Source organism: Faecalibacterium sp. An192 (assembly GCF_002160175.1).
GTDB lineage: Bacteria > Bacillota > Clostridia > Oscillospirales > Ruminococcaceae > Faecalibacterium.
On the sequence record NZ_NFKB01000031.1, the window covers coordinates 1 to 41,113 of the forward strand.

At 60.7% G+C, this 41,113-nt stretch carries 38 protein-coding genes; 13 read left to right on the forward strand and 25 right to left on the reverse strand.

Going from position 1 to position 41,113, the window contains the following annotated elements:
* Positions 1–285 precede the first annotated feature (285 nt).
* The 3 genes from B5F27_RS10145 to B5F27_RS17000 are packed head-to-tail and all read left to right on the forward strand — an operon-like array spanning position 286 to position 3,060.
* Positions 286–1,440 (forward strand): toxic anion resistance protein, encoded by a 1,155-nt coding sequence (locus B5F27_RS10145; protein ID WP_087367219.1) that lies wholly within the window; start codon positions 286–288, stop codon positions 1,438–1,440.
* Between the two features lies 1 nt (position 1,441).
* Complete coding sequence (locus B5F27_RS10150) at positions 1,442–2,164, forward strand: hypothetical protein (RefSeq protein ID WP_087367222.1); 723 nt, start codon at positions 1,442–1,444, stop codon at positions 2,162–2,164.
* Positions 2,161–3,060 carry a TPM domain-containing protein gene (locus B5F27_RS17000; RefSeq protein WP_087367225.1) on the forward strand — a complete coding sequence of 300 codons (900 nt, stop codon included), beginning with the start codon at positions 2,161–2,163 and terminating at the stop codon, positions 3,058–3,060. The genes B5F27_RS10150 and B5F27_RS17000 overlap by 4 nt, the downstream gene beginning before the upstream one ends.
* A 164-nt stretch (positions 3,061–3,224) precedes the next feature.
* Here the strand turns inward: B5F27_RS17000 and upp are convergent, their stop codons facing one another.
* The 5 genes from upp to B5F27_RS10180 all read right to left on the reverse strand — a co-directional run bounded on the left by upp (position 3,225) and on the right by B5F27_RS10180 (position 6,826).
* Positions 3,225–3,851, reverse strand: coding sequence for a uracil phosphoribosyltransferase (gene upp, locus B5F27_RS10160; RefSeq protein ID WP_087367228.1), 627 nt, complete (start codon positions 3,849–3,851; stop codon positions 3,225–3,227).
* A 48-nt stretch (positions 3,852–3,899) separates the two neighbouring features.
* Entirely contained in the window at positions 3,900–4,346 is a 447-nt protein-coding gene (gene rpiB, locus B5F27_RS10165) for a ribose 5-phosphate isomerase B (RefSeq protein ID WP_087367231.1), read from the reverse strand.
* A gap of 14 nt (positions 4,347–4,360) precedes the next feature.
* On the reverse strand, positions 4,361–5,068 hold the full coding sequence (gene tsaB, locus B5F27_RS10170) for a tRNA (adenosine(37)-N6)-threonylcarbamoyltransferase complex dimerization subunit type 1 TsaB (RefSeq protein ID WP_087367234.1): 708 nt from the start codon (positions 5,066–5,068) through the stop codon (positions 4,361–4,363).
* On the reverse strand, positions 5,065–5,490 hold the full coding sequence (tsaE, locus tag B5F27_RS10175) for a tRNA (adenosine(37)-N6)-threonylcarbamoyltransferase complex ATPase subunit type 1 TsaE (RefSeq protein ID WP_087246414.1): 426 nt from the start codon (positions 5,488–5,490) through the stop codon (positions 5,065–5,067). The genes tsaB and tsaE overlap by 4 nt, the downstream gene beginning before the upstream one ends.
* Positions 5,491–5,617: 127 nt before the next feature.
* Positions 5,618–6,826, reverse strand: coding sequence for a hypothetical protein (locus tag B5F27_RS10180; RefSeq protein ID WP_087367237.1), 1,209 nt, complete (start codon positions 6,824–6,826; stop codon positions 5,618–5,620).
* A 339-nt stretch (positions 6,827–7,165) separates the two neighbouring features.
* Here B5F27_RS10180 and B5F27_RS10185 point away from each other — a divergent pair, with 339 nt between their 5' ends.
* The gene (locus B5F27_RS10185; protein ID WP_242962157.1) at positions 7,166–8,386 is read left to right on the forward strand and encodes an FtsW/RodA/SpoVE family cell cycle protein; all 1,221 of its coding nucleotides are present in this window, start codon (positions 7,166–7,168) and stop codon (positions 8,384–8,386) included.
* Positions 8,387–8,439: 53 nt separating this feature from the next.
* On the opposite strand, the gene B5F27_RS10190 is transcribed toward B5F27_RS10185, so the two are convergent.
* The 8 genes from B5F27_RS10190 to B5F27_RS10225 all read right to left on the reverse strand — a co-directional run bounded on the left by B5F27_RS10190 (position 8,440) and on the right by B5F27_RS10225 (position 17,928).
* Positions 8,440–8,817 (reverse strand): DUF5655 domain-containing protein, encoded by a 378-nt coding sequence (locus tag B5F27_RS10190; RefSeq protein ID WP_087367239.1) that lies wholly within the window; start codon positions 8,815–8,817, stop codon positions 8,440–8,442.
* Between the two features lie 15 nt (positions 8,818–8,832).
* Entirely contained in the window at positions 8,833–9,186 is a 354-nt protein-coding gene (locus B5F27_RS10195) for a DUF2200 domain-containing protein (RefSeq protein ID WP_087246411.1), read from the reverse strand.
* Positions 9,187–9,322: 136 nt separating this feature from the next.
* On the reverse strand, positions 9,323–10,078 hold the full coding sequence (gene pflA, locus B5F27_RS10200; RefSeq protein WP_087367242.1) for a pyruvate formate-lyase-activating protein: 756 nt from the start codon (positions 10,076–10,078) through the stop codon (positions 9,323–9,325).
* Positions 10,065–12,317: a formate C-acetyltransferase gene (pflB, locus tag B5F27_RS10205; protein WP_087367246.1), complete on the reverse strand. Its 2,253-nt coding sequence runs from the start codon at positions 12,315–12,317 to the stop codon at positions 10,065–10,067. The genes pflA and pflB overlap by 14 nt, the downstream gene beginning before the upstream one ends.
* Before the next feature lie 566 nt (positions 12,318–12,883).
* The gene (locus B5F27_RS10210) at positions 12,884–13,936 is read right to left on the reverse strand and encodes a lysylphosphatidylglycerol synthase domain-containing protein (RefSeq protein WP_087367249.1); all 1,053 of its coding nucleotides are present in this window, start codon (positions 13,934–13,936) and stop codon (positions 12,884–12,886) included.
* 219 nt (positions 13,937–14,155) lie between these two features.
* Positions 14,156–15,769 carry a glycosyltransferase family 4 protein gene (locus B5F27_RS10215; protein ID WP_087367252.1) on the reverse strand — a complete coding sequence of 538 codons (1,614 nt, stop codon included), beginning with the start codon at positions 15,767–15,769 and terminating at the stop codon, positions 14,156–14,158.
* A gap of 23 nt (positions 15,770–15,792) precedes the next feature.
* A complete protein-coding gene (locus B5F27_RS10220) occupies positions 15,793–16,587 on the reverse strand; it encodes a hypothetical protein (RefSeq protein WP_087367255.1) in 795 nt (264 codons plus the stop codon).
* Between the two features lie 210 nt (positions 16,588–16,797).
* Positions 16,798–17,928: an acyltransferase family protein gene (locus B5F27_RS10225; protein WP_204228808.1), complete on the reverse strand. Its 1,131-nt coding sequence runs from the start codon at positions 17,926–17,928 to the stop codon at positions 16,798–16,800.
* A 599-nt stretch (positions 17,929–18,527) separates the two neighbouring features.
* On the opposite strand from B5F27_RS10225, the gene B5F27_RS10230 reads away from it, so the two are divergent.
* From B5F27_RS10230 to B5F27_RS10265, 7 genes are all read left to right on the forward strand, one after another.
* A complete protein-coding gene (locus B5F27_RS10230) occupies positions 18,528–19,991 on the forward strand; it encodes a class I adenylate-forming enzyme family protein (protein ID WP_242962158.1) in 1,464 nt (487 codons plus the stop codon).
* A gap of 89 nt (positions 19,992–20,080) precedes the next feature.
* The gene (locus B5F27_RS10235; RefSeq protein ID WP_087246405.1) at positions 20,081–20,323 is read left to right on the forward strand and encodes an acyl carrier protein; all 243 of its coding nucleotides are present in this window, start codon (positions 20,081–20,083) and stop codon (positions 20,321–20,323) included.
* 3 nt (positions 20,324–20,326) lie between these two features.
* A complete protein-coding gene (locus B5F27_RS10240; RefSeq protein WP_242962159.1) occupies positions 20,327–21,565 on the forward strand; it encodes a hypothetical protein in 1,239 nt (412 codons plus the stop codon).
* A 280-nt stretch (positions 21,566–21,845) separates the two neighbouring features.
* Complete coding sequence (locus tag B5F27_RS10250; RefSeq protein WP_242962160.1) at positions 21,846–22,379, forward strand: RNA polymerase sigma factor; 534 nt, start codon at positions 21,846–21,848, stop codon at positions 22,377–22,379.
* Positions 22,360–22,875 (forward strand): hypothetical protein, encoded by a 516-nt coding sequence (locus B5F27_RS10255; RefSeq protein WP_087367261.1) that lies wholly within the window; start codon positions 22,360–22,362, stop codon positions 22,873–22,875. Before B5F27_RS10250 ends, B5F27_RS10255 begins: the two co-directional genes overlap by 20 nt.
* A gap of 14 nt (positions 22,876–22,889) precedes the next feature.
* Positions 22,890–23,495, forward strand: a complete 606-nt coding sequence (locus B5F27_RS10260) for a hypothetical protein (RefSeq protein ID WP_087367265.1) — start codon at positions 22,890–22,892, stop codon at positions 23,493–23,495.
* Positions 23,476–24,432 (forward strand): hypothetical protein, encoded by a 957-nt coding sequence (locus B5F27_RS10265; RefSeq protein ID WP_087367268.1) that lies wholly within the window; start codon positions 23,476–23,478, stop codon positions 24,430–24,432. Before B5F27_RS10260 ends, B5F27_RS10265 begins: the two co-directional genes overlap by 20 nt.
* Before the next feature lie 115 nt (positions 24,433–24,547).
* On the opposite strand, the gene B5F27_RS10270 is transcribed toward B5F27_RS10265, so the two are convergent.
* Both B5F27_RS10270 and B5F27_RS10275 read right to left on the reverse strand, forming a co-directional pair.
* Positions 24,548–25,696, reverse strand: coding sequence for a glycoside hydrolase family 88 protein (locus B5F27_RS10270; RefSeq protein WP_087246400.1), 1,149 nt, complete (start codon positions 25,694–25,696; stop codon positions 24,548–24,550).
* Between the two features lie 5 nt (positions 25,697–25,701).
* Positions 25,702–27,258, reverse strand: a complete 1,557-nt coding sequence (locus B5F27_RS10275; protein WP_087246399.1) for a glycoside hydrolase family 28 protein — start codon at positions 27,256–27,258, stop codon at positions 25,702–25,704.
* Between the two features lie 83 nt (positions 27,259–27,341).
* On the opposite strand from B5F27_RS10275, the gene B5F27_RS10280 reads away from it, so the two are divergent.
* On the forward strand, positions 27,342–28,175 hold the full coding sequence (locus B5F27_RS10280; protein ID WP_087367271.1) for an AraC family transcriptional regulator: 834 nt from the start codon (positions 27,342–27,344) through the stop codon (positions 28,173–28,175).
* 94 nt (positions 28,176–28,269) lie between these two features.
* Here B5F27_RS10280 and B5F27_RS10285 read toward each other — a convergent pair whose 3' ends face one another.
* The 6 genes from B5F27_RS10285 to B5F27_RS10310 form a co-directional block, all read right to left on the reverse strand.
* Positions 28,270–29,127 carry a carbohydrate ABC transporter permease gene (locus tag B5F27_RS10285; protein ID WP_087246447.1) on the reverse strand — a complete coding sequence of 286 codons (858 nt, stop codon included), beginning with the start codon at positions 29,125–29,127 and terminating at the stop codon, positions 28,270–28,272.
* Positions 29,128–29,138: 11 nt separating this feature from the next.
* On the reverse strand, positions 29,139–30,065 hold the full coding sequence (locus tag B5F27_RS10290) for a sugar ABC transporter permease (protein ID WP_087246398.1): 927 nt from the start codon (positions 30,063–30,065) through the stop codon (positions 29,139–29,141).
* Positions 30,066–30,275: 210 nt separating this feature from the next.
* Positions 30,276–31,640 (reverse strand): extracellular solute-binding protein, encoded by a 1,365-nt coding sequence (locus B5F27_RS10295; RefSeq protein WP_087367274.1) that lies wholly within the window; start codon positions 31,638–31,640, stop codon positions 30,276–30,278.
* A gap of 555 nt (positions 31,641–32,195) precedes the next feature.
* Positions 32,196–32,801 carry a thymidine kinase gene (locus tag B5F27_RS10300; protein ID WP_087367277.1) on the reverse strand — a complete coding sequence of 202 codons (606 nt, stop codon included), beginning with the start codon at positions 32,799–32,801 and terminating at the stop codon, positions 32,196–32,198.
* 125 nt (positions 32,802–32,926) lie between these two features.
* Positions 32,927–33,568: a redox-sensing transcriptional repressor Rex gene (locus B5F27_RS10305; RefSeq protein ID WP_087246395.1), complete on the reverse strand. Its 642-nt coding sequence runs from the start codon at positions 33,566–33,568 to the stop codon at positions 32,927–32,929.
* A gap of 257 nt (positions 33,569–33,825) precedes the next feature.
* Positions 33,826–34,443 (reverse strand): ATP-dependent Clp protease proteolytic subunit, encoded by a 618-nt coding sequence (locus B5F27_RS10310; protein ID WP_242962161.1) that lies wholly within the window; start codon positions 34,441–34,443, stop codon positions 33,826–33,828.
* A gap of 448 nt (positions 34,444–34,891) precedes the next feature.
* On the opposite strand from B5F27_RS10310, the gene B5F27_RS10315 reads away from it, so the two are divergent.
* Complete coding sequence (locus B5F27_RS10315; protein WP_087367280.1) at positions 34,892–36,262, forward strand: sodium-dependent transporter; 1,371 nt, start codon at positions 34,892–34,894, stop codon at positions 36,260–36,262.
* A 91-nt stretch (positions 36,263–36,353) separates the two neighbouring features.
* Here B5F27_RS10315 and B5F27_RS10320 read toward each other — a convergent pair whose 3' ends face one another.
* The 4 genes from B5F27_RS10320 to B5F27_RS10335 all read right to left on the reverse strand — a co-directional run bounded on the left by B5F27_RS10320 (position 36,354) and on the right by B5F27_RS10335 (position 40,541).
* Positions 36,354–36,674 carry a hypothetical protein gene (locus B5F27_RS10320; protein ID WP_087367283.1) on the reverse strand — a complete coding sequence of 107 codons (321 nt, stop codon included), beginning with the start codon at positions 36,672–36,674 and terminating at the stop codon, positions 36,354–36,356.
* Between the two features lie 134 nt (positions 36,675–36,808).
* Positions 36,809–37,807, reverse strand: coding sequence for a beta-methylgalactoside transporter (locus B5F27_RS10325; protein WP_087367286.1), 999 nt, complete (start codon positions 37,805–37,807; stop codon positions 36,809–36,811).
* Positions 37,808–37,826: 19 nt separating this feature from the next.
* Positions 37,827–39,368, reverse strand: a complete 1,542-nt coding sequence (locus B5F27_RS10330) for a sugar ABC transporter ATP-binding protein (RefSeq protein WP_087367289.1) — start codon at positions 39,366–39,368, stop codon at positions 37,827–37,829.
* A gap of 123 nt (positions 39,369–39,491) precedes the next feature.
* Positions 39,492–40,541 (reverse strand): substrate-binding domain-containing protein, encoded by a 1,050-nt coding sequence (locus B5F27_RS10335; protein ID WP_087246389.1) that lies wholly within the window; start codon positions 40,539–40,541, stop codon positions 39,492–39,494.
* Between the last annotated feature and the right edge of the window lie 572 nt (positions 40,542–41,113).

A 41,113-nucleotide genomic window follows, 5' to 3' on the forward strand; every position in this document is an offset into this window, starting at 1 on the left:
CACCCGCCCTCAGCGGTATCCCCCGCGGCTGTGCCGCTGCCCCCGGTCGGGGGCCGGTACCATGGGCGGCGTGCTCTGAAAAAGGGGATGCGGAGGTACCGCATGGTTTAGAGGAGTCCCCCCTCTGTCGCCTGCGGCGACAGCTCCCCCGCTGGGGGAGCGGACCGTGCACAAAGCCCCTGCCTGTGTTTGCCCCGTGGGTCCATAAACATTGAATGTATGTCCGCTGCAACAGCTGAGAACCATACGATTGCGGTATGATTTTGAGAAAGGATGAATCTTGCTATGGCTGACAACAACTCTCTGAACTTTGACTTCGACATGCCCGCCGCCCCCAGCTTGACCCTGGACCCCACCGGGGACCTGAGCGCCCCCGCGCCGGAGGAAGAAAAAAAGCCGGAACCGGAACAGAAGGAAGTCCGCCTGTCCCCCGAGGAACAGAAGATGGTGGATGACTTCGCGGCGAAAATCGACATCACCAACAGCCAGCAGGTCCTCCAGTACGGCGCCGCCAGCCAGAAAAAGATCGGCGACTTCTCCGAGGCAGCCCTGGCCAAGGTTTCCACCAAGGACCTGGGCGAAGTGGGCGGCATGATCACCGACCTCATCAGCGAGCTCAAGAGCTTTGACGCCGCCGAGGAGGAAAAGGGGATTTTCGGCTTCTTCAAGAAAAAGCAGAACCAGCTGGAACAGATGAAAACCAAGTACAACAAGGTGGAGACCAACGTGGAGAGCATCCAGTCCATGCTGGAAAACCATCAGGTCCAGCTGCTCAAGGACATCGCCATGCTGGATAAGATGTATGAGCTGAACATGGCCTACTTCAAGGAACTGTCCATGTATATCCTGGCCGGCAAAAAGAAGCTGGCGGATGTACGGACCGGTGAACTGCAGGCCGCCATGGACAAGGCCAAGCGCAACGGTCTGCCCGAGGATGCCCAGTCTGCCCGGGACCTGGCCGACCAGTGCGAGCGGTTTGAGAAAAAGCTCTATGACCTGGAGCTGACCCGGAACATCAGCCTGCAGATGGGCCCTCAGATTCGCCTGCTGCAGAACAATAACACCATGATGGCCGAGAAGATTCAGTCCACCATCGTGAACACCATTCCCCTGTGGAAAAACCAGATGGTGCTGGCCCTGGGCCTGGCCCACAGCCAGCAGGCCATGGAGGCCGAGCGGGCTGTCACCAATATGACCAATGACCTGCTCAAGAAGAATGCCGAGGCCCTCAAGCTGGGCACCATCGAGACGGCCAAAGAGAGCCAGCGGGGCGTGGTGGATATCGAGACCCTGCAGCAGACCAACAAGAGCCTGATCGAGACCCTGGACGAACTGAACAAGATCCAGACCGAGGGCCGCAGCAAGCGCCAGGCCGCCGAGCAGGAGCTGACCCGCATCGAGGACGAGCTGAAACAGAAGATGATGGAGATCCGCAGCTGATATGGCAAACGCAGATTTTGAACCGAAAAAGGCGGCGTCCGGAGGCTTTGACGCGTCCAGCTACCGCACAGTGGAACAGGACGCGCCGTCCCGCAGTTTGACGCCCTTTCAGAAAAAGCTGGCCGGCCTGGAAAAGGCCCTGCCGGGTGCTCTGCGCACCCGGGCGGCGGCTCTGCTGCTGGCGTTGGTGATTGTGGCGGGGTCTGCCGTCGGTGTGGGCGGCTTCAAGCTGCGCAGCCGCTACAACGAGGCCAAGAGCTGGTATACCGTCGGCGTGGCCGCCGACAACGGCTACACCCTCAGCGATGAGCTGAACGAGCGGGCCTATACCGCGGCCAATGTCATCACCACCGCCCTCAACACCCCGGGCCTGGGAGCCGACAGCGCCGCTGTGACGGCGGCCCAGCAGGCTCTGGATGCCTTTGAGGACTGTCAGGAACGGGTGGCCCAGGGAACCGCAGGGATGGGGGAGATGTACGACGCCGACGAGGCGCTGGACTCGGCCATCAACCTGCTGTATGGTGAAATGCAGGCCCTGGCGGATGATCCCCTGAACATGGGCGCCGTCCAGACCCAATACGGCCGCTTCAACAGCGCCGGCACTGTCCTGGGCAGCCTGCACTACAACGAAGCAATCACCGCGTACCAAAACGACACCGACGGTTTCCCGGCAAGCCTGCTCAAGGGTCTGTTCGGTGTGAAAGAACTGGAGGTGTTTGGATGATCCATCTTTGGAAAAAGATTGCCGCCGGCACAGCCGCCCTTGCGGTGGCCGTGGCGGTGGTGGCGGTTCCGGCTTCGGCCGCCGTCACCCTGCCCAGCTTGCCGGCCGACCAGTGCGTGGTGGATGACGCCGGCGTCCTGTCAGAGTCCACCACCGCCTATATGAACGAGCTGAACGGCAAGCTGGAGGCCAACTGCGAGGGCGCACAGATCGGCGTCCTGACCGTCCAGTACACCGGCAGCGCTTCCACCGAGGAATATGCGCTGGAGGCCTTCAATACCTGGGGTATCGGCGACAAGAACGAAAACAACGGCGTTTTGATCCTGCTGGTGATGGAGTCGCCCCTCTATGCCGACGGCGACTACTATGTGACCTACGGCGATGGGTTCCGCAACAGCACCCTGGACCGTCAGGCCAGCACCCTGGCCCAGACCATGGAAGATGACTTCGTGGCCAAAGACTACGATGCGGCCATCGAGACCTGTGCTTCTGCCGTCGCCAACACCATCGCCGATATCTACGGCGTGGACCTGAACAGCGGGGAAGCCGTGCCCCAGTCGGGCGGCTTTGTCAACGTGGGCGCCATCGTCATCGCCCTGGCCCTGCTGGTGGTCATGGTGATTCTGGTCTTTGGACCCCTGCTGAACAGCATGTTCCCCTTCTGCTTTGGTTTTGGTCTGGGCAGCGCGTTCCGCGGGCCCCGCTATTACCACCACTACCATCATCACATGCCCCCGCCCCCTCCGCCCCGTGGTCCTCGCGGACCCCGCGGGCCCCGTCCGCCCTATGGCGGCGGATTCGGGGGAGGATTCGGCGGCGGTGGTTTTGGAGGCGGCGGCTTCGGCGGCATGGGCGGCGGTTCCAGCCATGGCGGCGGCGGTGGCCGCGGCCGGTAATCCGGTTCCGACCGCTTTACGAGTTTCCCGGCCTGCGGCCCGCTTCAACGAGAAGTCTGGCTGCTGGCGGAGAAAAGGGCGCCTGGATCGGCACAAAAGCAAAAAGAAAAACCCCGTTCTGCAGCTGTGCAGAGCGGGGTTTTGTGGTCTTTGGGGGAAGGGTTTTACTTGGTGCCGTAGATACGGTCGCCGGCGTCGCCCAGGCCGGGGACGATATAGCCCTTCTGATCCAGGTACTCATCCAGGGCGCCCAGGTAGATCTGGACGTCGGGGTGAGCGGTGCGCAGAGCCTCCACGCCTTCGGGAGCGCCGATCAGGCCGATGAACTTGATGTGCTTGGCGCCGCGCTTCTTAATCATGGTGATGGCGTCCACAGCGCTGCCGCCGGTGGCCAGCATGGGGTCCAGAACCAGGACGTCGCGCTCGCTGATATCGGCGGGCAGCTTGCAGAAGTATTCCACAGGCTGGAGGGTCTCCTCATTGCGGTACAGGCCGATGAAGCCCACCTTGGCGGCGGGGATCAGGGTCAGCATGCCGTCCAGCATGCCCATGCCGGCCCGCAGGATGGGCACCAGAGCCAGCTTGCGGCCTGCCAGGACCTTGGTCTTGGCCATGGTGATGGGGGTCTCGATCTGGACTTCTTCCAGCGGCAGGTCGCGGGTGGCCTCATAGCACAGCAGGGTGGCGATTTCGCCCACCAGGTCGCGGAATTCCTTGGTGCCGGTCTGCTTGTTGCGCAGCAGGCTGATCTTGTGCTGCAGCAGGGGATGCTCAACGATCATCGGGTTCATAGATACACTCTCCTTTAAAAGGTTTGGTACAGAGGATGTTGGGTCCGCTCAGCGCTGCTCCAGCGCCATCAGCTTTTCGATGCGGCGGTTGTGCCGGCCGCCCTCAAAGGGGGTGGACAGGAACAGATCCACCAGCTGGCAGGCCAGGCCGGGGCCCACCACACGGCCGCCCATGCACAGGGCGTTGGCGTCGTTGTGGCGGCGGGTATACTCGCAGCTGAAGCTGTCCGAGCAGCAGCAGGCACGGATGCCCTTGACCTTGTTGGCGGCCATGCTGATGCCCACGCCGGTGCCGCAGAACAGCAGCGCCTTGTCGCACTGGCCCGAGACCACGGCGTCGCAGGCGGGGACGGCCATATCGGGATAGTCCACGCTGTCGGTGCTGTGGGTGCCGAAATCAATGTAGGGGATGCCGGCCTCGTCCAGATGGGCGCGGACCGCTTCTTTCAGCTCAAAGCCGCCGTGATCGGCAGCGAGCGCGATGGGGTTTGCCATGAAAAATACCTCACTCACTCTTGTTCAGTTTGGGCAGCGGCCAGGCGTTCGGCGCGTTCCCGCTCGGCCTGGCTGAGCCGATGATAGTCGGGCAGCAGGGCCGCCGGCGGGACGGTAAGGCCGGCCTCGGCCATCCGCTGGGCGGTCAGGGCCACCCCTGCCCCGTGCCCGCCCCGCAGGGCAGGGGGAACAGGCAGGACGCCTTCCGCCTCACTGTAGATATTATAACACAGATGGGCCCCGTCACCAACAAAAAATAGGGGCTTTTTGCAGCTTTTTACAAAATCCTCAAGGCTGGCGGCGGCCCGGGCGTCGTCCTCCATCAGGCGGGCGTGGGTTTCCAGGTCAAAGGCGGCGCAATAGACCTGCCCGCGCCGGGCGTCCAGGGCACAGAGAACCGTTCCCACGCCGGCATGGCAGGCGGCCAGGGCCTCCAGGGTGGAGACCGGGGCGCAGGGGGTCTGGCGGGGCAGGGCCAGGCCCTTGACGGCGGCCAGGCCGATCCGCAGGCCGGTAAAGCTGCCCGGTCCGGCGTTGACGCCGTACAGGTCAATGTCGGCGCAGCTCATCCCGCAGGTTTTCAGACAGGTGTCGATCATGGGCAGCAGGGTCTCGCTGTGGGTCAGTCCGCCGTCCAGAAAGGCTTCGTACAGCAGGCGGCCGTCCTTCATCAGGGCGACGCTGGCGGTCTTGCCCGCGGTGTCTACGGCAAGGATATTCATAGCTGCACCCCCTCAATGGTGATCCGGCGGGTGGTGGGGTCCAGCGGCTGGATGTCCACCCGGACGGGATTTTCCTGGTCCAGCAGAGGGGCCAGGTTTTCGCTCCACTCCGCCGCCACAATGGCGCCCTGGTCCAGATAATCGTAGAAGCCGGCGGCGGCCAGGTCGTTTTCGGTGTGGATGCGGTAGAGGTCGAAATGGGCCATGGGGCGGGGGCCCCGGTAATAGTTGACAATCGCAAAGGTGGGGCTGCTGACCGGGTCGGTGCAGCCCAGGCCTTCGGCCAGGCCGCGGCAGAAGGCGGTTTTGCCTGCGCCCAGCCCGCCGGTAAAGGCGATGATCGCCCCATCGGGGAGAACACCGGCCAGGCGGCGGCCCAGCGCGGCGGTCTCCTCGGGGGAGCGGGTGATGAATTCAGCCATGTTGTCACCTCAAAAACAAAGATGCAGCGGCCAGGCACAGCCGCTGCATCCAGTATAGTATAAATCGGCAAAAAGTGCAATCCGATGCTGGGCGGCGGAAGGGCCGTCCCGCCCGGATGGCGGGGGATTAGGCGGCTGCGCTGCCCTCATCCAGCGTGTAGAGGGTGGCCTGGTCGTTGCCGTGAACCAGGACAAAGGCCGCATAGCGGTGGGGCGAGGTGCCGCCCTGGGACAGGTACCAATAGACGTCGTCGGAGCCGTAGGTGGCAGCGGCGGAGTCCACAGCCTGCAGAATGTTCTTGCCCATAATCAGCTGGTTGACGGTGCCCCAGAGGATGTTGCGGGAATAGATGGTGTAGACGTTGTTCACAAAGCCCACCACCGCGCTGGCGCCGCCCTCCAGCAGCGCCTTGGACATGGCCAGATCCACCTGGTTGCTGCCGCCGAAGAACTCACAGGCCTCCGAGAACACCATGGTGCCGTTCAGCTGGCCGCCCCGGTAGGTGGAGGAGAAGAAGGAGGGGGTGATGCAGTAGACGCCGTTCACCTTGATGACCCGATGGGTCAGCAGGTCAAAGCCATACCGCAGGTCGTTCCAGAAAGAGGACTCCTCCCGCAGGATCAGGACGGGGGCAGTGGACAGACGCGGGAACAGCCAGCCGGAATTGTAGGTGTAGTAGGCGCCGTGGGTGCTGAGGATGCACAGGTCGTAGTCGTCCATGTGCTTGAGGTCATTGACGGTGACCTCGGTGTCCAGGGTGGTGTTCAGGCCCCACTTGGTCCAGTTTTCCTGCATCACGGTGTAGTTGGGGTAGCGGCTGGAATTGACGGTGTTGTCAAACGCATAGTAAATGATGGCGTTGCCCAGAGGAAGGGTGTCGTTCTGCTCGTCCAGAGGGCTGACGGCCAGCTCCTCGGGCATATCCAGCGGCAGCTGGACCAGAGTTTCGTCCTCTTCCTCCCAGTCGGTCAGCAGGATGCCGCCCAGAACACCGCAGTCGTAGGTGAAGGAGTACATCCCGTTTTCTTCATCGTAATAGATGGAGTCGGCCCGGATCAGGCCTTCCTCCGCCAGAGCGTCCAGCTGGGCCTGGGCGGCCTCCTGGCGCTGGTCCAGCTCCATTTCGGCGTAGGCATCGCTTTGGACCAGGGCTTCCACGGCGGCATCCGCCTCCGCCATCTGGGCGGCGTCGGCCTGGGTCAGGGTTTCAGCGGTGCCGGAAGCAGCCGCTTCATCGGCCGCAAAGGCGACCGGGCTGGCCACGGTGACCAGCAAGGTAAGAGCACACACGGCGCACAAAACGCGCCGTCCGAGGTGCGAACGATTCAAATTCATGTTCTGTCCTCCCAAATCAAGCGGGCCGGTCAATCCGGCCCTTCGGGATATTCAGGAATCATTTCCAAATATCTTGGTTCCATTGTAGATTCATCCAGAGTCTTTGTCAAGAATCGAACTTTGCTTTTGGGTTGTTTTTGCAAAGCTGTCACAGTTTGGCTGGGGGCCCGGCTTGAATGGGAGCGAAAAATGCGGTATACTGATGGAGAATCAACTTTTTTCGCCCTGTGCCGCTGCGCAGGGCCGCGCGGCGCAGTGCGCCCTGGCGGGCAGGAACGCCGCAGGACCGGGGGAGCGCCGCCTGAAATCGTTGGATTTGCTGTGAGAGGTGGTGCTTTTTTGCTGGAAAGCGTTCGACTTTATGCCAAGCGGACCGACAAGGTCTTTTGGTTTTTCTGCCTGTTCAGCAGCGCCATGGCGGTGCTGATGCTGGCCTCCTGGGCGGCGGAACAGGGCGGCGGATTTGCGGTGGATGAGATCACAGGTCAGATCACCGGCATCGGCGATTTTCGCCGGGCCATGGTTCAGGCCGCGTCGGCCGGGCTGGGCATTGTCATTGCCCTGATTTTGTCTACGGTGGATTACCGGAGCCTGGTGAAGGTGTGGCCCTTTCATGTGGTGCTCACCTGGGGCCTGGTGCTGCCCACCCTGTTCATCCACAATCTGAGTCTGGGTCCTCTGACCATTGGATACAATGCAGGCGACACCGACAACTATTCCTGGTATAAGCTGGCGGGTTTTACCTTCCAGCCCACCGAGCTGGCCAAGATCAGCTTTATCCTGACCTTTGCCATGCACCTGAACAACGTCCGCAGCCGGATCAATGAGCCCAAGGAGCTGGCAAAGCTTCTGGTTCATCTGGCGGCGCCGATTCTCCTGATTCACGTTCAGGGCGATGACGGCACCGCCATCATCTACGGCATCATCGGCTGCTGCATGATGTTTTCCGCCGGACTGAGCTGGAAATACATTGTGGCGGCCCTGGCGGGGGCGACGGCGGCCATTTCGGCGGCCTTCATGTTCCTCAGTGACAGCATCGGCAAGAGCTATCAGTGGTACCGGATTCTGGCGGTCATCGACCCCGAAAACGAGACCAACTGGGCCCCCAGCGAGGATGTCTGGAAGAACATTGTCTACCAGCAGGACCGGGGCGAGGTGGCTCTGGGCTCCGGCGGGGTGTTCGGAAACGGATTGTTCAGCGGGGACTATTACAGCGTCCCCAACGCCCACAACGACTTTATTTTCAGCTGGGTGGGCAACGCCCTGGGCTTTGTGGGATGTCTGGTGGTGCTGGGGGTGCTGATCGCCCTGGTGATCCGCACCTTTGCCATCGGGGCCCGCAGCGAGGATATGCTGGGCAGCTTCATCTGTGCCGGCGTGGGCGGGGCCTTCCTGGCCCAGATCGCCGTCAATGTGGGGATGAACCTGCGGGTGCTGCCGGTCATCGGCGTGACCCTGCCCTTCTACTCCGCCGGCGGCAGTTCGGTAACCATGCTGTATATCTGTGTGGGCCTGGTTTTGTCGGTTCACATGCACAACAAGAAAAAACTGTTCGGCTGACGCCGGGCAGAAACGCAAAAGGCGCGCCATTCCGGCGCGCCTTTTCCTTTTGTTTACTTCTGGGCCGAGAAGGCGGCGGCTTCTTTCAGCCAGTCCATCAGCTGGTCGTCGATCTGGTCGGGAGCCGACACCACGATATGATGGGTCCACCGGCCGGGATAGGGCTCTGTGGCCACCGCCACCCGGGGAGATTCCAGCTTTTGGGCCAGGCCGACGGTTACCACAATATAACAGGGCGGCATCTCTTTCTTCTTTTTTACCCGCAGGAAGGAGACGCAGCCGAACAGGTGGCGGTTATAAAAGGAAATCTGGCTTTTCTGCACCTTGATGCGGACGTCGGGGATTTCGTCCAGGATGCGGGCCTCCAGGGCCTCGTAGAGGGGCAGGGCGTCCTTTTGCAGTTCAAAAAAGTGCAGGGTGTCCCAATCCATGGTCTGGCCCTCCTCTCACCCCTGACGGAGAATCTTCTCCATGGGGCGGCCCTTGGCCAGCTCGTCCACCAGCTTGTCCAGACGGCGGATCTCCTGCATGAGAGGGTCTTCGATGGTCTCCACCCGCACCCCGCAGACCACCCCCTGGACCAGTTCCCGGTTGGGGTTGGGGGCGGGGGCCTGGCGGAAGAAGTCCCCATAGGTGACTCCGGTTTCCACCGCCTGGGCGATCTGGGCCGGGGTGTAGCCGGTGAGCCAGCTGGTGACCTGGTCCACCTCGTCGGCGGTGCGGCCTTTTTTGACCGCCTTGTTCACCAGCAGGGGATAGACTTTGGCGAAGGGCATGGCGTAGACTTTTTCGTTTGTCATGGCAGGGGACTCCTTTCCGGTTGGTTCTGTTCCTATCATAGCATGGAAGGAGCCCCGGGGCAAGGCAAAAGGGGCGGGAGAGCACAAAAAAGCCCGGAACCTGTTTTGCACAGGCTCCGGGCGGGATGGTTGAAAATCAGCCGGGGTAGCGGTCCACCATCAGCAGCTCCTCTGCGCGGCGAACTTGTTCGTCGGTGGGGGGCTGGGCGTCGGTGAGGGAATAGGGGATGCCCAGCTTCTGCCACTTGAACAGGCCCAGGGTGTGGTAGGGCAGAACCTCCACCCGCTGGACGGTGGGCAGGCTGGCGATGAAGGCGCCGGTCTGGCGGAGTCCTTCCTCGTCGTCGGTGAGGCCGGGAACCAGCACATGGCGGATCCAGAGGGGAACCCCCAGGCCGGCAATGTGCCGGGCCATGGCCAGAATGTTCTCGTTGGACTTGCCGGTCAGACGGCGGTGCTTTTCGGGGTCGATTTCCTTCAGATCCAGGATCACCAGGCTGGTGACCTCCATCAGGGCGTCAAAGGCCGCCAGATAGGCGGGGTCGTCGGGCCGGAAGGGCTCGCCGGCGGTGTCGATGGCGGTATGTACCTTTTTGGCCCGGGCCAGCCGGAACAGTTCGGTGACAAAATCCATCTGGAGCAGCGGCTCTCCGCCGCTGACGGTGATGCCGCCCTTTTTGCCCCAGTAGTTCCGGTAGCGCCAGACATGTTGGAACAGGTCGCCGGCGGTCCAGGGCTGGCCACAGCCGCAGGCCCAGGTCTCGGGATTGTGGCAGTAGCGGCAGCGGAGATTGCAGCCCTGGAGAAAGACCACAAACCGGACTCCCGGCCCGTCCACCGAGCCGAAGCTCTCCAGGGAGTGGACCAGCCCCTGTGTATTACATCCGGGCATGGCAGGTGCGGCTGATGACATCCAGCTGCTGCTCGCGGGTCAGGTCGATGAACTTGACCGCGTAGCCCGAGACGCGGATGGTGAAGTTGGCGTACTCTTCCTTCTCAGGATGCTCCATGGCGTCCAGCAGCTTCTCCTTGCCGAAGACGTTGACGTTCAGGTGGTGTGCACCCTGGTCGAAGTAGCCGTCCATGACCTGGACCAGGTTCTCCACACGCTCGCCCTCGCTGTGGCCCAGGGCGTCGGGGTTGATGGTCTGGGTGTTGGAAATACCGTCCAGTGCCCAGTGGTAGGGCAGCTTGGCCACCGAGTTCAGAGAGGCCAGCAGGCCGTTCTGCTCTGCGCCATAGCTGGGGTTGGCGCCGGGGGCGAAGGGAGTGTAAGCCTTCCGCCCGTCGGGCAGGGCGCCGGTGTACTTGCCGTAGACCACGTTGGAGGTGATGGTCAGGATGGAGGTGGTAGCCTCGGAATTGCGGTAGGTGTGGCGCTTCTTGATCATCTCCAGGAAGGTGCGCAGCAGCCAGACGCCGATCTCGTCGGCGCGGTCGTCGTCGTTGCCGTACTTGGGGAAGTCACCCTCGGTGACAAAGTCCACCACCAGGCCCTTCTCGTCCCGGACGGTCTTGACCTTGGCGTACTTGATGGCGCTCAGAGAGTCAATGACGTGGGAGAAGCCTGCAATGCCGGTGGCAAAGGTGCGGCGGACGTCGGTGTCGATGAGGGCCATCTCGGCTTCCTCATAGTAGTACTTGTCGTGCATGTACTGGATCAGGTTCAGCACGTTGACGTACAGGCCGGCCAGCCAGTCCAGCATCCGGACAAACTTGGGCAGGACCTCGTCGTAGTTCAGGTACTCGCCGGTGACGGGGGCGTATTCGGGGCCCACCTGCTCGCCGTTCTTCTCGTCCACGCCGCCGTTGATGGCGTACAGCAGGCACTTGGCCAGGTTGGCGCGGGCGCCGAAGAACTGCATTTCCTTGCCGGTCTGGGTGGCCGAGACGCAGCAGCAGATGGAGTAGTCATCGCCCCAGACCGGCTTCATGACGTCGTCGTTCTCGTACTGGACCGAGCTGGTGTCGATGGACACCTTGGCGGCGTACTTCTTGAAGTTCTCGGGCAGGGCCGAGGAGTAGAGAACGGTCAGGTTGGGCTCGGGGGCGGGGCCCATGTTCTCCAGGGTGTGGAGGAAGCGGTAGCAGGTCTTGGTGACCATGCTGCGGCCATCCATGCCGATGCCGCCCACCTCCAGGGTGGCCCAGACGGGGTCGCCCGAGAACAGCTGGTTGTAGCTGGGGATGCGGGCAAACTTGACCATGCGGAACTTCATGACCATGTGGTCAATCAGCTCCTGGGCCTGGGTCTCGGTGAGGATGCCGTTGTCCAGATCCCGCTGGATGTAGATGTCCAGGAAGGTGGAGATGCGGCCCACGCTCATGGCAGCGCCGTTCTGGGTCTTGATGGCGGCCAGGTAGCCGAAGTAGAGCCACTGGCAGGCCTCCTTGGCGTTCTTGGCGGGCTGGGAGATGTCGTAGCCGTAGATCTCGGCCATCTTCTTCATCCCCTTGAGGGCGCTGATCTGGCGGGCCAGCTCCTCGCGCAGGCGGATGACGTCGTCGGTCATGGTGCCGTCGCCGCAGTTGGCCAGGTCGTTCTGCTTGGACTCGATCAGGTAATCAATGCCGTACAGGGCCACACGGCGGTAGTCGCCCACGATGCGGCCGCGGCCGTAGGTGTCGGGCAGGCCAGTGATGATGTGGCTGTGACGGGCCTTCTTCATCTCGGGGGTGTAGGCGTCAAAGACCGCCTGGTTGTGGGTGCGGGCGTACTCGGTGAAGATCTTGTGCAGCTCGGCGCTGGGCTGGTAGCCGTAGGTGGTGCAGGCCTGCTCCGCCATCTTGATGCCGCCGTAGGGCATGAAAGCACGCTTCAGGGGCTTGTCGGTCTGCAGGCCCACGATCTGCTCCAGATCCTTCAGGCTCTCGTCAATGTAGCCGGGGCCGTAAGAGGTCAGGCTGCTGACCACTTCGGTCTCCATGTCCAGAACGCCGCCCTTGGCGCGCTCCTCTTTCTGCAGCTTCTGCAGAGCGCCCCAGAGCTGATTGGTGGCCTCGGTGGGGCCGGCCAGGAAACTCTCATCCCCGTGGTAGGGGGTGTAGTTCTTCTGGATAAAGTCCCGGACGTTGACCTCTTCCTTCCAGATGCGGCCCTCAAAGCCTTCCCACTGCATATAATCCTTCATTGGTTGCCTCCTCTAGGATTTGGGTAGATGAAAGTTAGAATAAACTAACTTATCGGAATAATAGAAAGGGCACTGACCAACGGGCAGCCCCTTCTGACGACATATGCGCCGCCCGGCACGGGTCGACCACACCATCTTGTGGTTGGTGGGTTTGTCCCTGCCTTATTTATCATAGCATGAAACGTCGAAAAATCAAGAGGAAACCACTAGGATTTGTCGCCCGGTCACAAAACTTGGTGCTTTGCACAAAGCCGGGGGAGCGGCGCGGCAAGGATTGTGCGGAACATCCAGACAGAAATTTTGGAAAATTTGTTCTGGGGTATTGACAGATACCCACAGGTATGGTATCCTTTTGGCACAGAGGTTAGAAAACACTAACCGATGAAGCCTCAGCAGGAACAGCGCGAGGATTCCTGCTGATACGAGAACTCCTCCATTCCATTCTCTCTTTATATCTGGGGGCAGCGGACGGTTTTTTGGTTTGCACCGCAGCCGCGCCCCACACGGCAAAACAAAAAAGCGGGTCGTCCGGTCTGACCAGCCGGAGGCCCGCCTTTTTGTTTGGTTCAGCCGGATTTTTTGGGGCGGGCGCGGGTCCAGCGCCGCTGGATGAAGAAAAAGCCCACGCAGCTCACCACAAAGGGGAGATAGTAGGTAGCAGCCCGGTAGACCACCAGGGCGGACATGGCGGCGCTTTCCCCCAGAAAGCCGGTGAAAATCAGATAGAAGGCCGTCTCGATGGAGCCCATGCCGCCCAGGTTGGGCAGGGCGTTGGACAGCAGCATCATCAGGGCTGCCAGGGTCTGGACCTGTCCGAAGGTGAGGGGAGCCAGACCCATGAACCGGATGCTGAACCAGGGGATGGTGTACATCAGGGCCAGCTTGCACACCTGCAGAGCAAAGACCTGCAGGCAGAGGAACCGGTTCTGGAGCAGACGGCGGCTCTCGGTGCACAGGCCGTCCAGCTGGGCGGTCCAGCTCTGACGCCGGGCCTGCCACTTGTCGGTCCGGGGCAGCAGACCCAGCAGGCGGTAGGCCAGCTTCTGGATGGTGCGGCTGGTGCAGACCAGCACCAGCGCCAGAATGATGACGGCCACCACCAGACAGGCGGGCAGCAGATAGCGCATCAGCCCGGCCGAATCGGCGTCCAGCAGCCAGCGGCCATAGAACAACAGCAGCACCGCCGCATACAGCAGGACGGCTCCCTTGTGAAAGACATATTCCAACGTCATCAGGCCGATGCCGGGGCCCACGTCCAGGCCGTTCAAGCTGATGTCATAGCCCTGCATGGGCATGGTGCCTGCGCCGAAGGTCACCACATTGCCGAAAGCCCCCAGAAAGGACAAATCCAGACCCCGGAGGAAAGGATAGTTGGGCACCCGGCTGGAAAGAACCCGCTGGTTGATGATTCCCTCCATGAGGGGATAGGTGAGGCCCAGCAGAAGCAAAAGGGCAGTCTGGCCGATGGTCAGACTGTGGAGGGCGGCAGAGATCTCGGACAGATGGTCCTTGAAGATGTAAAACATCAGGCCGGTCAGGGCCACAAGGGTCAAAACCGAGAGCAGGCCCCGCCGAAGAGAGAGTTTGCTGTCGGGCTGGGCGGGATGAGGGGATGACATAGAGGACAGACTCCTTTCCAAAATGGGACATCCGGACGGGATGAATACAGGATAAGTATACCACGCATCGGCGGGAAAGTTTATAAACAGAATGGAATTTTTGTGGAAAAAGACCGCTCCGGCGCGAAGAAAGAAAAAATACAGCCCGGAGAGAAGCACGAACTTCTTCCGGGCTGTAAAAGTATGTGTGGACGATTTTTGTAATATTCGGACGAGATATTACAGCTCGGCGGGATGGCTCTGGGCCAAAAGGGTCTCCACCTGCTGCCGCAGGGTGTTGGCAAAGGCCTCCTTGGAATAATACCGCTGGTAGAGGGCGCGGCAGGCGGGAGCCATCCGGGCCGGGAGACCGGGGTTCTCGATCATCTTGGTCATGGCCTCGGCCAGCTCGGCGGGGCTGTCGTTGTGGTAGACGAAGCCGTCCACCCCCTCGGTGATGAGGCCGGCGGTACCGGTATGTTCGGAGACAATGCCCGGCTTGCCGAAGATCAAACCCTCGGTCACAAAGGTGGGCATGGGGTCATCCCGGGAGCTGCACACGGTGCAGGCGCACTGATCCATCAGGGACTTGATCTCCCCGCGGGTGAGGCGGTTGACATAAAAGACGTTGGAAGGGTAGTCGGCCGCCAGCTGTTTGACGTCGGCCAGCAGCCGCTTGTCGGCTCCCTTGCCCACAAAGAGGAACGCCGCTTTGGCCCGGGTTTCGTCGGGCAGCATCCGGATGGCCTGGACCAGCAGGTCCTGGCCTTTCCGGATCTCAAAGGCACCCACGCTGACCAGCAGGGGCAGACCGCCCGCAAAGCTGATGTCGTAGTGCTCGAAGTCGTCCTGTGCATAGTCGGGCAGGCCGTAGATCAGCTGGCCGATTTCAAAGTCGGGGCGATGCTCATGCATGGCAGCGGTGGCATGGCTGCCCACCGCGCAGACCCGAATGTTGGAGGACAGGGTCCGGGGAATCAGGTGGGACAGGTACCCGTACCCCACAAAGGCGTCGTGCAGCCACCAGAGGATGGGCACCGGCGCGCCGTTCAGGGCGCGGATGGCCTTGACTTCCACAATGGTGTTGGCCACCACCAGGTCGGCGGAGGTGGCCAGCCCCCACAGCATGGGGGAGCTGACGCAGTCGGGGTGGGTGATGACGGTGGCGCCCGCCTCCACAAACAGGGGCAGGGAACCGCCGTCTCCGGGGCCCAGCACCACCACTTCATAGCCCATCTGGCGGAGGACCGGCACCGCGCTCACCAGAACGATGGGGGCGCCGGTCATGTCCAGCACATGGCTCAGCAGCAGGGCCCGCTTGCCCTCGGCAGAAAAGAGGTCGGAGGCGTCGGGCTCCCGGCGGTAGCGCAGCAGGGCCTGGGGAATGTGGGCCGGCTTGTCCGCCAGGCGGAAGGCCAGCCGCAGCAAAGCGGCGGGATCGTCGGGGTCCCGGGCCTGGGCCCGGCAGCGCAGCAGCAGATCCCGGGAGACCACGGCGCACTTGGCGCCGGAGGGCTGATGGGCGGCGCGGTAGACCAGGGTGTCCCCTTCAAAGCCGAACACCGCATCGCAGAAGGCCAGGTCAGCGCCGTCCTGCAGGGCGGCTGCAAAATAGGTCAGGGTGGTGCTCAGGCATTCCACATCTTCGGCCGCCAGCACCACGCCGTCCAGACCCTGGGGCAGGGCGTCCAGGCTCTGGATCAGCCGGAATTTCCGGTGGAGCTGCAGCTCCATGCTGCAGGTCAGCGCCGCACAGCGCCCCGGCGCATAGACCGCCAACCAGGTGCGCTGGGTGTCCTGGTAGGGCTGGTTTGCCAGCTGGAACTGCTGGAATTGACTGTAACTGGAAAACATAAGGTACCTCGTTGGACGTCCCTTTATTTTTTGCGGCCCAGAAAGGCACGGAGCGGGGCGGTCAGTTTCCAGCAGGCGCTGGACAGCACCGCTTCATAGCTGACCCGGAAGTGTTCTTTTTCCGCGATGGCAGCCGCCAGCTGTTCTTCCAGATGGGCGGCCCGGCGCTCCTGGCCGGCCAGCTGTTCGCCGAAATTCTCAGCCAGGGCCCGCTGCTCGTCGGCAGCGGCTGCGGCCGCGGCTGCCCGGTCCTGGACCTGCTCAATGCCCCGGCGCATGGCAAAAAAGACGGTGTCGTCGGCCCCCAGCTGAAGGGGGTAATAGGTGTAGGACACCGAGAATTTGGTTCCGGCAGGCAGACGCTCCGGGCATTCCGCGTAAAACTGGGGGTCCACATTCAAAAACAGGGTTTTCTCCTCGTCGAGGGAGAGGGCGGTGACGGGGGCGGCATGAATCCGCTCGTCCGAAATCGTCATTCCGACCACATAGCAGGGCAGCTCGCCGGGGTCCAGACGGATGGCCTTGGCCTCCCGCGGCAGCTCAAAGACCGCCGATACCGTGTGGTTGGCGGCGGAGTAGGCCGACACCGGCGCGGGAATGGTGTCTTGCTCCGAAAAGCCCAGGCCACAGTCGTAGTAAAGGGTCAGGCGGAACAGGGACATGTTGTCGTAGGACTCGTGCTTTTCCAGCTGGGCAAGCTGCTGCTCCAGCGCCAGGCACCGCTGTGCCAGCTTGGACACGCCTTGATCCGAGAGGGAGAGCTGTTCTTTCAGTTCAGCGATCTGCTCCTCCGGAGTCTGTTTGGTTGCAGGGGGCATGAATCTTCACCTCATATCCATAGTCTGTCCGGGCCGGCGGCCCGGGAATCACTTTGCTGAATAAAAAGCCGCAGAAGGGAAAGCCGGACCCCTGCCCGGCCGTCTGGAGACATGCAAAAATTCTGCGGCCAGGGGCAGGCCCTGCCGCAGAAACAGTCAGGAACGACGGATGTTCGATTTCAGGTGGATTTGGCGCTGCAAGGGCCGGCCTCAGTGGCGGGCCACATAGCGCTGGAAACGGGCCCGGCTGCGCTCCATCCGGGCCTTTTTGGTCCGGGGCGGGACGATCCGCTTGCGCAGCTCCAGCAGCACGCAGCTCAGGGCAATGAAACTGCACCGGATGGCGTACTGGGACAGCAGGCCCACAATGGGGCTGGAAGCAAACTGGGCGGCGTACAGATACCAGGGCACCGCGGTCAGCTCCACCGTGTGGAGACAGAAAATGTTCAGAGAACGGCGGCCCACCGCTTCCAGAAAGTGGGTCAGGAAGTTCTCGCTCCGTGCGCTGAGACGGACAAACAGGTTGACGATCCACAGGCCGATGATGCCGTTGATGAAGATGCCCACCGGGCCCAGGGTCCATTCACCCATGGACATGTTGTCGGTGGTGCCGGACACCAGGGCGCCTACGGCCGAGATCACCATGCACACCATGGCGGAGGGGAACAGCCAGGTCAGACGGGGCTGGTCAAACCAGCGGCGCTTCTTTGCGATGTGGCCGATGTACAGGTAGGGGACCACAGCCATGCCCTGGGACAGGCAGAAGGGCAGCTCCCATACCAGACAGGTACCCCAGCCCAGAATGGCGGTGACCGCCACGGCGCAGGGTATGTACCGCTCGGGGAAGGCGTTGAACAGGATATCCAGAATGATCCAGCCCACCGCCATGGTCAGCAGGTACCACATGGGCCCGCAGGAGAAGATGCTGAAACCGAAATAGGTGGAGGTGTGGGGCAGGCCCAGCAAAAAGCCCGCCAGCACCTTTTGGCTTTCCGAGATGGCCGCCGGCCAGGAGCCGAAACAGTAGTGGTGCAGGATCAAATGAAAGCCTGCTGTGGCCAGCGCCGTGTAGAGAAAGGGCGGCAGGATGCCCCGCAGCTGCTGCTGGACACATTTGCCCACCGACCTCTTGCGGAAGCCGAAGCCGCTGGCAATGTAGAAAGCCGACATCAGGGCTTCGCGGTAGATGAAGAGCAGAAAACTGGAAACCGACAGCCCGCTGCCCAAATTCAGCGAATACGCCTCCGCTGTGTGGACAAAGATGACGGTTGCCATGCCTATGCCTTTGAACAAGTCAAACATCCCGAGGGAGTTGACGGTGTGCGTTTTGGTTCCTTTCATCAAAGGGGTCCTCCTCGCAGAAATAAAATTCCTTCCAGCAGGCCCGGCGAAAAAAGGAAGGATTGGCAGGTTCTACACATCATACCCGGATTTTCAGACAAAGATTGTTCAAATCTAGTATAATGCTTTTTCTTCCGGCTGTCAATTTGAATCGGTTTTTTGAGGCGATTCGCAGCCGGGTGGCCGGGCGGCCTGGAATCCACTATAACATAAATTTCGTCCTGACCAAGCGAAAGGAAAGATTTACACAAGGGAAGGGGTTCCAGCCGGGGTCAAAAGGACGGCGGCAGGCGGCTTTCTCAAGGCGCGGCCTGCCTTGGGCCCCCGGCGGAACGCCCGGGCGCCGGGGCGGGGCCGCTGTCCATTTTACATAAAAAATGTTTCAAAAAATAGAGAGAACGGAGAAAACCTTGGCCCGGGCCGCCATTGACACCAGGGCGGGAACGTGGTATCCTTTCGGTATACCTGTATTACAAGTCGAGACCCGCTGCGGAGAATGTCGGATTCCGGTTGCAATGGGGTGGAGGATTCTATATAATAAGTACAATCTTGCCCAAGGCCCGGGCCAGGCGGCGGGCACACAGACAGGAGGAGAGACAATGATCTCGACAGTCTATCAGCTGGTCAACCATATGGAGGACGACCAGGCCGAGAAAACGGCCATCCAGTATTACGACGAAGCGAAGGGCGGCGTGGTGAGCATCTGCTATGGGCAGTATGCCCAGGACATCCGCCGGGCAGCGGGCCTGCTGCTCCACCGCAAACCCGACATCAAGGGACAGAAAGTCTGCCTGCTGGCCCGCAACGGCTACGATTATCTGGTCAATCTTCTTTCGGTTCTGCTGGCCGGCGGGGTGCTGGTGCCCCTGAACCTCCAGAAAAACTGGGACGAGATCCAGTATGAGATCGACCTGGTGGAGCCAGTGTACATCCTGCACGACGGGGAGTTTGCAGAGCGGGAACCCGCTCTGACCGCCGCCTACGGCGACAAGCTGCTGCCCATGGACGGCTACAAGACCTCCCAGTGGAGCGAGCGGTGCAGCGAGTGCGAGGACGTGGACGCTTTGTCGGTGATTCTGTTCACTTCGGGCACCACCGGCCGCAGCAAGGGCGTCATGATCAGCCACCGGAACCTCTTTGCCCCCATGGACTTCTTCTGCCTGCCCTTTGAGGACATCCAGAAGCAGACCGGCTGGGACACCAGCAAGTTCCGTTCCTTCTCGGTCCTGCCCATGTTCCATGTGGCGGCCCTCACCAGTTCCATCTCCTGGGCCATCATGGGCAACACCGTCAACCTGTGCAACGACCTGAAACACTTCTACCGCGACCTGGCCGCCATGGACAGCGAGGTGATGGCGGTGGTGCCGGTCCTGCTGCAGAGCATCTATCGGGATGTGAAGCGGGGCCGCCGGGACCGTCTGGGCAGCCTGAAGGCTCTGACCTGCGGCGCTGCCTCCATGGACGCCGAGACCATGTCCGACCTGGTGAAGGCGGGCTTCTTTATCTGCCAGATGTACGGCCTCACCGAGACGGTGGGCGACGGCACCTGGAACAACTCCCAGGACCCCGCCGATATCCATTCGGTGGGCCTGTGCGACCCCAAGCGGGAGTACAAGCTGGAGGACGGCGAACTGTGCATCCGGGGCGACTCGGTTATGATGGGCTACTATAAGGACCCCGAGGGCACCGCCGAGGTGCTGGACGCTGACGGCTGGCTCCACACCGGCGACCTGGCCCGCATCGATGAGCGGGGCTATGTGTTCCTCACCGGACGCAAGAAAAACGTCATCATCCTGGGCAGCGGCGAGAACGTCAGCCCCGAGGAGCTGGAAGCTCTGCTGAACCAGTGCGAGGCCGTCACCGAGAGCCTGGTCCGGGAAGAAAACGGGAAGATCGGCGCTCTGGTCTACTGCGGCGAAGGCGGCGAGACCAAAGAGGCCGACGTCCAGGCCTACGTCACCGAGATGAACCGCACCCTGCCGCTGTATATGCGGATCACGGCGGTGGAGTTCAGCGAGGGGCCCCTGCCCCGCAACGCTGTGGGAAAGCTGCAGCGCACCTGAAATGCATACTGTCCAGGCCTGGATGAAATACTATCAGGGCCTGCCGTTTGGAATCAATCAAAGGAAAACATGGAAAGGAAGTTATCACTATGAACCGTACCGAAATTATGGCACAGATTGTGGGTATCCTGGAGGATGTGGCCGAGATCAGCCCCGATGAGGTGAACGAGGACAGCGTCCTGATGGACGACCTGGACCTCTCCTCGATGGAGATTCTGACCATCGTGGCCGACCTGGAGGAGACCTTTGGCATCCGCATCCCCGAGAAGGAGCTGCGCAGCTTTGTCACCATCAACGACCTGATTGACTATCTGAGCACACGGGTGGGCTGATTTATGACGGAAACCATCACCCGCGTATCCCAGTATCTCCTGCAGGGAGCCATGTACTTTTATCGCCCCAAGACCATCTACTGCCGGTATCAGTACGCCCTGCGGGACGCCGTGGACCCTGCGCTGCTTCAGGAAGCGGTGGACGCCGCCCTGGAACAGGCGGACTACTTCAAGATGAAGCTGGTCCGGGACAAACGGGAGGTCCGGCTGGAAGAAAACGACCAGCCCTTCACCATCTGCCCCGGCAATGAGCTGCGGGCCATGCCCGAGGAGACCGGCGGCTATCTGTTCAACGTCTCCTATGAAGGGGACACCATCTTTTTTGACTGGTATCACTTTGTGGCGGACGGCCACGGGGTGACCCGGTTCCTGACCCGCATCCTGATGGAGTACTGCAACCGGCGCTATCAGACCGGCTTTGCATGCCCGCCCCTGGGCTCGGCTCCGGCCTACGATATGCAGGCCCTGCTGGCCTATGACCCCACCTCGGGGGAGGAGGGAATGCCCGAGATCGAGCCGGTGCCGGTTCAGGAGAGCCAGCTGCGCCGGACCATGATCCGGCTGGACAAGCAGAGCCTGGTGGATGCCGCCCTGAACTGCGGCGTCAAGCCGGTCAGCGCCCTGCTGGGTCTGCTCAGCCTCTCCATCCAGCCCTTTGTGGAGCGGGAAAAGGTGGAGTACTGCTATTCCACCGATACCCGCCGTACTCTGGGTGTGCCCGAGGCCTTCTATAACTGTGTGGCCTCCTTCCGCCATGGAGTGGACGCCGGCCCGGAGGTGCGGCTGGCGGACATCGCCGCCGACATCGACGCCAACCTGCGCGCCAGTCTCCAGCCTGAGGCCCAGCTGACCCAGATGGCCAAGATGATGGGCTGGGTCTGCCGGGTGGACGCCCTCAAGGCGCCCCTGCGGATCAAGCAGCGGGTGTTCCGCATGGGCGAGACCATGGGCAACTTCCCGGCGGATTTCTGGATCAGCTATCTGGGAGACCCGCTGGGCCCCGACCGGGATTACCCCCCCGCCCTCAACGACTATATCCGGGATTTTGAAGTCTGGGTTCCCCCCGACGGCGCGTCGGTGGGCTTTGAGATCGCCAGCCTTCACGGGCAGCTGATCTGCTGCATCCAGGATAAGCTGGGCCGCGCCGGCCTGACCGACGCCATCCGCGCCGTCATGGAGCGGGAAGGGGTCAAGGTCATCGGCACCGCCGACATCGGCCCCGCGCTGCCCTATCAGGAATAAGCATACATACCAACACCAAAGCCCCGAAGGCGTCCCGCCCTCGGGGTTTTTCTGTAGCGGGAAAAAGAAATGTTTTCCAGATTTTTAGAACACATTCCATCGGAAAAACACGAAGAATCATTTAAAATGGAGGGAGTCGCCGGCCGGAACGCCCCGGCCGGGCCGGGGGCCTGCAAAAATTTTTTGAGATATCTGAAAAAAACCAGAGGCATCCCTCGTATTAGTAGACAGAACGGGCCGTTCATCAGATCCAAAGGAAAGGAGGCGGGGAAGAAGTGATATGACAGCACAGGAATTTACATCCATGGTAAAGACCTATCAGGGGCTTGTGTATACCGTGTGCTTCCAGCTGGTCCAGGATGCAGATACAGCCCAGGACCTGGCGCAGGACACCTTCCTCGCCGCCTGGCGCGCCATAGACCGGTGCCCGGCAGGCTACGAAAAACAATGGCTGGCCCGTATCGCTGCAAACAAAGCGAAAGACCACCTGCGCAGCGGCTGGGTGCGGAAGATGAGCACCCCCGGCGACGAAGTGATGGCACTGGCGGGCGCGCCGCCCGACCAGGGCCCCGAGGCGAAAGCCCTGGCCGGCGTAGGCATGGACGAACTGGAGCGAAAGATTTTGAATCTGCGGGAGCCCTATAAAACCCCCTGCCGGCTGTGTTTGCTGGAGGGATATACCCCGGCCGAGGCGGCCAGGATCTGCCGCCGGCCGGAAGCAACGCTGAGCGCCCAGCTTTGGCGGGCGAAGAAAATCCTGCGGCAAGAGATCGAACAGGAAAGGAGGACCGAGGATGGAACTGTTTCGAGATGATGGATGTCTGACCGACGAGGGGCTGCAGGCCCTGCTGGACGGGACGCTGGATGAACTGGGACGGCTGGAAGCCGCCGAACACCTGTCCTTTTGCGACCGGTGCCTGGACCGCTATACGGCGCTGCTGACCGGCAGCGCGCTGGAGCAGCCGGCGCGGGATTTGTCCCGGCCGGTGGGCCGCACCATCCTGATCCGCCTGATGCAAAACGTCTATGGCCGCATGGTGGTGGCCGGCGTGGCGGCGGTGCTGGCGCTGACCCTCTGGCGGGGCGGCAGCCTGGGGCTGATCCTGGCCCGGAACGCTTCCTCGCTGGAAGCCTATGTGCCGGAGCAGATTGATCCCCCGGCAGCGTCCAAGCTGCCCCCCAAGAGCAATTACACCGAGCCGCCCCGGCCGGAAGATAAAACCTCTGTGGCTCGCAGAGCCCATGAAGCGGTCAGCAGCCTTTGGGATGCCCTGACCGGCGCCGCCGATGAGGCGAACACTACCAACTGATGGGAGAGATAACGATGAAAAAGAACGGTTTCTTTACCTTCTGCTTTGCCTTTGTCCCGGGCGCAGGGCAGATGTACCAGGGTTACATGAAACGGGGCCTGTCCCTGATCGGGATTTGCTGCGTGGCCGCGATTATAGGTTCGCTGTTTCAGCCGCTGGTGGCGGCGGCCATGTGCATCTGCTGCGTGGCGTGGATGTACAGCTTTTTCGACACCTTCAATCTTCGGGCCATGCTCAGCGCCAATATGCCCCCTGAGGACGACTATCTGATCCACCTGGGCCACGATGTGACCCTGGATCAGCTGCTGCATCGCCGGCACAAGCTGTTCGGCTGGTGCCTGGTGGCGGTGGGCGTCTACACCCTCTACGATGAGCTGGTGATGGACTTCCTGCGGGAACTGTACTGGAACACCAACAGCAGCTGGATCATCCGTGTGATCTACAACATTATGAACGAGGTCCCCACCGTGGTGATCTGCCTGGCCGTGATTGCCCTGGGCATCTGGCTGGTGCGCGGTCCCCGGAACAAGCCGTCTCAGGCCGACCCCTTCGATCAGCTGGAGGAGTTCTGCGAGTACGGCGTCAAGGAGGATGAGAGCCATGACGGAGAAGAAAACTGAGGCTGCCCCCGGCACCGCCGGGCCGGCTCCCAATACCCCGCCCAGGGCTTCCGCCCCTGGGCCCCAGGACGGCCGCACCATCCGCCGGGTGGGCAGCGTCACCCTGGGCCTGTGCCTGATTGCTGTGGGCATCTGCTTTTTGTGCTATTACTTCCTGCCGGTGTTCAACTGGCTGCTGGTGGTCAAAATCGGCGCGCCGGTGGCCCTCATCGCCCTGGGCGCCGAGGTGCTGTGGTGTGCCTCCCATCCCGGCCGGTGGAAATACGACTTCCTGGCAGTGCTGGGCTGCCTGGTGCTGATGGGCGGCGCCTTCTGCCTGACCCTGCTGCCCCTGTTCTGGCAGACGGCCAACCCTACCAAGCGCATCCAGCTGGACGATCTGGGGGAGGCATACGAGAGCAGCCTCTACCAGGCCCTGGAGGATCAGGTGGAGCTGAACGGGGTGGACGCCTATCTGGAAACCCGTTTCGGGGTGGATGCGCCCCGGACTCTGGAGGAGATCGACGGCGCCGGGGTGCGGTTCTGGCTGGATATCGACCTCTATGGACCCTATGAGGGCACCGAGGCCTTTGCCGCCGACTGCGCCCGTGTGATGGAGGCCGTCCGGGCCCAGGGCGTGCTGCCCGACCGGGTGAACATCGAGTGGGTGAGCCCCGACCGCCAGTCCAGCCTGGAACTGAACCTGGACACCCCCGCCAAGATGGCCTGGTCCACCGACCAGATGGCCCAGCGGACCGAGGTCTGGGCCGCGGAGGCCTACCCGGCCACCGACGACCAGAATCTGGACCAGGAGAACAGCCCAGACTCTGCCGCCAGCACCGCCCCGGCGGACCGCGTCTCTGCATCGGACAACACCGTGCAGCCCTCGGACCAGGCGGTCCCGGCAGGGGAAAACACCCGTTACCCCGACGAGGCGATGGTGGAAGCGGTCTCCTGAGCACACAAATCGGAAACAACCCCTTGCAATGAGATAGAGCAGACCCCCGACCCCGACGGAAAACCATCGGGGCCGGGGGCCTTGTTTTGTGTTTTGTTTTAGGAGATGGGATAGGTTAGTTCTTTTCGGCGATCATTTCGGTGTAGGCCAGGATCAGGGGGCCCACGCCCTTGGCGTCGTTGCAGACCACCGGCTCACTGTAGTAGTAGGCCAGGCTGCCGTCCCGGTGCTGGGCGCCGCCCAGACCGGCCACCAGGCAGATGCCGTCCAGCTGGAGGCTGCCGTCCGGGTTCTTGGACAGGTACTTGTCGCAGGTGCCGTAGAAGGCTTTCTCGGCCCAGGCGGTCATCCGCTTGGGCAGCAGGCCCAGCCGGACGCCCTTGAGGACCGCATAGGCAAACAGGGCGGTGCCGCTGGTTTCCAGATAGTTGCCCTCCTCGCCGCCGTGGTCGATCACCTGCCAGAACATGCCGGTCTCCTCGTCCTGGTACTTGTGGATGTCCTCGATGGTCTGCTTGAGCATGGCCTGGATACCGCGGTACTCGTTGTAGAGCTGCTCATCCATCCGCTCCAGCACGTCCACCATGGCCACCATGAACCAGCCCATGGCCCGCAGCCAGAAGTTGGGGCTGCAGCCGGTCACCGGGTTGGCCCAGTACATCTGGCGGCTCTCGTCGTAGCCGTGGTAGTACAGGCCGGTCTTGGGGTCCCGCATGTACTTCTGGATGTTCATGAACTGATGGTAGCTGTCGATGCAGCCGCTCATCTTGTTGAAGCGGGTCTCATACTCCATGTAGAAGGGCTGGGCCATGTAGGCGCCGTCCAGCCACACCTGCCAGGGGTAGATGTTCTTGTGCCAGAAGTTCCCCTCCTTGGTGCGGGGCTGGGTCTGCAGCTGGCTGTCGATGACGTCGATGGCCTTGCGGTACTTCTCCTCGCCGAAGATGTCGTAGAGGATGAACAGGTTTTTGCCCTGGTTCACGTTGTCCAGGTTGTACTCCTTGGGGTCATAGGTGAGGATGGAGCCGTCGGGCTGGACGAACCAGTCGATGAACTCCTTGGAGAAGTCCAGATACTTTTTGTCCCCGGTGGTGTTGTACAGGCTCAGGCAGGCGGTAATCATGCAGCCGTCGATGTAGTTCCACTTGTTGGGCTGGCCGCTGCGGACCTTCTCAATGTTCCACATAGGGGCTTCGGCGCTGGAGTTGGCGATGAGATAGTCAACGTACTCCCCCAGCATGGTCAGAATTTCCTGGTGCGTCATGGTTGTCAGTCCTCCTCAAAGCTGCCTACATTGGCAAACTGGAGCCGCTCGCCCTCGTATCCTTCGATCTGGACGTTGTGCAGCTCGATCTTCTCCACGTTCTCGGCGTAAATGGCCAGTTTCTTGACCAGGGGCCGGTTGTCCGCCATGGCGGCCTGGCCGGCTTCGGCGTTGGGATCAAAGGTGATCTTCACGTCCTTCATGATGACTTCCCCGATGGGCATTTCGGGCAGGCCGTCAAAGTAGCAGCCGGCGTACTGGGCGTCGGTGGCCACAATGTTCTCCATGGTCAGGCTGCCCAGCCGCGGGGTGTAGTCGTCCACCTTCATGGCCTGGCGGCACTGGACGTAATCGCTGTGGCCGTCGGGGTCACAGAAGTAGAACATATTGATGACAAAGGGAGCCTTGACGCCCTTCATCTCCACGTTGCGGAACACCAGCCCGTCGATGACGGCGGTTTTGCCGCGGCCCCGGCGGGTCTTGACCCGCAGGCCCCGGTCGGTGTGGTCCATCAGGCACTGGGTCACCACCATATCCTTGACGCCGCCCGACATCTCGCTGCCGATGACAATGCCGCCGTGGCCCTTGTCCAGCAGGCAGTTGCGGATGACGGTCTGCTTGCAGCTCTTCTGGAGCTTCATTCCCAGAAAGACCTTGCTGGCCTTCATGGCGATGCAGTCGTCGCCCACGTGGATGTCCACGCCGATGATCCGGGTGTTGACGCAGCTCTCGGGATCGATGCCGTCGGTGTTGGGGGCGTCATAGGGGTTGCGGATCTTGAAATCCAGCAGATCCAGACCGGTGGAGAACATGGGGTGGATGGTCCAGGAGTAGCTGTTCTTCACCGTCACGCCGTGGAGCACCACGTATTTGCTGTCGGTGATGGAGACCACCCGGGGACGCCAGGCAATCTTTTTCTTTTTGGCGTCCTGCCACCAGTCGCCGTTCTGGGCGTCGGCGTCCAGCTCACCCTGGCCGGTGATGGTGACGTCCTCCGCCTGGGTGACGTTGATGAGGCTGGCCATGCTGTCCAGGGGGTTGCCCTCCCAGCCGGTCAGATAGTATTCGTCCACCTCGTTCTCACTGGGCAGTACACCCGGCAGAATGGGGTAGTGGGTGCGGTCGTTGTCGCCCAGAATCACAGCGCCCTTTTCTAGATAGAGGGTGGTGTGGCTCTTGAGGAACAGGCTGGCGCAGCGGTAGCGGCCCGCCGGCAGATAGACGGTGCCCCCGGCCGGGCAGGTGGACAGGGCGGCCTGCAGTTTGGCGGTGTCGTCGGTGACGCCGTCGCCCGCCAGGCCGTACCGGGACGCATCCACAAAGAAGGTCTCGGCCCGGGTGTCAAAGTCCAGGGTCAGTTCCTCGCCGCTGGCCCGGACGGTGAGGGTGTAATGATGGCCGGGCAGAAGGGAGTAGACCGAGAACACGTTGGTGTTGCAGGCGTCGTAGACCTCCTGACCGTCCAGCAGAACGGCGAAGGGCTCGGCCGGACGGAAGCACAGGCCGTTCTCCAGCTCAAAGACGGCGCTGCGGGTCATGGAACGAATCAATGTCAGTTTCATAGAAAATCATCCTTGTACTATTGTTTCGTGTGGGCAAAGTGTGTTATGATGAGAAAAAACAACACAGGAAAGGGGAACCCAAGATGAAAAACGACCCGGGCGGCAAAAAGAACAGCCAGGACGGCAAACTGGAAGTCCGGACCATTCAGGTCACCCAGACAGCCCGGCTGGCCAGCGCCAGCAGCAACGAAGGCTGTCTGGTCATGGTGCTGAGCGGCAGCGGAATGCTGTACTGGAACCAGATCCCGGGCAACGGCGTGGGCGCCGGGCCGGACAGCGTCCTGCTGCTGGGCCGCCGGGACTATGACTTTGAGCCGGCGGGGGGCTGGCCTGCGGAACTGCTGGTCTGCCGGTTTCCCCTGGAGATGATGAGCGAGGTCCAGAAGGCCCAGCTGCTGGACAACAGCAAAGCGCCGGTGGTGCTGCTGGGAGACCCGGTGTGGTCGGGCCGGATGCACACCCTGCTGGAGCTGGCCGCCGGCGCCTGGCAGGAGCCGGACTGTCCCGGGCGGCTGTACCTGGCTCTTTTGCTCCACTATGTGGGCAAAGAGGCCGCCGACGAGAGCGGCAGCGCGTCCCAGCAGCGCAACGAGACCATCGAGAAGATCTGCGCCTACCTCAACGCCAACTACAGCCAGAAACTTAACCTCAGCGGGGTGGCGGCACAGTTTTACCTGTCGCCCTACTACCTGAGCCGGCTGTTTCGCCGGGTGACGGGCCAGTCCATCGTGGACTTCATCAACGTGCGCCGCATCGAGGAGGCCCGCCGCCTGTTGGAGAACACCGACCTGCGGATCAACCATGTGGCCGAACAGACCGGCTTCTCCACCACCGCCCATTTCCGGCGGGTGTTCCGGGAACAGGTGGGGGTCAGTCCGGTGCAGTACCGCAAGGTGCACCGGGGCGGCGAAAAGTGAAAACGTTTGGGTTCCAACAAAAAGTCCCCTGTGCCATGACCACGGCACAGGGGATTTTGTTCAGTGGGTCGTCAGGTGACCGGGCGCGGGGGGATTAGCCCTTGACTGCGCCGGCGGAAATGCCCTCGACGAACTGGTCCTGTGCACAGAAGAAGACGATCAGCTGCGGCAGGATGGAGATCAGGGACAGAGCCAGGATACGGTTCCACTGGAAGCCGGTATCACCGTCCATCGACAGCTTAACGAAGAGGGACATGGGGTACTTGGCGGGGGTGGAAACGTAGAGCAGCGGGCCCATGAAGTCGTTGCAGCTCCACATGAACTGGAACAGCGCGCAGGAAACCAGCGCGGGCAGCAGCATGGGGACGATAACCCGGTACAGGGTCTGGAAGGAGGAGCAGCCGTCGATGGCGGCAGCCTCGTCCAGGTCACGGGGAACGTTGCGCATGAACTGAATCAGCTGGTAGACAAAGTAGGTCTCGGTCGCGAAAGCGGTGTGGACCCAGATTGCCAGATAGAAGGGGCTGTTGATCCAGCCGAAGCTGTTGTACAGCAGGAACTGGGGCACGTTCAGAACCACCTGGGGCAGGAACAGGGTGGCCAGCATGACGCTGAACATCAGTTTCCGGCCGGGGAAGTCGAAACGGCCAAAGCCGTAGGCGGCGATGCAGGAGGAGACCACCGTGCAGATGACCTTGGGCAGGACGTAACTGTAGGTGTTGACCATGGCCTGCAGGATGTTGATGGAGCCGCCGAAGTCGTTCAGAGCGTTGCGGTAACCATCCAGCGTGGGGTTCTTGACCCACAGGCTGATGCCCGCGAAGATCTCACTGTTGTCCTTGAAGGTGGCGCTGACCATCCACAGCAGGGGATAGATCATAATCAGACCCACCAGAATCAGGACGAAGTACTTGAAGAAGGTAGCGATGCGATGTGCAGCTTTCATTCCCATACTCATTCACCTTACCTTTCGTCCGAGTAGTAGACCCACTTCTTCTGGCTGGTGAAGGCGATGATGGTCAGCACGCAGACGATGAGGAACATGATCCAGGCCAGAGCGGAGGCCATGCCCATTTCGTTCTGTTTGAAGGCGTACTGGTAAACCAGCAGGGAGATCAGGGTAGTGGAATTGCGGGGGCCGCCGCCCGTGATGATGTAGGGTCCGTTGAACTCCTGGAAAGCCTGGCAGATCTGGGTGACCAGGTTGTAGAAGATGATGGGGGTAATCATGGGGACGGTGATGGAGAAGAACTGGCGCCACTTGCCTGCGCCGTCGATGGTGGCGGCTTCGTACAGGTCAGCGGGCACGCCCTTCAGGGCGGCCAGGAACAGCACCATGGCCGAACCGAACTGCCAGATACGCAGCAGGCAGATAACCCACAGGGCATAGCTGGGGTCAGACAGCCAGGACGGGCCGTCGAAAGCGCCGAAGGTGACCATCTTGATCAGGGTGTTGATCAGACCGTCGTCACGGAAGACGGCGCGCCACAGCACGGCGATGGCCACCGAGCCGCCCAGAATCGAGGGGATGTAGTAGGCGGTACGGAAGGCGTTGACGAACTTGATGTTGAAGTTCAGGATGTAAGCGATGAACAAAGCAAAGATCAGCTTCAGGGGCACCGTGATGAAGGAGTACTGGAAGGTGGTGATCAGGGCCTTGGTGATACGGGTGTTGGTGAAGGCATCCACGTAGTTCATCACGCCGTACTGGCTGATGCCCGAGAAGAAGTTCATGTCGGTGAAGCTGTAGAACAGCGACTGACCGAAGGGAATGGCCTTGAACACCACGAAGCCGATGATCCACGGGATCAGATAAAACAGGCCCTGGTATTTGTCGCACCATTTCTGAAAGGGTGTGCGCCCGACCGCAGGCGCATTGTTGGCTTTCATCAAGGGATTCCTCCTTTTTGGCAGGATTTTACGTTATCATGCAGCAACCTGCTGCAAAAATGCCAACAAACCGAAAAACTATCAGGCAAAAAGCTTGGACCTTGGCCTGAAAAAGGGGATACCCGCTTCGGATGAGGGAAACAGGTACCCCCGCTTGGCATTGTCACAGCAGGGCTGCTTTTTTAGAAAAGGAGCCTTTGTGCGTAAATTTTAGGCGTTGATGGTGTAGCCGACGCTCTCCATGCCGTCCAGCAGGATGTCCACAACGTCTGCGCCCGAAGCACCGTCGTAGTCGATGGTGTCGAAGACTTCCTGGTAGATGCCAGTGCCGTCAGCCTTCAGGTTGTTGTGCTCGAACAGGGGATCCAGCTGGAAGGAGCAGAAGGCCAGAACCTTGCTGTTGGCCTCCTCGACCAGGGTGTCCACAGCGCCGGCAGACTCAGCAGCAGCCAGGCCGGACTTGGAAGCGGGAATGCCGCACTCGGAACCCATGATGGAAGCGCCAGCCTCTTCGTTCAGCAGGAAGTTGATCAGCATGGCAGCCTCGGCGGGGTGCTGGCAGGTCTTGGTGATGGCCAGGCCCATGGAAACCTTGGTGAAGCCGCCCTTGTAGTCGCCGAACTGGATCTCCTCGCCCACGGTGAAGCCGTCGCGGTTGTCGGTGTCCAGAGCGTCACGGTACTTGGAAGCAGCGGAATCCCACTCGAAGATGCCGGCCAGTTTGCCGGTGATCCACTCGTTGGACTGGTTGGCAGCGGTGGAACCGTTGTTGCCGTAGTAGGTGGGCAGGGGCATGATGACGTGCTTGTCCACCAGGCTCTTGATGAAGTCCAGGCCCTCGGCGATCTCGTCGGCGGTGTAGTTCAGGGTGGAGGTGGAGGGATCAGCCCAATCCTTGCCGTAGATGGACTCCAGATAGAAGACGGTCAGGATCATACGGTCGTAGCCGCCCAGGTGCAGGGGGTAGTAATCCTCGCCCAGCTTGGTCTGGAAAGCCTCGCCTGCAGCGTACAGGTCGTCCAGAGTCTTGGGAACTTCGGTGATGCCAGCCTTGTTGAAGGTGGTCATGTTCCAGAAGAAGATACGGCCGGTCATGGAGACGGGGACAGCCTGCTGCATGCCAGCGACGACGCAGGCGTTCAGGGGGGCCTCATCCCACTGGGTCAGGTCGATGTAATCGGAAACGGTGTTCAGATCAATGAAGGTCTGGCCGTTGCTGGAGTAGTTGTACAGCCAGTTCCAGTTGACCTGGCAGACATCCTCAGCCACGCCGCCGGCGAACTTGGTGGACATGGTGTCCTCCCAGCCGGACCATGCAGCGAAGGTGGGGCTGACGGTGATGTTGGTGTGCTCCTCCGAGAAAGCGGCGATGGCTTCCTGATAAGCGGTGTGACGGGTGTCGCCGCCCCACCAGCTGATGGTCAGGGAGACGTCGCCCTCAGCGGGGGCGGCCACAGAAGTGGCGGTGGAAGCGGCAGTCGAAGAACCGTTGCCGCCGCAGGCTGCCAGCAGGCCGGCTGCGCCAACAGCGCCCGTGACCTTCAGGAAGTCACGACGAGAAATTGCGTTGCTCATTTTTTCTCCTCCTAAATTGAAAAACACAAAACTCCTAGAGGGGCTTTACCGGACCCCTTTGTATACAATTGTGATAGCAAAAAACTGCGCGAAAAGAAAGACGCAAATTGTGGATTTACGGCCAAAAACGCGCATATCTTGCTGTGCTGCGGAAGGCTGTTTGTGACCCTTTGCCGAAATATCCAAACTTGCCACAAAAAGTTGTGCAACTTGTACACAACACGGCTTTGTACAAATTTGACAGAAATACGGGGTCTGAACTTTTGAAAATACTGATATATTAGCGACTTTCCCGGGATACAACTGGTATTTCAGTTGAAAAAGGCAAAATAAAACGCCGCAGGAACGTGCTGCGGCGCAGTGTAAACCGGGGGCAAAATTTGTGCGGGAAAGCGGGTTTTCGCCCTCCCGGCAGCCCTGGAAAAGGATGGGCCCCTTCCGCTTTGCCGCCGGGGCAGCCCGGACAGCCGAAAAGAAGGGGCCGGAAAAGAGAACCATTCTTGTGAAAAAGATGACAAATAAAATTCGCTTTGGAACGGCGCAAAGAGAAAGATTTCACCGCCGGGCGGCATAGAAGGCCCGCCGCTCCCGGAAGTAGCACTGGGGGCACATGCTGACGTACTGGACGTCGTTTTCCATGTCGATGGCCACCTGTTCGCCCTCAAAGACGAACTTCCCGCCCACCTTGCGGGCGTTGCAGATGGCCTTGCGGCCGCAGGAGCAGATGGTTTTCATCTCCTCGATGGTGTGGGCCAGCTCCATCAGACGGGTGGAGCCAGGGAACCCCTTGAGGGAGAAATCACTCCGCAGGCCGTAGCAGATGACGGGGACCCCCAGGTCCACCGTCACCATAAACAGCTGCTCCGCCTGGGCCGGGGTGAAAAACTGGCTCTCGTCGCACAGGACGCAGGCCAGGGGCGCGTCGTGGGCGGCGCGGTCGGCCTCCACCGCAGCAAACACGTCGTCGCCGGGGAGGATCAGCAGGTCGGCGGCCCGGCGAACGCCCAGCCGGCTGACCAGGTCGCTGCCGCCCTTGGAGTCCACCTGAGGTTTGAGGATCAGCACCCGCATCCCCTGTTCTTCGTAGTTGTGGGCCACCTGCATCAGGGCGGTGCTCTTGCCGCTGTTCATGGCGCCATAGCGGAAATATAACTTAGCCATAGAATTCCTTTTTATAAAATCGTTGTATGCACAAAGCCGCCCCGCCCGCCACAGGCGGACAGGGCAGAATCTTGGATGCAGAAAATCGAAGGCTTTTGATTTGAGACTTTAAAAAGTAAGGGCGGTCAGTCCCCGTTGCGCAGACGGTAGCCCAAACTCATGAGGCTGTCGCCCAGGTGGACGTTCTCCACCACCGCGTCCGGGAAGGGAACCGACAGGTCGTAGTGGGAGAAGTTCCAGTAACCCCGGATGCCCAGCTGAACCAGCCGGCCGCTGATTTCCTCGGCGCCGCTGCGGGGCAGGCAGAGGACCGCGACCTGGGGGTGATGCTCGGCGCAGAAGGCGTCCAGATCGTCCAGGTGGCGGATGGGGATGCCGCTGATGGTCTGGCCCATCAGTTCGGGCTTGACGTCAAAGGCGGCAATCAGGCTGAAACCATTGTTGTTGTTGGCAATGAAGCTGCTGACGGCGGTGCCCAGACGGCCGCAGCCAAACAGGATGGCGGGCAGACGCTCGCCGTTGCCGAACAGAAGTCCTTCCAGAATGGCCAGCAGGTTGTCCACCGAGTAGCCGATGCCCTGGCGGCCGTTGACGTCGCCGATGCAGTTGAAGTCCTGACGGACCTGGGAGGCGGTGGTGCCCATCTGGGCAGCCAGCTCTCGGGAAGAGATGCTGGTGATGTTGGCATCCTTCAGGGCTCGGAGATAGCGGTAATATTTGGGCAGGCGCCGGATGACCGGTACCGAAGCCTTGACGGACGGATTCATGGCAGAACCTCCTCTTGCATTTACCTGAAATTTTGGATAACTTGGCAGGAAAAAGGAAACATTTCTCTCTATAAGTATACGACATTTGCTGAGAATGTCAAACCCTTGTCAATGTTTTTGACAAAATTTTAAATTTTGGTGGGATTCCTCTGTCTTATACAGACAAAATCAATGGGTTTTAACCCAAACAAGACAAATTGCTTCCCAAAAGAAAGCAGAGAAAAAGCCTCTGCGCTGCGGCAGAGGCCAAAACCCGGTCAGGATTCGATCTGACGGTAGAGCCAGCGCATGGCGTCGGACAGACCGCCCAGCTCGTCGATGAGCCCCTCCTCCACGGCGCGGCGGCCGTCCAGCACGGTGCCCATGTCCAGCACCAGCTCCCCGGTGTGGAGCATCAGCTCATTGAAGCGGTCGGCGGTCATCCGGCTGTGGCGGGTGACAAAGCCGGTGATCCGCTCCTGCATCTGCTCAAACCAGCGCATGGTCTGGGGCACCCCCAGAATCATCCCGGAGTGGCGGACCGGGTGGACGGTCATGGTGGCGGTGGGAACGATGAAACTGCGCTGGGCACTCACCGCCAGGGGAATGCCGATGGAATGCCCGCCCCCCAGCACCAGGGTGGCGGTGGGTTTGGACAGGCTGGCGATCAGCTCGGCCAGGGCCAGCCCAGCCTCTACGTCCCCGCCCACCGTGTTGAGCAAAACCAAAAGACCCTCAATGGCGGGGTCCTCCTGGACGGCCACCAGCTGGGGGATGACGTGTTCGTATTTGGTGGTTTTCTGGCCCTGGGGGGCCTCCACATGGCCCTCGATCTGTCCGATCACGGTCAGGCAGTGGATGGCATGGGGGCCTTTGGTCAGGTTGACGGTGCCCATCTCCTGAATCTGGCTTTGCTCAAAGGCCCGGCGCTCGGTGTCCTCGCCGCTGCCGGGTGCAGGAGCCTCGTCCGCCGGAGCTTCGGCGGCGTGCTTTTTCTTTTTCTTCTCCATAGGTTGAAACAGCCCTCCTTTTTCTGCTGGGGTGTATCTGAGAATGCAAACATGCTGAACCCTTCGCCCCAAAGGGGTAGCTGCGCTTTGGAGCAAAATGGGAGATGTTTTCAGATACATCCTAGGTTGCCCCGTCCGGGGGACGGTCATGCAGGCAGGGCAGGGGGGCTTTATCAGAGGAACCGATGGTTCCCTGATTTTACTATTAAAAAAATTTGTAGATAGCTTCAAAAAAATTGAGAACAAGGCTTGCATCTGGGCCGGTGGGCGGATACAATAGGAACATGCCGCCTGTCGGCATAGGTATTTCTGCGTGATAAAGAGGAGGAAAAACATGAAACGTGAAACATTCGGCTCGCGGCTGGGATTCATCCTGGTCAGTGCGGGCTGTGCGATCGGAATAGGAAACGTTTGGAAGTTTCCGTGGATGGCCGGCGCCAACGGCGGCGGCGTGTTCGTGCTGTTCTACCTGCTGTTCCTGGTGATTATGGGCGTGCCCGTCCTGACCATGGAGCTGGCGGTGGGCCGTGCCAGCCGCAAGAGCGCTGTGCTGGCCTACAAGGCCCTCGAGCCCAAAAAGAGCAAGTGGCACATTCACGGCTGGTTCTGCATCATTGGCTGCTGCCTGCTGATGATGTACTACACCACCGTGTCCGGCTGGATGCTGGATTACTTCTATAAGTTCGCAACAGGCGCTTTTGTCGGGGTTCCCAATGATGCGATCAACGATGTGTTCAGCTCGATGCTGGGCGACCCCGTGGAAATGAGCATCTTTATGGTCATCATCGTTGTGGCGGGCTTCCTGGTTTGCTCCTTCGGCCTGCAGAAGGGTCTGGAACGGATCTCGAAGTGGATGATGCTGGCTCTGCTGACCCTGATCGTCATTCTGGCCGTCAACAGCATCCTGCTGGAAGGCGGTTCGGAGGGCCTCAAGTTCTATCTGCTGCCCGACCTGGAGCGGGCTGCCGAGGTGGGTCTGGGCAATGTGATTACTGCGGCCATGAACCAGTCCTTCTTCACCCTGAGCCTTGGCATTGCCGCCATGGAGATTTTCGGCAGCTACATGAGCCGGAACAATACCCTGCCCGGCGAGGCCATCCGCATCTGCGCCCTGGACACCTTTGTGGCCCTGATGAGCGGCCTGATTATTTTCCCGGCCTGCTTTGCCTTCGGCGTGCAGCCGGATGCAGGCCCGTCCCTGATCTTCCAGACCCTGCCCCGGGTGTTCGTCAACATGGTGGGCGGCCGGATCTGGGGTGCGCTTTTCTTCCTCTTCATGATGTTTGCCAGCTTTACCACCGTCCTGGCCGTCTTTGAGAACATTATCTCCAGCAGCATTGATACCTTCGGCTGGAGCCGGAAGAAAACCACCATCATCTGCTGCATCTTCATCCTGATTGCCAGCATGCCCTGCGTGCTGGGCTACAATGTCTGGTACTTCTCCCTGCCTCTGCCCAATGCTCCGGCAGGCGGCCAGATCCTCGATATCGAGGACTTCCTGGTTTCCAACCTGCTGCTGCCTCTGGGCTCTCTGGTCTACCTGCTGTTCTGCGTGTCCAAGTGGGGCTGGGGCTACGACAAGTACCGCGCCGAGGCCAACAGCGGCGAGGGCATCAAGCTGCCTGACTCGATCCTGCTGAAGCGGTACCTCCAGTTTGTGCTGCCGGTGCTGATTCTGGTGATCCTGATCCAGGGCCTGGTCTGATAACCTGCCGCACGCCAAAACCTGAAACAACAAAACGGAGCCGCACCCGGCAAGGGGTGCGGCTCCGTTTTTCTCTGGGTGAACCGTCCCGTCAGAACAGTCCGAAAAAGCTGATGTGGTTGACCCCCAAAAAGACAAAGATGGCGATGAGGGCCACCAGGACGGCGATGAGAATATCCATCTGGTGGACGCTGAGGGGGAAGTGATCGTAGATCTTTTCCTTGGAGTTCTTGAACCCGGGGTCGCCGTTGTTCAGCAGGCCCTGCTTTTCGGCGGGGCTGCTCTGGGCAGCCCGGGCGGCTTCGGCTTCCCGGGCTTCCAGCTCCGCCTCCCGGGCGGCAAGGGCGGCCTCCCGGGCCGCCAGCTGGGCCTCGCGGTCGGACAGGGACGGGTCATTGGAATGATCGGGCATGGAAGTTTCCTCCTTCCTTTTGCTATCCGTAGTATAAGCGCAGACGGCCGGAAATGCAAGTGAAAATACAGCAGGGGGCTGCCGGGTGTTCCGACAGCCCCCTGTATCATCAAAAGGTCCCTTGGGAAAGGTGCTTACTTCTTGGCCAGGTACTTGCGGATATCGATGGCGACAGCCAGGATGATGACCAGGCCCTGGACAATGTAGGTGTAGGAAGAGTTGACGTTCATGAACTGCAGAGCGACCTTCATCAGCTCAAAGACCAGAACGCCCACCAGGATGCCGGGGACGGTGCCGACGCCGCCGGTGGTGGAAACACCGCCGATGGTACAGGCAGCGATGGCGTCCAGCTCGTAGCTCATAGCGGTGTTGACGGATGCGCCGCCGGACTTGGCAGCCAGCAGGCAGCCGGCCAGACCGAACATGCAGGAGGCCAGGATGTAGATGCGGATCTTGGTGGCAGCGACGTTGACGCCGGCCACCTCAGCAGCGGCCTCGTTGCCGCCGATGGCGTACATATACTTGCCGTGACGGGTCTTGTTGTACAGGAACCAGAAGCAGACAGCCACGATGACAGCGATCCAGATCAGGACGGGGATGCCGATGATGGTGTTGGATGCCAGAGAGGTGAAGTCGCTGTTCAGAGAGCCGATGGGGGTACCGCCGGTGTAGACCAGGCAGATACCGTAGACCACCTGCTGCATACCCAGGGTAGCGATGAAGGGCTGAACCCGCAGGTAGGAGACCACCAGGCCGTTGCACAGACCCACGACGGCGCAGATGGCAACCACCAGGATGAAGACCACGGGAGTGGGCAGGGTGGGCAGGTTGGGATAGAACTTGCCGGCGGCGCCGGAAGTCTGGGCGAAGATGCAGGCCAGGCAGGCTGCGAAGCCGGCCAGACGGCCAGCCGACAGGTCGTTGCCGGTGGTGATCAGACAGCCCGAAATGCCCAGCGCGATGATGTAGCGGATGGACACGTTCTTCAGCAGGTTGATGATGTTGGCGGCGCCGAAGAAGTTGGGGTGGATGATGCCAACGATGAGAGAAACGAGGACCATCAGGACGATGATGGCATTGTTGCCCAGCCAGGTCTTAATCAGACGGCCGGTTGATTTCTTGGTAGCTTCCACGATTAGACTGCCTCCTTATTTACTGGTTGGCCGCGGCCTTGTCGGGTGCGGTCTCAAACTGGGTGGCGAGCGCCATGATGTTTTCCTGAGTGGCGTCCTTGCCGTCGATGAAGCCGGTGATGCGGCCGTCACACATGACCATGACCCGGTTGGACATACCGATGATCTCGCTCATTTCGGAGGAGATCATGATGATGCTCTTGCCCTGCTTGGCGAGCTCGGCGATGATGCAGTAGATCTCGTACTTGGCGCCGACGTCAATGCCGCGGGTGGGCTCGTCCAGGATCAGGATGTCGGGGTTGTTGGCCAGCCAGCGGGCGATCAGAACCTTCTGCTGGTTGCCGCCCGACAGGCTCTTGATCTGGGTCCGGGGGCTGGGCACCTTGATGGCCATTTTCTCTTTGTTGGACTGGACCAGATCCAGGATCTTCTTGTTGTCCAGCATGATGGGGCCCTTGCGCAGGTCGTCGAGGGAGGCGATGGAGATGTTGTCGGCGACGCTCAGCACGCCCATGATGCCGGTGGCCCGGCGGTCCTCGGTCAGCAGAGCCAGGCTCTTGGAGATGGCGTCCCGGGGCTGCTTGATCTGGACCTCCTGGCCCTTGATCCACACTCTGCCGGTGGTGTGGGCGCGCAGGCCGAAGATGCCTTCCATCAGCTCGGTGCGCTGTGCGCCCACCAGGCCGGCCACGCCCAGAATCTCGCCCTTGTGCAGCTCAAAGTTGCAGTGGCGGAAGCTGCGGGGATGAATGGAGGTGAAATCCTCCACCTTGAGCATGATCTCGTCGGAGGGGTGGTTCTCCAGCGGGGGATACTGGTTGGACAGTTCGCGGCCCACCATCTTGGCGATGATCTCTTCCTTGGTGATGCTGGCCACGTCCCACTTGCCGATGTACTGACCGTCGCGCATGATGGTGACTTCGTCGGCGATGACCTTGATCTCGTCCATCTTGTGGCTGATGTAGACCAGGGCGACGCCCTGGTCCTTCAGCTCACGCATGATGCGGAACAGGGACTCGACTTCGTTGGCGGTCAGGGAGGAGGTGGGCTCGTCCAGAATCAGGACTTTGCAGTTGGCCGAGACGGCCTTGGCGATTTCCACCATCTGCATCTGAGCGATGCTCAGGGAGCCCAGCTTGGCGTAGGGGTTGATATCCAGTTTCAGGTGATTCAGCAGTTCTTTGGTGTCCTTGTACATTTTGGCGTGGTCCACCGTGACGATGGGGCCAAAACGCTTGGTGGGGTAGCGGCCCAGCCAGATGTTCTCGGCGACGGTCCGGGCCGGGATGGGCTGGAGCTCCTGGTGCACCATGGCGATGCCTTTTTCCAGCGCGTCCAGCGGGGTGGGGATGGTTACCTTCTGTCCATCGTACTCGATCTCGCCCTCGTCCATCTTGTAAATGCCGAACATGCATTTCATCAGGGTGGATTTGCCGGCGCCGTTCTCGCCCATCAGGGCCATAACCGTGCCGGGGCGCAGCTCAAGCCGGGCATGATCCAGAGCTTTGACGCCGGGGAAGACCTTGACGACGTCTTTCATTACCAGACGGTACTCTGCCATTCCGTAGAGCCTCCTTTTGTTCACTTGATTCCCGCAAGAAAAGGTGCGTACGGGGAGAAGAAGCCGCTCCCGCGCACGCACCTCTCATTCCTTACAATTCGTTCCGCTCAGGCAGCCGGAGGATCAGAGGTAATCTGCAGCGTTCTCCGGAGTAACCTTGACGTAGTCGACCCAGTAGTACTGCTCCACAGCCTCGCCCTCGACGTACATCTTGGTGGCTTCGGTGGCAGCGGTGGCCTGGCCCACGTCATCGTTCAGAACGGTGCCGGTCATGCGGCCATCGACAACAGCCTGGACAGCCTCAGCCAGAGCGTCAACACCCACCAGGTAGATGTCGGTGCCCACGGTGCGGCCAGCCTGCTCGATGGACTGCAGAGCGCCCAGAGCCATGGCGTCGTTGTTGCAGAAGACAACCTCGATCTGATCGCCGAACTGTGCCAGAGCGTTGGCCACGTCCTGCTGAGCCAGAGTCTGGTCCCAGTTGTCCAGGTACTCATACAGGCAGTTGACGGTCTTGCCGGCGTCTTCCAGAGCCTTGATGGAGTACTCGGTGCGGTACTGGGCGTCGATGTTTTCGGGGTCGCCCTTGCACATGATGTAAGTGATGACGCCGTCGCCGTTGATGTCGCCCTCGGTGTCGGTGGCCAGGATCAGCTCGCCCTGGTAAGTACCGGACTGACGTGCGTCAGCGCCGACGTAGCAGCACTTGTCGGGATAGCTGTCCAGAACAGCCTTGTCGGGCTCACGGTTGATGAAGACGATGGGGATGCCGGAGGGAGAAATGGTGTCCACGATGGTCTGGGCCGAAGTGGTCTGGACCGGGTTGATGATCAGGACGTCCACACCCTGCTGCAGGAAGGTGTTGATCTGCTCGGTCTGGGTGTTCTGGTCGTTCTTGCCGTCCATGATGGTGACGCCATAGCCCAGCTCGGTGAGGTACTCCTCCAGGTCGGCGCGGTACAGGGTCATGAAGTTATCAGCAAACTGATAGATGCAGACGCCGATGTTGGCGCTGCCGGCAGCAGCAGAAGCTGCGGAAGTAGCAGTGGAAGCAGCAGAAGATGCGGTCGAAGCAGCAGAGCTGGAATCGCCGCCGCCGCAGGCAGTCAGGGCAGCAGTCGTGCCGACAACGGCAGATGCCTTCAGAAAGTCGCGGCGAGAAATCATTTTCATAATAGCATTCTCCTTCATCAAAAAACAAAATCGGGTGCGGGCAAGCCCCCCACACGCTAAGGGGCGTGTCCTCTCTGTCTCCTATTATACCCTCGCCGTGAAACTATGTGCAATAGTAAAAACAAACAAGCTTGAAGAAAAAGTTTTAGGAGATTTTGACAACAAAAAGCAAATTGGTCTGTGGATTTTGCGGCATGTGGCACAAAACTGCATTTCAACGCATCATATGTACAAAAAGTGCGGATTATGTATCCCAGACGGGCCGCCGGAGCCGGCCTGAAAACCGCCCCGAAAACAAAATTTTATTTGATTTCCGTTGTTATACGAATATGTGACTTTGTTTGATATATATGGACTTTTTATGCCTGTTTTCACAATACCGCAAAAACCCGCTAAACAAACGGGAATAACAGGAATAAAAGCGCCGGAGCGGAGGTTTTGGGCCTGGCGGAGGGTCCGTATGCAATAAATATCCCCCGGCATAGCCGGGGGTTTTTCATATGCGGGCATAGCCCTAGAATACTAGCCACGCGTCACGTCGCGTAAGTACGGTCTGCCAGCCGCGAAGGATT

Coding starts and splice junctions, on each gene's coding strand:
- B5F27_RS10150 (WP_087367222.1), top strand. CDS start 1,442: ATGGCAAACGCAGATTTTGAACCGAAAAAGGCGGCGTCCGGAGGCTTT.
- B5F27_RS10210 (WP_087367249.1), bottom strand. CDS start 13,936: ATGTCATCCCCTCATCCCGCCCAGCCCGACAGCAAACTCTCTCTTCGG.
- pflB (WP_087367246.1), bottom strand. CDS start 12,317: ATGAAGGATTATATGCAGTGGGAAGGCTTTGAGGGCCGCATCTGGAAG.
- rpiB (WP_087367231.1), bottom strand. CDS start 4,346: ATGGCAAACCCCATCGCGCTCGCTGCCGATCACGGCGGCTTTGAGCTG.
- pflA (WP_087367242.1), bottom strand. CDS start 10,078: ATGCCCGGATGTAATACACAGGGGCTGGTCCACTCCCTGGAGAGCTTC.
- B5F27_RS10270 (WP_087246400.1), bottom strand. CDS start 25,696: ATGACGCACCAGGAAATTCTGACCATGCTGGGGGAGTACGTTGACTAT.
- B5F27_RS10180 (WP_087367237.1), bottom strand. CDS start 6,826: ATGAATTTGAATCGTTCGCACCTCGGACGGCGCGTTTTGTGCGCCGTG.
- B5F27_RS10290 (WP_087246398.1), bottom strand. CDS start 30,065: ATGAAAGCCAACAATGCGCCTGCGGTCGGGCGCACACCCTTTCAGAAA.
- B5F27_RS10255 (WP_087367261.1), top strand. CDS start 22,360: ATGGAACTGTTTCGAGATGATGGATGTCTGACCGACGAGGGGCTGCAG.
- B5F27_RS10265 (WP_087367268.1), top strand. CDS start 23,476: ATGACGGAGAAGAAAACTGAGGCTGCCCCCGGCACCGCCGGGCCGGCT.
- upp (WP_087367228.1), bottom strand. CDS start 3,851: ATGAACCCGATGATCGTTGAGCATCCCCTGCTGCAGCACAAGATCAGC.
- B5F27_RS10190 (WP_087367239.1), bottom strand. CDS start 8,817: ATGGATTGGGACACCCTGCACTTTTTTGAACTGCAAAAGGACGCCCTG.
- B5F27_RS10300 (WP_087367277.1), bottom strand. CDS start 32,801: ATGGCTAAGTTATATTTCCGCTATGGCGCCATGAACAGCGGCAAGAGC.
- B5F27_RS10215 (WP_087367252.1), bottom strand. CDS start 15,769: ATGTTTTCCAGTTACAGTCAATTCCAGCAGTTCCAGCTGGCAAACCAG.
- B5F27_RS10335 (WP_087246389.1), bottom strand. CDS start 40,541: ATGAAAATGATTTCTCGCCGCGACTTTCTGAAGGCATCTGCCGTTGTC.
- B5F27_RS10315 (WP_087367280.1), top strand. CDS start 34,892: ATGAAACGTGAAACATTCGGCTCGCGGCTGGGATTCATCCTGGTCAGT.
- B5F27_RS10260 (WP_087367265.1), top strand. CDS start 22,890: ATGAAAAAGAACGGTTTCTTTACCTTCTGCTTTGCCTTTGTCCCGGGC.
- B5F27_RS10250 (WP_242962160.1), top strand. CDS start 21,846: ATGACAGCACAGGAATTTACATCCATGGTAAAGACCTATCAGGGGCTT.
- B5F27_RS10280 (WP_087367271.1), top strand. CDS start 27,342: ATGAAAAACGACCCGGGCGGCAAAAAGAACAGCCAGGACGGCAAACTG.
- B5F27_RS10195 (WP_087246411.1), bottom strand. CDS start 9,186: ATGACAAACGAAAAAGTCTACGCCATGCCCTTCGCCAAAGTCTATCCC.
- B5F27_RS10305 (WP_087246395.1), bottom strand. CDS start 33,568: ATGAATCCGTCCGTCAAGGCTTCGGTACCGGTCATCCGGCGCCTGCCC.
- B5F27_RS10320 (WP_087367283.1), bottom strand. CDS start 36,674: ATGCCCGATCATTCCAATGACCCGTCCCTGTCCGACCGCGAGGCCCAG.
- tsaB (WP_087367234.1), bottom strand. CDS start 5,068: ATGAATATCCTTGCCGTAGACACCGCGGGCAAGACCGCCAGCGTCGCC.
- B5F27_RS10330 (WP_087367289.1), bottom strand. CDS start 39,368: ATGGCAGAGTACCGTCTGGTAATGAAAGACGTCGTCAAGGTCTTCCCC.
- B5F27_RS10145 (WP_087367219.1), top strand. CDS start 286: ATGGCTGACAACAACTCTCTGAACTTTGACTTCGACATGCCCGCCGCC.
- B5F27_RS10220 (WP_087367255.1), bottom strand. CDS start 16,587: ATGCCCCCTGCAACCAAACAGACTCCGGAGGAGCAGATCGCTGAACTG.
- tsaE (WP_087246414.1), bottom strand. CDS start 5,490: ATGGCTGAATTCATCACCCGCTCCCCCGAGGAGACCGCCGCGCTGGGC.
- B5F27_RS10285 (WP_087246447.1), bottom strand. CDS start 29,127: ATGGGAATGAAAGCTGCACATCGCATCGCTACCTTCTTCAAGTACTTC.
- B5F27_RS10295 (WP_087367274.1), bottom strand. CDS start 31,640: ATGAGCAACGCAATTTCTCGTCGTGACTTCCTGAAGGTCACGGGCGCT.
- B5F27_RS10275 (WP_087246399.1), bottom strand. CDS start 27,258: ATGAAACTGACATTGATTCGTTCCATGACCCGCAGCGCCGTCTTTGAG.
- B5F27_RS10235 (WP_087246405.1), top strand. CDS start 20,081: ATGAACCGTACCGAAATTATGGCACAGATTGTGGGTATCCTGGAGGAT.
- B5F27_RS10240 (WP_242962159.1), top strand. CDS start 20,327: ATGACGGAAACCATCACCCGCGTATCCCAGTATCTCCTGCAGGGAGCC.
- B5F27_RS10310 (WP_242962161.1), bottom strand. CDS start 34,443: ATGGGCACCGTCAACCTGACCAAAGGCCCCCATGCCATCCACTGCCTG.
- B5F27_RS10225 (WP_204228808.1), bottom strand. CDS start 17,928: ATGAAAGGAACCAAAACGCACACCGTCAACTCCCTCGGGATGTTTGAC.
- B5F27_RS17000 (WP_087367225.1), top strand. CDS start 2,161: ATGATCCATCTTTGGAAAAAGATTGCCGCCGGCACAGCCGCCCTTGCG.
- B5F27_RS10230 (WP_242962158.1), top strand. CDS start 18,528: ATGATCTCGACAGTCTATCAGCTGGTCAACCATATGGAGGACGACCAG.